Consider the following 57,671-nt stretch of genomic DNA (forward strand, 5'->3'; position numbering starts at 1 on the left):
AACCGTACGTGTGGGGGGCGCGCTTGGGGGGGGGCGCCCTTGGGGTAACGGGGGGGGGTGGGGGGGGGCTTGCCCGCCGCACCCCAGGCCCGCAGGATGAGGGGCCCGGAGGAGCTGGAGATCGTCGCGTTCGAGCGCGGCCACTTCACCTCGTACTCCGCGTGCGGCATTCCGTACTGGGTGGGCGGCGATGTGTCCGGGCCCGGTGAGCTGATCGCCCGTACGCCCGAGGAGCACCGGGCACGCGCCATCGGTCTGCGGATGCGCACGGAGGCCGTGGAGATCGACGTGGCCGGGCAGCGGGTGCGCGTACGGGATCTCTCGGACGGTACGGAGAGCTGGACCGGCTTCGACAAACTGGTCATCGCGACGGGTGCCCGTCCGGTGCGCCCGGCGCTGCCCGGGATGAACGCGCCGGGCGTGCACGGCGTACAGACCCTCGACGACGGCCAGGCGCTGCTGGACACCCTCGGCGGTACGGAGGGCCGGCGCGCGGTCGTCGTCGGCGCGGGCTATATCGGTGTGGAGATGGCGGAGGCGCTGCTGAAGCGCGGCTATCAGGTCACCGTGGTGTACCGCGGCGACCAGCCGATGGCCACGCTCGACCCCGACATGGGCCGGCTGGTCCATGAGGCGATGGAGGGGATGGGCATCACGGCGGTGGGCGGCACGGCGGTCACCGGCATCCGCGCCGGCGCGGACGGCCGGGTACGGGCCGTGGTCACCGACGCCGGCGAGTACCCGGCCGATGTGGTCGTGCTCGGCATCGGCGTGGAGCCGGAGACCACCCTCGCCGGCGCCGCGGGGCTGCCCCTCGGGCCGCACGGCGGGCTGCTCACCGATCTGGCGATGCGGGTGCGCGGCCACGAGAACATCTGGGCGGGCGGGGACTGCGTGGAGGTCCTCGACCTGGTCTCGGGCTCGACCCGGCATATCGCGCTGGGCACCCACGCGAACAAGCACGGCCAGATCATCGGCACGAACGCCGGCGGCGGCTACGCCGTCTTCCCCGGGGTGGTCGGTACGGCCGTCAGCAAGGTCTGCGACCTGGAGATCGCCCGGACCGGGCTGCGGGAGAAGGACGCCCGCCGGGCGGGCCTCCAGTTCGTCACCGCGACCATCGAGTCCACCAACAGCGCCGGTTACTACCCCGGCGCCGCCGTCATGACCGTGAAGATGCTCGCGGAGCGCCGTACGGGCCGGCTGCTGGGCACCCAGATCGTCGGCCGTGAGGGCGCGGCGAAGCGGGTGGACATCGCGGCGGTGGCGCTGACGGCCGGGATGACGGTGGAGGCGATGATCACCCTGGACCTGGGCTACGCCCCGCCGTTCTCCCCGGTCTGGGACCCGGTGCTGGTCGCCGCGCGCAAGGCGACGACGGCGGTACGGAAGGCGGGACTATAGCCCGGGAACACTCAGCGGGCGGTCTGGGTGTGGACGTACTCCACCAGCCGGGTCAGGGAGTCCGGGTCCATCGTCGGCAGCACACCATGGCCCAGATTGAAGATATGGCCCTCCAGACCGGCCGCCGCGTCCAGCACCTCGCGGGTCTTGGTCTCCACCGCCGCCGTCGGGGCGAAGAGCACGGCCGGGTCGAGGTTGCCCTGGAGCGCCTTGCCGGGGCCGACCCGGCGGGCGGCCTCGTCCAGCGGCACCCGCCAGTCGACACCGACGACATCCGCGCCGGCCTCGCCCATCAGGCCGAGCAGCTCGCCCGTACCGACGCCGAAGTGGATGCGCGGGACGCCGTACGCGGCGACGGCGTCGAAGACCTTCGCCGAGGCGGGCAGCACGGAACGGCGGTAGTCGACGGGGGCCAGGGCGCCCACCCATGAGTCGAAGAGCTGCACGGCGCTCGCGCCCGCCTCGATCTGCACCTTGAGGAAGGCGGAGGTGATGTCCGCGAGCCGGTCGAGCAGCTCGGCCCAGAGCTCCGGGTCGCCGTACATCATCGCTTTGGTGTGCTCGTGGTTACGGGACGGGCCGCCCTCCACGAGATAGCTGGCGAGCGTGAACGGCGCGCCGGCGAAGCCGATGAGCGGGGTGTCGCCCAGCTCGCCCGTGAGCATGCCGACCGCTTCGGTGACATACGAGACATCGTCCGGGGTCAGCTCGCGCAGCCGGGCGAGATCGGCGCGGGTCCGGATGGGCTCGGCGACGACGGGGCCGATCCCGGGCTTGATGTCGAGGTCGAGGCCGATGGCCTTGAGGGGGACGACGATGTCGCTGAAGTAGATCGCGGCGTCGACCTTGTGGCGCCGTACCGGCTGGAGGGTGATCTCGGTGACCAGCTCGGGCCGCATACAGGACTCCAGCATCGGAATCCCCTCGCGCACCTTCAGATACTCCGGCAGCGAGCGCCCCGCCTGCCGCATGAACCACACCGGTGTGTGGGGCACCGGTTCGCGCCTGCAGGCCTTCATAAAGGGCGATTCGTACGTCTTCGTCTGCTGGCCCGAGGGGCGGTCAATGGCGCTCACGACCAGAATCTTCGCATGTACGGGGAAGCCGCTGCCCCGGCCCGGGTGTCCTTCCCTGCGCGAGACGCGCGTTCCGCCTACTCTTCCCCGCATGGCTGCGGCTCAGGGACAGTTTTCCGATCATTCCAACGGCACCGAGGGAACGGGGGGCGCGGAGGGGAATTCCGGTCCGGCCACGTTCCGTTCGGCGGTCGAAGCACTGCGAACGGCGCGGCTGCGTCCCGAGATCGAAGTCGACCCGACACCGCCGCCCAAGCGGCTGGCACCGTACGCGTACGCCCTGGAGGCGGCGGTCGTCGACGGCGACGACGATCTGGCGGACGGCCGCCTCATCCTGCTCCACGACCCGGCCGGCCATGACGCCTGGCAGGGCGCCTTCCGGCTGGTGACGCTCGTACGGGCGGAGCTGGAGCCGGAGATGGCGGCGGACCCGCTGCTGCCCGAGGTGTGCTGGTCCTGGCTGACCGGCGCGCTGGAGGCGCGCGGACTGTCGTACGGGGAGGCCAGCGGCACCGTCACACGCGCCGGGTCGTACTACTTCGGCGGTCTCGCCGAGCGCCGGCCCGCCACCCAGATCGAGATCCGCGCGTCCTGGACCCCGCGCGAGGGCCGGGGCGGCGTGCCCGACGCGGCGGCGCATCTGGCGGCCTGGTGCGATCTGCTCTGCCAGATCGCGGGACTGCCGCCCGCCACGACGGGACCGGTCGCGGGCGGCGCGGACCCGGGCGCCGGCGCGGGTGTGGTGTCGCTGCCCCAGCGACGCGGGCCGCAGGTGCCCTGACAGCCCTCCCCCTCCGGTCCCGCCGGTCTTTCCCGGTCCCGTTGATCCCCCCCTGGTCTCACTGATCCCGCCGATTCCGACGGCCCCGACGACACTGACGGCCCCTCACCGCGCCGCCGCGGGTGGGGCCCGTCACGGAATGATCGATCACCCGTCCGAATTGCCCGAATTGTTACTCACCAAATCGTGATCATTCTCTAAAGGCGGGCGGGATTGCTGCCGAAGAGGTCAATGACCCTTCAAGCACGGATCGCCCCGGCTTCATCCCCAGAGCCGGCCCCGTCCCGCACCTTCCCAGGAGGCCTGGTGTCCGTTCTCCTCGAGCAGCCCGCAAGCCTGGTCGCCTACCGCCCGAACAAGCCGACGGCCATGGTCGTCGTGGCCGACCCACGCGTCCGCTCCACCGTCACCCGCCACTTGTGGGCCCTTGGAGTACGTGACGTCATCGAGGCGTCGTCCATCGCGGAGGCCCGCCCCCGCGTCGGCAACCCGCGCGACATCTGCGTTGCCGACGTCCATCTGCCCGACGGTTCCGGGCTGACCCTGCTGTCCGAGACCCGAGCCGCGGGCTGGCCCAACGGCCTCGCCCTCTCCGCCGCCGATGACATCGGCGCGGTGCGCAACGCCCTCGCGGGCGGTGTCAAGGGCTATGTCGTCACCGGTACCCGTACCAACATCGGCCACCCGGGCCGTCCCGGCGCCGCCCCCATCGGCGCCGGACAGCGGATGCACCGCCGTCCTCCGGGGGCGCCGAGCCACCCGGGCGGTTACCGGGAGCTCTCCGGCCGCGAGGTCGAGGTGCTCCGGCTGGTCGCCGAGGGCCAGTCCAACAAGGCCATCGGAGTCTCGATGGGCCTGTCCGCACTCACCGTCAAGAGCCATCTCGCCCGGATCGCGCGCAAGCTCGGCACGGGCGACCGGGCGGGGATGGTCGCCGTGGCCCTCCGCACCGGAATCATCCACTGACCACTTCTCGCCCCCACCGCCCGTCGACGGAACGTTCCGTCGACGGGCGCCTTCCGTTCACGGATACCCTTGACAGGTGACCGACGCCCAAGAGACCGCAGCAGAGCCAGCACTGCGAACCACCGGGGGCCAGCGGCGGCAGCCGCTCATGTCGCTGCCCCCGGACGACGTCGAATCGGCGCCGATCCCCTTGTTGGAGCCCCGCGAGGGCATTCCGCCGGTGGTCGCCACCGATGAGGCACTCGCCGAGGTGATCGCGGCCTTCGCCGCGGGCACCGGCCCCGTGGCCGTCGACGCCGAGCGGGCGTCCGGTTACCGGTACGGCCAGCGCGCCTATCTCGTCCAGCTGCGCCGCGAGGGCGCGGGCACGGCGCTGATCGATCCCGTCGGCTGCCCCGATCTCTCCGGTCTCGGCGAGGCTCTCGCCGGCACCGAGTGGATCCTGCACGCGGCGACGCAAGATCTCCCCTGCCTGCGCGAAATAGGCATGATGCCCACCCGGCTGTTCGACACGGAACTGGCAGGCCGGCTGGCGGGCTTTCCCCGGGTCGGCCTCGGCGCGATGGTCGAGAACGTCCTCGGCTACGCCCTGGAGAAGGGCCACTCCGCCGTCGACTGGTCGACCCGTCCGCTTCCCGAGCCGTGGCTGCGGTACGCCGCGCTCGATGTGGAGCTGCTCGTCGATCTGCGGGACGCGCTGGAGAAGGAGCTGGACCGCCAGGGCAAGCTGGACTGGGCGCACCAGGAGTTCGACGCGATCGCCTCGGCCCCGCCGGCGCCCCCGCGCAAGGACCCGTGGCGCCGTACGTCGGGGATGCACAAGGTGCGCCGCCGCCGTCAGATGGCGGTCGTACGAGAGCTGTGGACCAGCCGCGACCGGGTCGCGCAGCGGCGTGACGTCTCCCCCGGCAAGGTGCTGAGCGACGCCGCGATCATCGAGGCGGCGCTGGCGCTGCCGGTGAACGTGCACGCGCTGACCGCGCTGCCCGGCTTCGGCCACCGGATGGGACGCCGACAGCTGGAGCAGTGGCAGGCGGCGGTCGACCGGGCCAGGGCGCTGTCCGACGCGGAGCTGCCCCAGCCGGGGCAGCAGATGGCGGGACCACCGCCGCCGCGCTCCTGGGCGGACAAGGACCCGGAGGCGGCGGCCCGGCTGTCGGCCGCCCGCGCGGCGGTCTCGGAGCTGGCCGAGCGGCTGAACATGCCGCAGGAGAACCTGATCACGCCGGACACGGTGCGCCGGGTCTGCTGGGAGCCGCCGCGGGAGCCGACGGTGGAGAAGGTCGCGGAGGCGCTGGGCGCGTACGGGGCGCGGGCGTGGCAGGTGGAACAGGTGGCGCCGCTGCTGACGCGAGCGCTGTCGGTGTCGTCCTGACGGCGCGCTTCGCCGTCCGGCGGGGGCGCGGCCGGCCTGCCGGTGGCCGGCCGCGGGCCCGTCTCGGTGGATAGCCGCGCCTGGACGCCCGGGGTGCCGTCTTTCGGGAGGCGAACCGAGCCCAAAAAAGACCGGCCCGGGCTGGGCAGCATGGTTACCCACAAGTAGCATAGAGACGGTAGCGCGCCTCAAGCGCGCCCCGCAGTGCCACCCCGCACCCTGGAGGAGAGCCATCGTGCCTCGTACCGTCAGGGATGTCGTCTTCGTCGACGGCGTCCGCACCCCGTTCGGCAAGGCGGGCCCGAAGGGCATGTACCACGAGACCCGTGCCGACGATCTCGTCGTGAAGGCGATCCGGGAGCTGCTGCGCCGCAACCCGGACCTCGACCCGGCCCGGATCGACGAGGTCGCCATCGCCGCCACCACCCAGATCGGTGACCAGGGCCTCACGCTCGGCCGTACCGCGGGGATCCTCGCCGGGCTGCCGCAGTCCGTGCCGGGCTACTCGATCGACCGTATGTGCGCGGGCGCGCTCACCGCGGTGACCAGCACCGCGGGCTCCATCGCGTTCGGCGCGTACGACATCGTCGTGGCCGGCGGTGTCGAGCACATGGGCCGCCACCCGATGGGCGAGGGCGTCGACCCGAACCCGCGCTTCGTCTCCGAGAAGCTCGTGGACGACTCCGCGCTCTTCATGGGGATGACGGCCGAGAATCTGCACGACCGCTTCCCGCGGCTGACCAAGGCGCGCGCCGACGAGTACGCGGTGCGCTCGCAGGAGAAGGCCGCCAAGGCGTACGCCAACGGCACGATCCAGCAGGATCTGGTGCCGATCTCCATCCGCCGTACCTCCCCCGAGGCGGGAGAGACCGGCTGGGGGCTCGCCACCGCCGACGAGCCGATGCGGCCGGGGACGACGCTGGAGATGCTGGCCGGGCTGAAGACCCCGTTCCGGCCGCACGGCCGGGTCACCGCGGGCAACGCGGCGGGGCTCAACGACGGCGCCACCGCCTCGCTCATCGCCGCCGAGGACTTCGCGCGCGAGCAGGGCCTGCCGGTCAGGATGCGGCTGGTCTCGTACGCGTTCGCGGGCGTCGAGCCCGAGGTCATGGGGTACGGTCCGATCCCGTCGACGGAGAAGGCGCTCGCCAAGGCGGGGCTGTCGATCTCCGACATCGGGCTGTTCGAGATCAACGAGGCCTTCGCCGTACAGGTGCTGGCCTTCCTGGAGCACTACGGCATCGCGGACGACGACGAGCGCGTCAACCAGTACGGCGGCGCCATCGCGTTCGGCCACCCGCTGGCGTCCTCCGGCGTCCGGCTGATGACGCAGCTGGCGCGGCAGTTCGAGTCGCACCCGCACGTCCGCTACGGCCTCACCACCATGTGTGTCGGCTTCGGCATGGGCGCGTCGGTCATCTGGGAGAACCCGCACTTCGACGGAGGCACCAAGTGAGCACCAGCACCGCCGAACTCCTGAAGGGCGCGGCCGAACTGTTCCCCGGCGAGGTCGTCACACAGGCGCACGTACGCCATCTCGACCTCCCCGCGGGCGCCGGGCGCTTCGCCCTCATCACGCTCGACAACGGCCTGGACCACACCAAGCCGACCACCTTCGGACCGCAGTCGCTGGCGAACCTCAGCGCCGCGATCGACCAGGTCGAGAAGGAGGCGTCCGACGGCACGGTCGTGGGCGTCGGGATCACCGGCAAGCCGTTCATCTTCGCGGTCGGCGCCGACCTCAAGGGCGTGGAGCTCCTCAAGCGCCACGAGGACGCGCTCGCGATCGGCAAGGGCGGCCACGAGGTCTTCAAGCGGCTCGCCGCGCTGGCCGTGCCGACCTTCGCGTACTACAACGGCGCGGCGATGGGCGGCGGTGTCGAGATCGGGCTGCACTGTCAGTACCGCACCGTCTCGGCCGCGCTGCCCGCGTTCTCGCTGCCCGAGGTCTTCCTCGGTCTCGTCCCCGGCTGGGGCGGCTGCACGCTGCTGCCGAACCTGATCGGCGCGGACCGCGCGGTCTCGGTCGTCATCGAGAACTCGCTCAACCAGAACAAGCAGCTCAAGGGCGCCCAGGTACATGAACTGGGCATCGCCGACGCGATCTTCGAGGGCGCCGACTTCCTGGAGCGGTCGCTGGTCTGGACCGCGTCCGTGCTGAAGGGCGAACTGTCGGTCGTACGGGCCGAGGTGGACCGCGGTGAGGCGTGGGACCGGGCGGTGGAGCGCGGCCGGCAGATCGCCGACTCCAAGGTGCACGGCGCGGCTCCGGCCGCCTACCGCGCGCTGGACATCATCGCCGCCGCCAAGGACGGCGATCTCCAGGCGGGCTTCGACGCCGAGGACCGGGCCCTCGCGGACCTGATCATGGGCGGCGAACTGCGCTCCGGCATCTACGCGTTCAATCTGGTGCAGCGGCGCGCCAAGCGGCCCGCCGGGGCCCCGGACAAGGCGCTGGCGCGCCCGGTCACCAAGGTCGGCGTCGTCGGCGCGGGACTGATGGCCTCTCAGCTGGCGCTGCTCTTCCTGCGCCGCCTCGAAGTGCCGGTCGTCCTCACGGACATCGACCAGGAGCGGGTCGACAAGGGTGTCGGTTATGTCCACGGCGAGATCGACAAGCTGCTGCTGAAGTCCCGTATCAGCCAGGACAAGGCCAACCGGCTCAAGGGCCTGGTCTCGGGTGTGCTGGACAAGGCCGAGGGCTTCTCGGACGCGGACTTCGTCATCGAGGCCGTCTTCGAGGAGATGGGCGTCAAGCAGAAGGTGTTCGCGGAGGTCGAGGCGGTCGCCCCGGCGCACGCGATCCTCGCCACCAACACCTCGTCGCTGTCGGTCTCCGAGATGGCGTCGAAGCTGAAGAACCCCGAGCGGGTCGTCGGCTTCCACTTCTTCAACCCGGTCGCGATCCTGCCGCTGCTGGAGATCGTGCGCGGTGAGCGGACCGACGACGCGTCGCTGGCCACGGCGTTCGGGGTGGCGAAGAAGCTGAAGAAGAGCGCGGTGCTGGTGAAGGACGCCCCGGCGTTCGTCGTCAACCGTATCCTCACCCGCTTCATGGGCGAGATCCAGAACGTCATCGACGAGGGCACGCCGGTCGAGGTGGCGGAGCGCGCGGTCGAACCGCTGGGGCTGCCGATGTCCCCGCTGGTGCTGCTCGAACTCGTCGGACCCGCCATCGGTCTGCATGTCTCGGAGACCCTGCACGGCGCGTTCCCGGACCGCTTCACGGTCTCCCGGAACCTCGCGGCGGTGGTCGAGGCGGGCAAGCGCGGCTTCTACGTGTACGAATCGGGCAGGCCGGAGCTGGACCCGGAGGTGGCCGCGCTCCTCACGCAGGGGGATGTCGTCCTCACCGAGGAGCAGACGCGCGACCGGGTGCTGGACGCGGTGGCCCAGGAGATCGGTCTGATGCTGGACGAGGGCGTCGTGGCCGAGGCGCAGGACATCGACCTCTGTCTGCTCACCGGCGCGGGCTGGCCCTTCCATCTGGGCGGCATCACCCCGTACCTGGACAGGGAAGGCGTCTCGGAGCGGGTGAACGGCAAGCGGTTCCTGGCACCGGGCGTCGCGAGCGTCCCCGCGTAGCGTTCACGGGCGTATGGCGAACGGGCCGGTACGGAAGGGGACTTCCGTACCGGCCCGGTCCGTCACGGCATCCGTGCGTGCCGATGGGACGTGGTGCGGGTACGCCGCTCAGATCCGGGTCCACGCCTCCAGCGCCAGGCCCGGTTCCGCCTTCTGACGGGCCGTCCGCAGAGCGCCGTCCTCGCCGATCACCGCCAGGACCACCCGCCCCCGGCCGTCCAGCGCCAGCGCGGGCGCGCCGGAGCAGCGCTCCCCGGTCGGGGTCCAGTGGAGGCCCGCCGCCTCGTCCTCCGTGGGGTACGCGGCGATGTGCGGGCGGCCGTCGGGGCCGCGCTGGGCCAGGATCACGCAGTCGTGGCCGTCCACGGGCGTACGCAGCAGGGCGAGCGGGCCGGTGCCGGGACCGCCCAGCCGGGCGGGTTCCGTCCCGGGGCGCCAGGCGCGTACGGTGCCGTCGCCGGCGTCGCGCCAGAAGTGGGTGAGCCGGCCGCCGCCGGTGTTCCAGGCGGTGATCGTGCCGGGCTCGACCCTGGCCTCCGGTTCGTCCTCGGCGCGCTCCAGCTTCGCGTCGGGTTCGGGGCGCAGCCAGCGGACGACGGTGCCGGCGGCCGGGACGAGGACATCGATCAGTCCGTGGTCGGTGACGGCGGCGGCCGTCTCGCCGGTCAGCGCCGTGTCCTCGGCGTTGGCGCCGCCCCAGGGCTGCCAGCGGCCGGTGGGCGACTGGTGTTTGGCGGACAGTCCGCCGTTCGCGTTGCGGAGGAACAGATGCACCGAGCCGGTGGCGTCCAGGACCGCGGACGGCAGACCGATGTCCACGCCCTTCGCGCGGTCCTTGCCGTGCGGGTTCCCCAGCGACTGCCAGTCGCGCAGCGGACGGCCCGTCTGGAACTGGACGGCGTGGACGAGATCGGTGTCGGCGGGCCCGTCGGCGCGCGGACGTTTCCGTACCCCCACGAGATGGACGAAGCCCTCGGCGCTCCGCGCGACCGACAGATACGGCAGCAGGCCGGGGGCGGCCAGCGGCTCGGGCCCCGACCAGCCGGGGCCGCCGGGGCGGGTCTCCGTCCAGCGGAGCACACCGTCGGCGGTCGGCGCGTACGCCGTGAGCCTGCCGTCCTTGCCGCGCAGCAGCCAGCCGGTGGTCGCCGGGAGGGCGTCGTCCATGAGCGGCGCGGGGGGCGTACGGCGTGGCTTCGCACCCCGGTCAGGGGCCTGGCGCGCGCTGTCCCCCGACCGCTTCGACGTCCGTCCGGACCGCGGTGTCATGGCCCACTGCCACCTTCCCGAGCGCGGAAAACCCAGAGTTCGATAGTACTCAGGGGCAGCGGCGGGGGCTCCGGGAGCCGTGCGGACCGGCGCTGTGCGAGGCTGCGGCTGTGCTGATGCGGTTGATCGTCGACGCGGCGAATGTGGTCGGTTCCGTTCCCGACGGGTGGTGGCGCGACCGGCGGGGCGCCACCGAGCGGCTGCGCGACTCGCTGGTGCCGTACGCGGCGCGGGGCGCGGCCGGGCATCCGGGGCCCGTCGAGGTCGTGCTCGTCGTGGAGGGCGCGGCGCGGGGCGTGGTGTCCGTACCGGGGGTACGGGTGGAGGCGGCGGCCGGCGGCGGGGACGACCTGATCGTGGCGCTGGCCGCGCGGGCGGCGGCCGACGGCGTGGGCTGTGTCGTCGTCACGGCCGACCGTGAGCTGCGCCGGCGGGTGGCGGCGCACGGGGCGGAGTGCGCCGGGCCCAGAACCGTACGCCCGTCCGCGGAGCGCGGACCGTCGGAGCCCCGGCCGCCGGAGGATCAGCGGCAGGAGGGTCAGCCACCGGTCGCGGCCCAGGACCAGGCCGGGGGCCGGACCACGGACCTGAGCACGGGCGGGCCGCCGGCCGCGCCGCCCGAGGGTCCCACGGACGGACCGTCGGGCGGCTCGCCCGGCGAGGGTACGTAGAGCACCGCTCCGTCGACCGTCCCCGGCAGCGGTTCGTAGTGCCGGGCGAGCAGCCCGCGCAGCGTGGGCAGCCGGTCGGGGGCGAAGGGCTTGCCGCGTGAGTCGTCGACGACGAGGGCGGGCGGGCGCGCGCCGAGCTCGTCGACGAGGACCGGCCAGGTGCCCGCCATCGCGTACTTCTCGCCGACGCGGGGCCCGTCCCGGCCGCCGCTGTAGTTGGTCAGCAGACCGGCCGTCAGATAGCGGCTGGCCGGGACGCGGTCGGCGAGCCAGTAGACCTCCGGGTGTATCCCCCAGACCAGGACCCGGTCCGTGGGCTCCGTACGGGCCCGTACGGCGTCCGCGAGGCGCTGGGCGTGGGCGAGTTCCGGCCGGGGCGTGAGGAGGCCCCAGGTGAGGAACAGCGCGCACGCGCAGGCCGAGGTGAGCAGCGCGGAGGCGAGCCGGTCGCGGGGCAGCGGGCGCAGCGCGGCGGTCGCCAGGAGCACCAGCGGCGGCAGGAGTTGCAGGAAGTAGTGGCCGAAGAAGTGGAAGCCGAGCAGGACGGCGCCGGACGAGGACGCGAGCCATACCCAGAGGTCGGCGCCCGGTCCGCCGGTGCCGCCGCGGGTGCGCAGGGCGCGCAGGACGGGCGGCAGCAGTCCCGCGCAGGCCAGGCAGAGCAGGGCGGTGTTCGCCAAGGCCCGTAGGAGCACATGGAGTTCGGAGCCGGTGAGGGTGGCGTACGCACCCGATCCGGTCACCGCCCAGAAGAGGAAGCCGGACGGTGAGGTGAGCAGGGCCACGGCGAGTACGGGCAGCACGAGCCCGGCGGAGAGCCGCCCGAGCGCGGCGCGGATGAGCGGGGCCGGCGCGGTGCGCGCGGTGGTCCAGAGCAGCCACAGGACCGGGGCGAGGACGGCGCCGCCGGTCTGTTTGGTCAGCAGCGCCCCGGCGACGGCGAGCCCGGCGGCGCCCCAGCGGCCCCGGCCCGCGCACCACACCGCCGCGACGGTGAACGGCAGTATGAAGACCTCGAAGGTGGCCGACTGGGTGTCCTCGGGGTTGAGTCCGATGGAGACCAGCGGGTAGAGGACCCCGGCGGTACGGCCCGCCCGGTCGCCCCAGCGCTCCCGGGCGACGGCGGCGAGCAGCGCGGCGGTGGTCAGTTGGGCGAGGACGGCGAGCGCCTTCACGGCGTACAGGGAATCGTCGCCGGAGAGCGCGAAGACCGTTTCGTAGAGCCAGGGCAGCAGCGGCGGTTTCCGGTCGACGACGGTGTCGTACAGCGCTCCCCCGGCGGCCAGTATCCGTGCCTGTACGGCGAGATAGCCCTCGTCGGGGCTCCACAGCGGCGGGCGGAAGGAGGGCAGCCGGGTGACGAGCGTCAGCAGCGCGAGCACCGGGAGCAGCCGCCGCCAGTAGCCGGCGGTGGGGCGGGCCGGCCGGACGGGGACCGGTGCGGGGTACGGGGCGGTACGTCGCGGGGGCGTGACGTACCGGAGGGCGGGCGGCTCGACGACCATGCGCGGCACAGTAACCGGCCCCGCGGTCCGTGCCGGAGCAGGACATACGGGGCCGGGCCCGCGTGGCGGACTTCCGTACGGGATGACGGGCCGTCAGCGGTCCCCGCCGAGCAGGCCGAGACGGCTGTGCGCGCGTCCGTACACGTGGTACACGACGAAGCCGATGGCCATCCAGACGCCGAAGCGCAGCCAGGTCTCGGCGGGCAGGTTGATCATCAGCCAGAGGGACGCGAGCACGGACGCGATCGGCAGATACGGCACCAGCGGGGTGCGGAACGAGCGCGGCAGGTCGGGGCGGCGCCTGCGCAGGATGATGACGCCGAGCGCGACCACGACGAAGGCGAACAGCGTGCCGATGTTGACGAGTTCGGCCAGTTCCTCGATGGAGGTGAAGCCGGCGACGATCGCGACGATCACCCCGAGCAGGACGGTGGAGTGGTACGGAGTGCGGAACCGGTGGTGGACCCGGGAGAAGGTGCGCGGCAGCAGTCCGTCGCGGCTCATCGCGAAGAACACCCGGGTCTGGCCGAGCAGCAGGATCATGCACACCGAGGTGAGGCCGACGGCCGCGCCGAAGCTGATCAGCCCGGCCCAGAAGGGATGGCCCACCGATTTGAAGGCGTCGGCGAGCGGGGCGTCCACCGTCAGCCGGCTGTAATGCTGCATTCCGGTGACGACGAGTGAGACGGCGACATAGAGCACGGTGCAGATGAAGAGGGAGCCGAGGATGCCGCGGGGTACGTCGCGCTGCGGGTGGACGGTCTCCTCGGCGGCGGTCGCGACGATGTCGAAGCCGATGTAGGCGAAGAAGACGACGGCCGCGGCGGTGAAGATGCCCATGACGCCGAAGTTGGTGGGGGTGTAGCCGGCCATCAGCTGGATGAGCGGGGCTCTGAGCCCGCCGCCGGCGCCGGCCGTCTGCGACGGCGGGATGAACGGATGGTAGTTGGCGCCGTTGATGAACAACGCCCCGACGATGATCACCAGCAGGACGACGGTGACCTTGACGCCGACGATGACACTGGTGACGCGCGAGGAGAGCTTGACGCCCAGGACCAGGACGCAGGTCAGGACGAGGACGAGCAGGAACGCGAGCAGATCGAAGCCGAACCTCCCGTTCTGCGTGCCGGAGAGGAAGTCCGGCAGACTCGCCCCGGCGTTGCCGAGCAGCGAGCGCACATAGCCGGACCAGCCGACCGCGACGACCGCGCAGCCCAGCGCCAGTTCGAGCACGAGGTCCCAGCCGATGATCCAGGCGGGCAGCTCACCGAGCGAGGCGTACGCGAAGGTGTACGCGGATCCGGCGACCGGCACCGTCGAGGCGAACTCGGCATAGCAGAGGGCGGCCAGCGCGCAGACGATCCCGGAGACGACGAACGCGATGGCGGTGGCGGGCCCGGCGGTCTGCCTGGCCACCACACCGGTCAGGACGAAGATGCCGGTGCCGATGATCACACCGACGCCGAAGACGGTCAGATCGAGCGCGGAGAGGGACTTTCTGAGCGCGAACTCGGGTTCCTCGGTGTCGCGGATCGACTGCTCGACGGTCTTGGTGCGGAACACGCCGTCTCCGGCTGGTCCCGAGTCCTGCTGCGTACTCACCGGCGTACCTCCGTGTGCGCGTTCATCCGGCCATGATCGAGAGCGCATTTGCCCCGGTCACCCGATATGAGCTGATTTCACACGGATGGGCCGATTGGACCACCCTTACAGGGCGGCCCCACCGGCCCATCGGTACGGCGAAACAAACGTCGGCACGTCGGTACGACGCGGTGACGGCGGATCAGTCGCGGGCGGCCTCGGTGGGCGAGTCCACCAGCCGGCCGTCCAGCTTCGCGACCAGGCCGGTGACCTGGCGCGCGATGTCCGGCGCGGTCAGTCCGATCTCGGCCATGACCTCCTTGCGGGAGGCGTGGTCGAGGAAGCGCGGCGGAATACCGAAGTCCCGCAGCGGTACGTCGACTCCGGCGTCGCGCAGCGCCTGGGCGACCGCCGAACCGACGCCGCCGACCCGGCTGTTGTCCTCGACGGTGACGACCACGCGGTGCTGCTCGGCGAGCGGGGCGAGCGCCTCGTCGACGGGCTTGACCCAGCGCGGGTCGACGACCGTGGTCGTGATGCCCTGTTTGTCGAGAAGGTCGGCGATGTCCAGACACATCGGGGCGAGCGCGCCGACGGAGACCAGCAGCACGTCCGCCGTACCCTCCTCGGTCCTGCGCAGGACGTCCATGCCACCGACCCGGCCGACGGCGGCGACCGCCGGGCCGACCGCGCCCTTGGAGAAGCGCACGACGGTCGGGGCGTCCTCGACCTTCACCGCTTCGCGGAGCTGGGCGCGCACCTGGTCGGCGTCGCGCGGGGCGGCGATCCGCAGCCCCGGCACGCACTGGAGGATGGACATGTCCCACATACCGTTGTGCGAGGCGCCGTCGGTGCCGGTGATACCGGCCCGGTCGAGAACAAACGTCACTCCACAGCGGTGCAGGGCCACATCCATCAGGACCTGGTCGAACGCGCGGTTCAGGAACGTCGCGTAGACGGCGAACACCGGGTGCACCCCGCCGGTGGCGAGGCCCGCCGCGGAGACCGCGCCGTGCTGCTCCGCGATCCCGACGTCGTACACCCGGTCGGGGAACGCCTTCGCGAACTTCTCCAGACCGACCGGCTGGAGCATGGCCGCCGTGATCGCGACGATGTCCTCGCGCTCATGGCCGAGCTTGACCATCTCCTCGCCGAACACCGAGGTCCAGTCCATGCCGGCGGCGGCGATGGGCAGTCCGGTGTCGGGGTGGATGGGACCGATGCCGTGGAAGTGGTCGGCCTCGTCCTGCTCGGCGGGCTTGTAGCCGCGGCCCTTCTCGGTGATGCAGTGCACGATGACCGGGCCGCCGAAGCGCTTGGCACGCTGTAGGGCGGACTCCAGGGCCCCGATGTCATGGCCGTCGATCGGACCCACGTACTTCAGTCCGAGGTCCTCGAACATGCCCTGCGGGGCGATGAAGTCCTTCAGGCCCTTCTTGGCGCCGTGCAGGGTGTCGTAGAGGGGCCTGCCGACGACCGGGGTGCGGTCCAGGATCTCCTTGCCGCGCGCCAGGAAGCGTTCGTAGCCGTCGGTGGTCCGCAGGGTCGCGAGATGGTTGGCGAGGCCGCCGATCGTCGGTGCGTACGAACGCTCGTTGTCGTTGACGACGATGACGAGCGGACGGTCCTTGGCGGCGGCGATGTTGTTCAGCGCCTCCCAGGCCATACCACCCGTCAGCGCGCCGTCACCGATCACCGCGACCACGTGGTCGTCCTTGTCGAGGACCTCGTTGGCCTTGGCGAGACCGTCGGCCCAGCCGAGCACGGTGGAGGCGTGCGAGTTCTCGATGATGTCGTGGTCGGACTCGGCACGGGACGGATAGCCGGAGAGACCGCCCTTGCCCTTGAGCCGTGAGAAGTCCTGACGGCCGGTGAGCAGCTTGTGGACGTAGGACTGGTGCCCCGTGTCGAAGAGGACCTTGTCCTTGGGGGAGTCGTACACCCGGTGCAGGGCGATGGTCAGCTCGACGACACCGAGGTTGGGCCCGAGGTGGCCACCGGTCTTGGAGACTTCCTCCACGAGAAAGGACCGGATCTCTCCGGCCAGCTGCTCCAGCTGCTCCGGGCCGAGCCGGTCCAGATCGCGCGGTCCCCTGATGCGGGTCAGCAACGCCACCCGTGCCTCCTTGCGTATGAGCTGTCGAGCATGCCGATCTGGCGAGTCTAATGTTCCACTCGCGCGAGTGGTCGGCGGGCGGTGCGTCCTACGTCACCCGATCGACGGTATGTACGTCATATCGGCTGCTTCCGGAGCACAGCCGTGCCCGGCACCCCGTGAGGTGCCGGGCACAGCGCGCGGGACCGCGGTCAGGCGCGACCCGCGGTCTTCTGGGTCTTGCGGGTGACGGAGTCGATGACGACGGTGGCCAGCAGCACACCACCGGTGATCATGTACTGGATCGGGGTGGCGATGCCCTCCAGCGCCAGTCCGTACTGGATCGAGGTGATGACCATGACACCGAGCAGCGCGTTCCAGGTGCGGCCCCGGCCGCCGAAGAGGCTGGTGCCGCCGATGACGGCCGCCGCGATCGCGTTCATCAGCAGGTCGCCGGTGCCGGCGCCCTGGTTGGCCGCGGCGATCTTGGAGGCCATGAAGAGACCGCCGATGGCCGCGAACGTACCGGCGACCGAGTAGACCGAGACGCGGATCAGCGTGACGTTGATACCCGCGCGACGCGACGCCTCGACGCTGCCGCCGAGCGCGAACACCTTGCGGCCGTAGGTCGTGCGGCGCAGCACGAAGTCCGTCGCCACGAGGACCAGCAGGAAGACGACCAGCGCGAGGGGCAGGCCCTTGTACTGGTTGAACATGATCGCCGCGGCGAAGGCGACGACGCCGAGGACGGCCGTGCGCAGCACGATCTCGTTGACCGGCCGGGACGGGACGCCGGCCGCCTCACGGCGGCGGTTCTCCAGGAAGGAGGTCAGGAAGAACACCACGACCGCGACGAGGGCGAGGCCGTAGGCGGCCGCGACATCGGTGAAGTAGTAGGTGGTGAGCTTGCCCACGACACCGTCGGGGTCCAGGTTGATGGTGCCGTTGTCGCCCAGGATCTGGAGCATGAAGCCGAGCCAGAAGAGCAGACCGGCCAGGGTGACGGCGAACGCGGGCGCGCCGACGCGGGCGAAGAAGAAGCCGTGGATCGCGCCGATGGCGGCGCCGCTGACGATGGCGACCACCAGGGCCAGCCACTCGTTCAACCCGTGGGTGACGCTCAGTACGGCGACGATCGCGCCGGAGACCCCGCTGACGGAGCCGACCGAGAGGTCGATCTCACCGAGCAGCAGGACGAAGACGATACCGACGGCGATCATGCCGGTGCCGACCATGGCCACGGAGATATTGCTGAGGTTCTCCGCGGACAGGAAGTTCGAGTTCAGGCTCTGGAAGACCACGCAGATGATGAGCAGCCCGATGATGACCGGCAGGGAGCCCAGGTCACCGGCGCGTATCTTGCGCTTGAACTCGGAGAGATAGCCCGCGAATCCCTGCTCACGCACCAGCAGCCGGGGGTCCACCGCGGTGACCGCGCCGTCCGCCGCGGCGGGGGCGTCGACCGGGGCCGGGATCTTCTCGTCCGGCGTCTTCTCAAGAGACGTGGAGGTCTTGTCCGTACTCACTTCTGAACCTCCACGGTGCGCGAGGCGCGACGGGTCACGGCGTTGTCCGTGGCGCCGGTGATGGCGGCGATGATCTCTTCCTGGGAGGTGGACGCGACATCGAAGACACCGTTGTTGCTGCCCAGCCTGAGGACCGCCACCTTGTCGGCGACGGCCTTGACATCGGCCATGTTGTGGCTGATGAGAAGTACGGCGAGACCGCGCTCCCGGAGCCGCTCGACGAGGTCGAGCACCTGGGCGGTCTGCTCGACGCCGAGGGCCGCCGTCGGCTCGTCGAGGATGACGAGCTTGGGGTCGCCGAGCATCGACCGGGCGATGGCCACGGTCTGCCGCTGGCCTCCGGAGAGCGAGGCGATCGGGATACGGACGCTGGGAATCCGGATCGACAGCGTGGTGAGCAGTTCGCGCGAGCGGCGCTCCATCTCAACCTCGTTGAGGACGCCCCAGCTGCGGAGCTCCCTGCCGAGGTAGAGATTGCCGACGACGTCGATGTTGTCGCAGAGCGCCAGGTCCTGGTAGACGGTCGCGATGCCCAGGTTCTGGGCGTCGTGCGGCCGGCCGATCGAGACGGGGCTGCCTTCCCACTCGATGACGCCGTCATCGATGGGGTGTACGCCGGCGATGGTCTTCACCAGCGTTGATTTCCCGGCGCCGTTGTCGCCCACGAGGGCGACCACCTCACCGGAGTGGACCTCAAGCTCTACGTCGGTGAGCGCCTGGACGGCACCGAATCGCTTGGAGACCCCTCGCAACGCCAGCACGGGCGTAGCGGTCACGTGAACCATCTCCTTCGCCGCCTGACCGGCGGGGATGCCGCGCCGGGGGAAGGCGCGGAGGTCGAGCATAAGAGACAAGCAAGGGGCCGGCCGCGCGGGACCCGGTCATGGTCGTCGCACGGCACGGCACACGGGGCACGCGCCCGGGGGTGTTCCGTCCGGCACCCCGCCCCGGCCGCGGGGCGTTGACGGGCGGGGTGCCGGACAGGCTTTCACCGGGGGAGATCACCGGGCGGTCCCGGAAGGGACTACTTCAGGCCGATCGCGTCGCAGCCGGCCTTGTACTTGGCCGTGCAGATCTCACCGGCGGTGTAGATGCCTTCCTTGATGACCGTGTCGTTGATGTTGTCCTTCGTCAGCGAGACAACGGGGACGAGCACGCTCGGGACGCCCTTGGTGGTCGGGCTGTCCACGGTGTCCTTCGCGATGGAGTCGAGCTTCTCGCCCTTGGCGAGCGCGACGGCCATCTCGGCGGCCACGGCCGCCTCCTGCGGGTAGGACTTGTAGACGCTCATGAACTGCTCGCCCGTGACGATGCGCTGCACACCGGCGAGTTCGGCGTCCTGGCCGGTGACCGGCGGGAGCTTGCTGAAGCCGGCGCCCTTGAGCGCGGTGATGATGCCGCCCGCCATGCTGTCATTGGCGGAGTAGACGCCGATGATCTTGTCCTTGCCGAGGGCGGAGATGGCGCCCTCCATGTTGGCGTTGGCGTTCTCCGGCTTCCACTCCTTGGTGTCGTACTCCTTGCCGATGTTCACCTTGCCGTCGAGCTCGGAGTGCGCGCCCTTCTTGAACAGGGCGGCGTTCGGGTCGGTGACGGCGCCGTTCATCATCACGATCTGGCCCGACTTGGCCTGGGAGCCCAGCGCTTCGACGAGCGCCTTGCCCTGGACCCGGCCGACCTCTTCGTTGTCGAAGGAGGTGTACGCGTCGATCGGCCCCTCGGCGAGACGGTCGTACGCCACGACCGGTATGCCCGCGTCCTTGGCCTTCTTCACCGAGCTGGCGATGGCCTTGGAGTCGACCGCGTCCACGACCAGCACATCGACCTTGTTGGTGATCATCGTGTCGGCCTGCTGGTTCTGCAGCGTCGCGTCCTGCTTGGCGTTGGCGTAGACGACCTTGCCCGTGCCGTCGGTCAGCTCGCTGACCTTCTTCTCGATGAGCGGCTTGTCGAACTTCTCGTACCGCGCGGTCTGGTTCTCCGGCAGCAGCAGGCCGACCGTGATCGGGCCCTTCTTGTCCGACGTGGACGCTTCGGCCTTGTCGCCGGACTCCTTCGCGCTGCCACAGGCGGCGAGGGAGACGGCCAGAGCGGTAGCGGCGGTGGCCACGGCAGCACGACGCATCTTCGCGTTCACTTCAAAAACCTCCCTGACGAGGCCGCGTCGTTGCGGCCGAGGTGGCAGGAAGTCAACTCCGGCACGAGGTCAGCGTCAAGGAGTAAATCCTTAACGAGATGACAACGGTGCCATTCGTTATCTAAGTGAAGGCAGGGGTCGCTGCCGGGAGGGCGCTCTCCAGAAGCGTCGAATCGCCCATCTCGCTCAGCACGAGGGCGAGCGCGCCGAGCACCTCGGCCCGCGCGCCGAGCGCCCCGGGAAGCACCGACAACTGCCGCGCCGCGCTGGGGATCGCGTACCGGGAGACGGACTCGCGGATGGGCCCGAGCACCAGTTCCCCAGCCTCCGCCAGATCCCCGCCGAGCACCACCCGGCTGGGGTTCAGGAGGTTGCAGAGATTCGCCACACCACTGCCGATGTGACGTCCGACATCGGCGACCACCCGGCGGCAGCCCGGGTCGCCCTCCCTGGCGAGCTGGACGACACGCTCCAGGGTGAGGTCCGCGCCGTGGCTGGGCTGGAGCAGCGGCAGTACGTAGCGGGCCGCCGTGAAGGTCTCCAGGCAACCGCGGTTGCCGCAGCGGCAGACGGGGCCCGACTCGTCGAGCGTGATGTGCCCGATCTCACCGGCCGTACCCCCGGGGCCGCGGTAGATCTGGCCGGCTATCACCAGCCCGGCGCCGACCCCGCTGGCAACCTTGATGTACGCGAGGTCCTTGACCCCGCGACCGCTCCCCCAGACCAGCTCGCCGAGGGCGCCGAGATTGGCGTCGTTGTCGACGTACACCGGTACGCCGAGCCGCCCGGCCAGCTCGTCGCTGGGGTTGATGCCGGTCCAGCCGGGGAGGATCGAGGTGGAGCCGAGCGTGCCCGACTCGACGTCTATCGGCCCGGGGACGCCGAGGCCGACTCCGATCACCTTCTGACGGCTGACGCCGGTGGTGACGATCAGCCGCTCGACCAGTTCCTCGGCCCGGCCGAAGCCCTGGGCGGACGAGGCGTCCACGTCGAGGGGCTCCGACTCCTCGGCGAGCACCTGGTGGGCGAGGTTGCCGATCGCCACGCGCAGATGCATATGGCCGAAATCCACCCCGATGACGATGCCCGCGTCCCCGCTGAGCGAGACGCTGCGGGCCCGGCGGCCCCCCGCCGAGGTGGGCGTGACCTGGACGGTCCCGCCGTCCTTCAGTTCACGGACGATATTGGAGACCGTGGCCGCCGACAGTCCCGTGCTTCTGGCGATCTCCGCCTGGGTGAGCGAACCGGCCATGCGCACCGCGCGCACGACCCGTTCGAGGTTGGCCCGGTGCAGAGACGACTGCGACCCCGGAGTCTCCACGACTCATCCACTCCTGCCCTTGGCAGGCGGCACGACCACCGCCCCCGGCCGGGGCCGCGCCAATGAGACCCCGACGTATCTCCAACTTGTGAACCCTAAGCTCAGCCCTCGGGGCGCCTCCCCGTCAAGACCTTGAGCGATGGGAACACGCCGAACCGCCCGCCGACCGGGGTCGACGGGCGGTTCGTCCGGATCTTGGTCCCGGTCTTGGTCCCGGACCGTACGGGCTACTTGAGCGCTCCGGCCGTCAGTCCGGCCACCACCTGACGCTGGAAGATGATGTACGCGGCGAGCACGGGCAGCATCGCCATCACCAGTCCGGCGAAGAGACCGGACCAGTCCCCCTTGTACCCCTGGCTGACGGCGAGCTGCACCAGCCCCTGGGAGAGGACCTTGTTGTCCGGGTCGGTGTTGAGCACCGTGGGCAGCAGGTACTGGTTCCACTGCCCGAGGAAGTTGAAGATGCCGACGCTGATCAGACCCGGCTTGGCCATCGGCAGCATCACCTGGAAGAAGGTCCGGGTGTGCGAGGCCCCGTCGATGATCGCCGCTTCCGCCACCGACGTCGGCAGCGTTCTGAAGAACGAGGTCAGGAAGAAGACCGTGAACGGCAGCGAGTAGGCGATGTAGACCAGGATCAGACCGTGGATCGTGTTCAGCAGGCCCATGTTGTTCATGACATAGAACAACGGGACCAGCGCGAGGATGATCGGGAAGCTCATCCCGCCGATGAACAAGTAATAGATGAAGCGGTTCCCGGGGAACTCGAAGCGGGCCAGCACGTACGCGGCCATCGAGCCGAGCAGCAGCGTGCCGATCAGTGAACCCGCCACCACCAGAACGGTGTTGAGGAAGTAGTCGCTCATATGCGCCTGGGTCCAGGCGCGCGACCAGTTCTCGAAGCGCAGCGTGTCCGGCAGCGACCACGGCGAGGTGAAGATCGACTTGTCGTCCTTGAAGGACGTCATGACCGCCCACAGCAGGGGCATCGCGACCAGGAAGGCCCAGATCACGAGCACGCCGTGGGAGAAGACATTGAGGACGCCGCCGGTCTTCGACTCCTTGTCGGGCGGGGCGGCCGTCTTGGTCACGGCGGGCCGGGTCCGTACGGCGTCGGCCGGCGGAGGCGTGTCGGCGGGGGGAGGGGTCTCAGTGGTCTTCATCAGAACTCCAGCCGCTCGCGTCGGCCCAGTCGCATCACGATGGCGGCGAAGGCCAGCGTGACGACGAGGAGGGCGACACCGATCGTGGTCGCATAGGCCGCCTGACCGTCACGGAACGCCTTCTGGTAGACGAGCAACGTCAGCACATTGGTGGAATCGGCGGGACCGCCCGGCCCCACGGTCATGATCTGGACCACCGCGAAGGACTCCGCGCCCAGGGCGAGGATGCCCATGTAGACCCAGCCGGACTGCACGGTGTCCCACAGCAGCGGCAGGGTGATCCGGAAGAAGGTGGTGAAGCGGTTCGCGCCGTCCAGCAGCGCCGCCTCGTAGAAGTCCTTCGGGATGGAGGCCATGCCCGCGGAGAAGAGGACCACGAAGAAGCCGGTCGTACTCCACACCAGGACGGCCATCACACACCACAGCGCGAGCTTCGGATCGCCCAGCCACTCCGGCTTCACACTGTCCAGACCGACCGCGCTGAGCGCGGAGTTGATGGCGCCGCTGTTCGGGTTGTACGCGAACTGGAAGAGCAGGGCGACGATCGCGATCGAGAGCACCTGCGGAAAGAAGTAGACGATCTTGTAGAACGAGGATCCGCGGACCCCCGAGATGGCCGACCCCTTCCGGCTGCGCCCGCCGACATTCAGCATGAAGGCGAAGAACAGCGCGAGACCGAGGACCACCACGGGCAGCAGGAGCGCGAAGGTCAGACTGTGCTGGAGGGAACTCCAGAAGGTGTCGTCATCGAGCATCCGGGTGTAGTTGTCGAAGCCCACCATCGTGAAGTCGGGGCTGAGACCGGTCCAGTCCGTGAACGAGTAATAAATGGACTGGATGAATGGCCATACGACGAAGAGCGCGTATATCGCCAGGGGGAATACCAGAAACCCCGCGATGAACCGGTATTTGCCGTGCTGCATGTCTCCCGACCCCGAATCTCCGGCGGGTGCCGCCGTGCCGTGCTGCCTTGGGGGCCCGTGCGACGGGCCGGAACCGGAAGCCCCGGCGGGGCCTCCGGTCACTTCCGCTCCTACTGGTGCTTGTAGTGCTTGATGGAGGTGTCCTTGGCGGCGGCGTCGGCGTACTCCTGGCACTTCTTGATGGCCTCGGCGGGGGTGAGGCGTCCGGCCATCATCTCGCCGAGCGCGCCCACGCCGATCTTCTCCTTCTGGAGGGCCACGTACCAGTCCTGGAGTCGCGGGTTGAGCACATTGGTGCCGGCCTTGGCCAGCGCGTCCACCCCGGCCTGCAGCGCGGTGGAGAGGGTGAGCCCGTCGGTGCCGCCGTTGAAGGAACTCAGCGACTTCACCTTGGACGTGAAGTTCTTCGACGACGCCTCGCTCAGCATGATGCGCAGCTGCTCCATGCCGCCGTCGGGGTTCTTGGCGTTCGCCGGTACGACGAAGGGCTCGCCGCCGGACGCCCAGATCGTGCCGAACGGGAGCTTGTCCGAGCTGTCCAGGCTGGACGGCGCGGCCACCTTCATCTGGAAGTCCTTGGGCGTCGTCTTCGCCGCCTCGTTCTCCACCCAGGAGCCGTTCGGGATGAACAGCGCCTTGCCCTCGGTCCAGGCGGTCTGCGACTGGATGTGGTCGAGACCCGGGGTGCCCTGGAGGATGTAGCCCTTCTTGAACAGCTCGAAGTACGCCTCGAAGGCGGACTTCACGGCCGGGTGCTTCCAGGCGTTGGGCTCCAGGTTGTCTATGGCGTCGAGGACCTCGCGGCCGCCGATCTTGCCGATGAACGGGTAGAGCGAGAACGGCACGTAGTACGGGTACTTGCCGGCGTACGTCCAGCCCGCGATGCCCTGCTTCTTGGCCTTCGCGCAGAGGGCCAGCATCGCGTCCCAGTCCTCGGGGTACTCCGCGTCGAGCTTGTCCAGCGCGGTCTGCGAGTACCACACGCCGTAGACGGTGTAGGCGTAGTAGAGGATCCACACCGGGTCGCCGTCGAACTGACCCATCTCCACGACACCGGGGCGCAGCGTGTCGCGGACCTTCTTGGCCGGGTCGTCGATGGAGGGGGCGTCCAGCAGCGGGGTGAGGTCGGCGAGCTGCTTCTTGCCGACGAGAACGCCCATGTCCATCTGCTCGGCGCCCGAGTTGTCGATCAGGTCGGGCGGGGTGCCGCCGTTGAAGCGCGGCTGGAGCTCGGACTGGATCTTCTGGGTCGGGGTGAACTTCACCTTCGCGCCGGGGAACGCCTTCTCGTACTCCTTGACGGCGTCCGTCGCGTACTCCGTACCGAATCCGCCGTCGAACAGGACGAAGTCGAGAGGCGCGCTCGCGTTCACCCCGAGCGGGTTCTTCTCGGTCGCCTTGCCCTTCTCGACCTTCTTGTCGCTCCCGCTGTCGCTGCTGGCACACGAGGCCAGGAAGCTCATCGTCGGGACGGTGATCAGACCGATCGCGGCGGACCGCTTGATCACATCACGACGGCCAAGGCCCTCGCTGTTCTGAGCGGAGGTGGATCCCATGCTCAAGTCCTCGCCTTCTCCAGGACTCAGGCGGTGTACCGGTCGCCCGTCCTTCTCTTCTGAGGCGAAGGGCCCCGCCACCGCGGTCAAATGTAGCTGGGTCGTGCGGAATTGCCGTGCTTGATCGCGCTCGATCGTGCGCGATCGCGCTCGACCACATCGCTTGGGCGGACGCCGACAGGTATAGTCCACTTCACGCCGACTGGGCAAGATCGAAAGCAGGTTTGGGCGGCAGTCTTTCCCGAGTTGAGACCTCGTGGATATCTGAGCCGGGTGTGTACTCATTCGACCACCTCGGTCTCTTCAGAATGAGCCATTCCGAACACGCCATCCCGGCAACACCCTTGACACCACCCGCCACTTGGCCCCTACTGGACCCTGCGCTTCTCGTTTGACAACGTTGTCCAACTTGGTACGCAGGACGAAAGGCTCGGTATGCGGCAGAGAACCGGACCCCGGCACAGACAATGGCATACGGCCGCCCTGGTGGCGGCCGCCTCACTGCTCGTCGTAACAGCGCAGTCGGCGGCTATAGCACAGCCCGCTCAACCGAAGTCGGCGGAAAGGGAATTCGCCTCCTCCTTCGAGGCGGACGAACCCCAGCCGGACTGGCGCAATACCGTTGAAACGGGACCTGATGGAGAGAAACGGGCATCCGGTGTCGATGGCGGCTTCACCAACGGAATCCCCGGCAATGTCACCGACCGCGTCGTGGAGTTGCGCGCGAGCGGCGAGAACACGGGCGGCGGTGAGACCAAGGAGAACCTCATCGACGTCCAGTCCGCCACGAAATGGCTGGCGTTCGAGCCCACCGCCTGGATCGAGTTCGATCTCGACGAGCCGGTCAAGGTCGTCACGTACGCGCTGACCTCGGCGAACGACCATGCCGAGCGCGACCCCAAGGACTGGACGCTCCAGGGCTCGACCGACGGCAAGGAGTGGAAGGAACTGGACTCCCGGAAGGGCGAGACCTTCCCGGAGCGGTTCCAGACGAAGTCGTACGATGTCGCGGCCCCGGCCGGCTATCAGCACTTCCGGCTGGACATCACGGCGAACAACGGCGCCTCCGACGCGACGCAACTGGCCGATGTGCAGTTCTCCGACGGGGATACGAGCGCCCCCGCGCCCCAGGACATGCGCACCCAGGTGGACCGCGGCCCCTCCGGCTCCCCCACCGCCAAGGCCGGCGCCGGGTTCACCGGTACGAAGGCGCTGAAGTACGCCGGTACGCACCAGCCGGACGGCCGCGCGTACTCGTACAACAAGATCTTCGACGTCCACACGGCCGTGCGGCGCGACACCGCGCTCTCGTACCGGATCTATCCCTCCCTCCCGGAGACGGATCTGAACTATCCGGCCACGAACGTCTCGGTCGATCTCGCCTTCACCGACGGCACCTATCTGAGTGATCTGAAGGCGACCGACGCGCACGGCGGGCTGCTGACCCCGCAGGGCCAGGGCGATGCCAAGCGGCTCTATGTCAACCAGTGGAACCAGGTGGACGCCCGGATCGGCTCCGTCGCGGCCGGCAAGACCGTCGACCGGATCCTGGTGGCGTACGACTCCCGCAAGGGCCCGGCGAAGTTCCAGGGCTGGATCGATGACATCAGCCTGGCGCCCAAGGCGGCCGAGAAGCGGCTCGCGCGTCTGTCGGACTACGCCTCCACCACACGCGGCACCAACTCCAGCGGCTCCTTCTCGCGCGGCAACACCTTCCCCGCGACGGCCGTGCCGAACGGCTTCAACTTCTGGACGCCGGTGACCAACGCCGGTTCCACCAGCTGGCTCTACGAGTACAGCCGCGCCAACAACGCCGCCAATCTGCCGACCGTGCAGGCGTTCAGCGCGAGCCATGAGCCGAGCCCCTGGATGGGCGACCGGCAGACCTTCCAGCTGATGCCCTCGGTGGCCGCCGGGACGCCCGAGGCGTCCCGTACGGCGCGGGCGCTGCCCTTCCGGCACGAGAACGAGACCGCGAAGCCGCACTACTACGGGGTGACCTTCGAGAACGGTCTCAAGACCGAGATGACCCCGACCGACCACGCTGCGATGATGCGGTTCACGTATCCCGGTGATGACGCCGGCATGGTGTTCGACAACATCTCCAACGCGGGCGGCCTCACCCTCGATCCGGCGACCCGTTCCTTCTCCGGTTTCTCCGATGTCAAGAGCGGACTGTCGACCGGCGCGACGCGGCTCTTCGTCTATGGCGTCTTCGACGCGCCCGTCACGGCGAGCGGCAAGCTCTCCGGCGGCGGGGGCGCGGACGTCACCGGCTATCTGCGCTTCGACGCGGGCGAGGACCGTACCGTCACGCTGCGGCTGGCGACCTCCCTGATCAGCCTCGACCAGGCGAAGAAGAACCTCTCCGACGAGATCCCCGCCACCACCCGCTTCGAGCGGGTCAAGGACCGGGCGCAGAGCGCCTGGGACGACATCCTGGGGCGGGTCGAGGTGGAGGGCGCGGACCACGACCAGCTGACCACGCTCTACTCCAGCCTCTACCGGCTGTATCTGTATCCCAACTCCGGTTTCGAGAACACCGGTACGAAGTCCCGCCCGAAGTACCAGTACGCCAGCCCGTTCTCGCCGCAGACCGGGCCCGACACCCCGACGCACACCGGCGCGAAGATCGTCGACGGCGAGGTGTATGTCAACAACGGTTTCTGGGACACCTATCGCACGACCTGGCCGGCGTACTCCTTCCTCACCCCGAAGAGGGCGGGCGAGCTGGTGGACGGCTTCGTCCAGCAGTACAAGGACGGCGGCTGGATCTCCCGCTGGTCCTCCCCCGGCTACGCGGATCTGATGACCGGCACCAGCTCGGACGTGGCCTTCGCCGACGCCTACGTCAAGGGCGTCGACTTCGACGCGGAGGCGGCGTACGAGGCGGCGCTGAAGAACGCGACCGTCGTGCCGCCCCGTTCGGGGGTGGGCCGCAAGGGCATGGAGACGTCCCCGTTCCTCGGCTACGCCTCCACGGAGACCCATGAGGGCCTGTCCTGGTCGCTGGAGGGCTACCTCAACGACTACGGCCTGTCGGAGATGGGTGAGGCGCTCTACAAGAAGACGAAGAAGGAGCGCTACAAGGAGGAGTCCGACTACTTCCGCAACCGCGCCCAGAGCTATGTCTCGCTCTTCGACTCGAAGGCCGGTTTCTTCCAGGGCCGTAACCTCAAGGGCGACTGGCGGGTGCCCTCGGACGCGTTCGACCCGAGGGTGTGGGGCTACGACTACACCGAGACGAACGCGTGGGGCTACGCGTTCACGGCGGTCCAGGACAGCCGCGGGCTCGCCAATCTCTACGGCGGCCGCTCCGGTCTCGCGGACAAGCTGGACACGTACTTCTCGACCCCCGAGACGGCCGGGCCCGAGTTCGTCGGCTCGTACGGCGGCGTCATCCATGAGATGACGGAGGCGCGGGACGTACGGATGGGGATGTACGGCCACTCCAACCAGGTCGCCCACCACGCCGCGTACATGTACAACGCGGCCTCGCAGCCCTGGAAGACCCAGGAGAAGGTGCGCGAGGTCCTGGGGCGGCTCTACGTCGGCAGCGAGATCGGCCAGGGCTACCACGGTGACGAGGACAACGGCGAGCAGTCGGGGTGGTACCTCTTCTCCGCCCTCGGCTTCTATCCGCTGGTGATGGGCAGCGGGGAGTACGCGATCGGCTCGCCGCTCTTCACCAAGGCGACCGTTCATCTGGACAACGGCCGCACGCTGGTCGTCAAGGCGCCGAAGAACAGCGACAAGAACATCTATGTCCAGGGTCTGAAGGTCAACGGCAAGTCCTGGAACTCCACCGCGCTCCCGCACGATGTGCTGGCACGGGGCGGGCAGCTGGAGTTCGCGATGGGCCCGAAGCCGTCGTCCTGGGGCACGGGCGCGAACGCGGCGCCGGTCTCGATCCAGCAGGACGACAAGGCGCCGTCCCCGCGCACGGACGTCCTGACCGCCTCGGGCCCGCTCTTCGACGACTCCTCCGGCACCTCGGCGCCGGTCGAGTCCGTGGAGCTGCCCGTGGCGTCGGCGGCGAAGGCGGTCCAGTACACCCTGACGTCGTCCACGGCGGCGAAGGCCCCGGCCGGCTGGACACTCCAGGGCTCGGCGGACGGGACGACCTGGCGCACCCTGGACACGCGCACGGGTCAGTCCTTCGGCTGGGACCGGCAGACCCGGGTCTTCACGGTCGCCGAACCCGGTACGTACGCGAAGTACCGTCTGGTGAGCGACGCTCCGTCGACCCTGGCGGAGGTGGAGCTGCTGCGGTAGCCGCCGCGGCGCCGACCGACGGCTGAACGGCGAGGGCCGTGTCCCGTACGCTCCGTACGGGACACGGCCCTCGATTCCGTCGCGGCGCCGCCTACTTGCGGATCAGGCTGCGCAGCACGTACTGCATGATGCCGCCGTTGCGGTAGTAGTCCGCCTCACCCGGGGTGTCGATCCGGACGACCGCGTCGAACTCACGGCGTACATTTCCGGCTTCGCCGGGGGCGGTGTCCGTCGTCACCTTGACCGTGCGCGGGGTGGTGCCGTTGTTCAGCTCCGTCACGCCGGTGAAGGAGAAGGTCTCCTCGCCGGTCAGACCCAGGGCCTGCGCCGAGGCGCCCTCCGGGTACTGGAGCGGCAGCACGCCCATGCCGATCAGGTTCGAGCGGTGGATGCGCTCGTACGACTCGGCGATGACGGCCTTCACACCGAGCAGCGCGGTGCCCTTGGCGGCCCAGTCGCGGGACGAGCCCGAGCCGTACTCCTTGCCCGCCAGGACGACCAGCGGGATGCCCTGCTCGATGTAGTTGCGCGAGGCGTCGTAGATGAAGGAGACCGGGGCACCGTCCACCGTGAAGTCGCGGGTGAAGCCGCCCTCCGTGCCCGGCGCGATCTGGTTGCGCAGCCGGATGTTGGCGAACGTGCCGCGGATCATGACCTCGTGGTTGCCGCGGCGGGAACCGTACGAGTTGAAGTCGCGGCGCTCGACGCCGTGCTCGGTGAGGTACGTGCCGGCCGGGGTGTCGGCCTTGATCGCACCGGCCGGGGAGATGTGGTCGGTGGTGACCGAGTCGCCGAGCTTCGCCAGCACACGGGCGCCGGTGATGTCCTCGACCGGGCTGGTCTCCATCGTCATGCCCTCGAAGTACGGGGGCTTGCGGACGTAGGTGGACCGCGGGTCCCATTCGAAGGTGTTGCCGGTCGGGATCGGCAGCGCCTGCCACTGCGCGTCGCCCGCGAACACGTCGGAGTAGGACTTGTTGAACATGTCCTCGCCGATGGCGTTGGCCACGACGTCGTTGACCTCGGCCTCGGTGGGCCAGATGTCCTGGAGGTGGACGGGCTTGCCATCCTGGTCGATGCCCAGGGCGTCCTTGGTGATGTCCACCTTCATGGAGCCCGCGATGGCGTACGCGACGACCAGCGGCGGGGACGCCAGGTAGTTCATCTTGACGTCCGGGTTGATCCGGCCCTCGAAGTTACGGTTGCCGGAGAGCACCGACGTCACGGCGAGGTCGTGCTCGTTGACGGCCTTCGAGACCTCCTCGGGCAGCGGGCCCGAGTTGCCGATGCAGGTGGTGCAGCCGTAACCGACCAGGTTGAAGCCGACCTTGTCGAGGTAGGGGGTGAGACCCGCCTTGTCGAAGTAGTCGGTGACGACCTTCGAGCCCGGCGCGAGCGTGGTCTTGACCCACGGCTTGCGGGTCAGGCCCTTCTCGACCGCCTTCTTGGCCACCAGCGCGGCGGCGACCATCACGTACGGGTTCGAGGTGTTGGTGCAGGAGGTGATCGCGGCGACGGTGACGGCGCCGTGGTCGATCTCGTACGTCGTACCGTCGGGGGCCGTGACCAGGGTCGGCCGGGTCGGCACGCCGTTGGCGGAGGCCGGGGCGTCGGACGCCGGGAAGGACTCCTTGCCCGCCTCCTCGTCCTCGGAGACGTAGTTGCGTACGTCCTCGGCGAACTTCTGCTTGGCCTCGGCCAGGATGATGCGGTCCTGGGGACGCTTCGGGCCCGCGATGGACGGGACGACCGTGGCGAGGTCCAGCTCCAGCTTCTCGGAGAAGTCGGGCTCCGCGGCCGGGTCGAGCCAGAGGCCCTGCTCCTTGGCGTACGCCTCGACGAGGGCGACCTGCTGGTCGCTGCGGCCGGTCAGGCGCAGGTACTTCAGCGTCTCGTCGTCGATCGGGAAGATCGCGGCGGTGGAGCCGAACTCCGGCGACATGTTGCCGATGGTGGCGCGGTTCGCGAGGGAGGTGGCGGCGACGCCCTCGCCGTAGAACTCGACGAACTTGCCGACGACGCCGTGCTTGCGCAGCATCTCGGTGATCGTGAGGACCAGGTCGGTGGCGGTGGTGCCGGCCGGCAGCTCGCCGGTCAGCTTGAAGCCGACGACGCGCGGGATGAGCATCGAGACGGGCTGGCCGAGCATCGCGGCCTCGGCCTCGATACCGCCGACGCCCCAGCCCAGCACACCGAGGCCGTTGACCATGGTGGTGTGCGAGTCGGTGCCGACGAGGGTGTCGGGGTACGCCTGGCCGTTGCGGACCATGACCGTACGGGCCAGGTGCTCGATGTTGACCTGGTGGACGATGCCGGTGCCCGGCGGGACGACCTTGAACTCGTCGAAGGCGGTCTGGCCCCAGCGCAGGAACTGGTAGCGCTCCTTGTTGCGGCCGTACTCCAGCTCCACGTTCTGCGAGAAGGACTCCGGCGTGCCGAACTTGTCGGCGATGACGGAGTGATCGATGACCAGCTCGGCCGGGGCCAGCGGGTTGATCTTCGCCGGATCGCCGCCCAGCTCCTTCACGGCCTCACGCATGGTGGCGAGGTCCACGACACAGGGCACACCGGTGAAGTCCTGCATGATCACACGGGCCGGGGTGAACTGGATCTCCTGGCTCGGCTGCGCCTGCGAGTCCCAGGAGCCGATGGAACGGATGTGGTCGGCGGTGATGTTCGCGCCGTCCTCGGTGCGGAGCAGGTTCTCCAGCAGCACCTTCAGGCTGTAAGGGAGGCGCCCGGAGCCCTCGACCTTGTCCAGCCGGAAGATCTCGTACGACTCGTCGCCCACGCGCAGCGTGCTGCGGGCGTCGAAGCTGTTCGCCGACACGACAGTCTCCTTCATCAATGTGCGCGTACTACCGTCATGCTGCCGCCACGACTCCTCGCCGTTCCGCTAAGGTAAGGCTTAGTTAGGTCACCCTTACCGGCTGGCGGCCGCGGTACGCCTTCGGCAGATATCTCGATGTCGAGATAACTCTAATACATGACCGCCGCTCGGTCATGCGTGGGTCGGCACGTTGTACGACATCAGGGCGACCTGCCGTGGCCGGCCGGCCGCCGCCACGGGCACGCGCAGTTCGGTGATCGCGCAGTTGCGCATCGCCGGGAACACGCGCCGGTACTCGCTCCCGGGGATGCCCAGCAGCCGGCACAGGACCAGCCGGAACAGCGTGTTGTGCGCGACCGTCAGCACGCGCTTCCCCGCATAGGTGTCCGCGAGCCGGAGCAGGGCCTCGGCGCCGCGCGCGGCGGCGGCCGTCGGGTCCTCGCCGTCCGGCAGCGGGTGGGCGACCGGGTCACGGCGGAACGCCGCCACCTCCTGGGGACGGGCCGCTTCGAGTTCGCCGATGGTCCGGCCCTCGGCGATCCCGAAGTCGACTTCGAGCAGGTCCGGTTCGACCACCGCCGCCAGCCCCGTCACCCGGGCCGCGGGCTCCGCCGTGCGCCGGGCTCGGGAGAGGGGAGAGGTCACGATCGCGTCGAGTCCGGCATCCGCGGCCCACAACCCGAGCGCCTCGGCCTGCACCAGGCCGCGCGGGGTCAGATCGATGTCGCTGATGCCGGTGTAGCGGTTCTCGTCGTGCCAGACGGTCTCGCCGTGGCGGGCGAGAAAGAGGGTGGTGCTGGTCGTCATCCGTGCTCCCGTGCGTAGGTGGCCGTGTCCGAGGGCAGCCAGCCGCGCCGTTCGAGGGCGTCGACGAGGGTGACGAAGGGCCCGTCGAAGCGCCGGCCGGCCTCGGGCCGCGGTTCCAGGATCGTACGGATACGCACCATGCGGCGGGCCGCGTCGTCGCCGGTCACCGCGTGGGCGGCGAGCACCGCCATCCCGAGGGCGGAGTCGGCCTGTTCGGGGAGGGCGGCGGGGCGGCCCAGGACGTCCGCGCGCAGCTGGTTCCAGTAGTCGCTGCGGGTGGCGCCGCCGGTGAAGGTGACCGGTCCGTCGATCGGCGCGCCCAGGAAACGTACATACGCCAGACAGAGCCGCTCGGCGAGCGCGACGCCCTGGAGCAGCGCCGCGTAATGGTCGGCGTCGTCGGAGGGACGGCCGAGCGTGAGGGCCTCGGCTTCCGGGGCCAGGAACGGGAAGCGTTCTCCCCGGGAGACGAGGGGGTACGCGACGACACCCGCCGGCTCCCGGTCCGCGGCGAGCCGGTCGAGGCGCGCGAGATCGGCTCCGGGGAACGCGTGGGTCAGGGCGCCGGCGCCGACGCTGGAGGCTCCGCCGGGGAGCCAGTGCCCGTCCGGGGAGCGGTGGTTGTAGAGGACACCGGCGGGGTCACGGAGCGGGGTGGCGGTGACGCCCTTGAGGACGAGCGTGGTGCCCAGGACGGTGTTCCACCGGCCCACCTCCCAGGCCCCCGAGCCGAGTTGGGCCGCGCAGCCGTCGGTCATGCCCGCGATGACCGGGGTACCTTCGGCGAGGCCGGTGTCGGCCGCCGCCTCGGCGCACACCGTACCGAGCGGGGTGCCGGGGGCGACCACGTCGGGGAAGTGGAGTCCGGACAGACCGAGGCGGTCGTGGACGGCGCTGGGCCAGGAGCGGGTGTGGAGGTCGTAGCCGGTCTTGAGGGCGTGGCTGGAGTCGGTCGGTACGGGCCGCCCGACCAGGCGTGCGGTGATGAAGTCCGGCTGGTGGCAGACGCGGGCGCCCTGGAGGGGGTGGCCGCCCTGAAGGGTGTGGGTGACGCTCTTCGCGCCGGCGCCCGCGCCCGCGCCGGTGAGCCAGAGCAGTTTGGCCAGCGCCCAGCTCGGCTGGATACGGAGCCCGAGCGCGTCCCACACGTCGGCGCCGGTCTCCTGCGCGTACCGCGCCTCGGCCCCGGCCCGGCCGTCGTCGTACATCAGCGCGGGGGTCAGGGGGACCCCGCGCGCGTCGGTCAGCAGGACGGTGCCCGACGTACCGCACACGGCCACTCCCCGTACGCGCGGACGCCCCCGCGCGGGTGCGGTGGAAGCGGACGCGGTGGAGGACGCGGAGGTGGAGGTGGAGGCAGACGCGGACAGGGCGCTCAGCGTCTGGCGGATGGCGGCGGCGGCGCCCCGCCACCAGTCGGCGGGCAGTTGTTCATGGCGGTCCCCCTCGCGGTGACCGGTCAGCGGGGCGGAGCCACGGCCCAGTACCCGCCCGTCGTCGGTGACAGCCAGGGCGCGTACGCTCTGCGTCCCCAGGTCGACTCCCATCCACACGTCCTGGTGGCGTGTGTCCGTCAGGGGCTCGCGCACAGGCTCCCGCCTTCTCGTCGTCGTCCGGTGTTCTCGCGAATGTTGATCTCACGGTGTATTTCACACCGTGGATGCGGATTCCATCGAGGGCGTCGGCCCAGCTCGGCGACCCGGGACTCCCCGTCCCACCTGGAAGGCAACGGGTTGACGTGGCGTCGGACGGGTTGACCAGGCCATCGACCGTGGGGAACACTGCCGAACGGTACCTCAACAATCTATGTTATAACCTCAGGGCTTCATGTTATTCATGAGGTGAACAGGACCGGGGAATGTCACAGGACAAGAGCCAGCGGGGCCCCATAGAGCGCCGCCGGGAGATCACCGATCATGTGCTGACCGAGGGATCGGTATCGGCGTCGGACCTGGCGGAGCGGTTCGGCGTGAGCGTGATGACGATCTACCGCGATATCGACGAGCTCGAAAGCGAGGGCGTCCTGCGGAAGTTCCGCGGGGGTGTCACCGCGCAGCCCTCCGGGGTGTTCGAGAGCAATGTCGCCTACCGCAAGAAGTCCATGCGGCCGGAGAAGGAGGCGCTCGCCGCCAAGGCCGCGACGCTGATCGACCCCGGTATGTCGGTGATGATCGACGACTCCACCACCGTGCTGGAACTGGCCAAGCTCCTGCCCCGTATCGAACCGCTGACCGTCGTCACGAACTTCCGGGAAGCGCTGAATCTGCTCGCCGGTGAACGCGGGATCCATCTCATGGCCCTGGGCGGCGACTACGACCCCCTGCACGACTCCTTCCTCGGGGTGCCCTGCGTGGAGGCCGTCGAGGCGCTGCGGGTCGACATGTGTTTCGTGTCCACCTCGTCCGTCTACGGCGACTTCGCCTTTCACCAGGAACAGCGCATCGTCGCCGTCAAGCGCGCGATGCTCAAGGCAGCGGGCCGCAATGTGCTGATGATCGACCACTCCAAACTCGGCCGCACCGCGCTGCACCGGCTGACCCCGCTGTCGACCTTCGACCTGATACTGGTCGACGACCGCACCCCGCCCGAGGTGTTGCGTTCCCTCGACGAGCGCGGTGTCCCGTACGAGGTCGCCGAGACCTGAGCCCAGCCCCGAGTCCTAACCCGGCCTGACCTGATCTGCCCGTACCGTCAAGGAGACCTCGACGATGAGAATCCTCGCCGCCGGCGACCACTTCGTCGCCCCCGATCTGTTCGCCCGGGAGCTGACGGCCGAGATCGGCAGTGGCCACACCATCGACCAACTGCACCTCCCCTGGCCGCTGACGCCCTTCGGGCCGGTCTCCGAGGTCGACGAGGCGTCCGGCGACGAGGACACCCTCCTCACCGCGCTGCGCGGGGCGCGGGTGTGTGTCACGCAGATGGCTCCGGTGACCCGCAAGGTGCTCGACGGCTCGCCCGATCTGCGGCTGGTGGTCGTCGGCAGGGGCGGCCCGGTCAACGTCAACCTGGACGCGGCGAAGGAGCGCGGCGTCCAGGTGTGCAACACCCCGGGGCGCAACGCGGCGGCCACCGCCGAGTACACCGTCGGGCTGCTGCTGGCGACGATGCGCCGGATCCCGGAGACCTCGGCGGCGCTCACGGCGGGCCGCTGGGCGGGCGAGTTCTATACGTACGACAACTGCGGTCCCGGTCTGGACGGCGCGACCGTCGGGCTGATCGGCTGCGGCGCGGTCGGCAGCCGGGTGGCCCGCGCGCTCACCGCTCTCGGCGCGCATGTCCGTCTCTACGATCCGTACGCCGACCCGGACACGCTGCGCGCGTGGGGAACGCCCGTCGACGATCTGGACGAACTGCTGCGCCGCTCCGATGTCGTCTCGTTGCACGCGCGGCTCACACCCGAGACCCGCGGGCTGCTCGGCGCCCGCGAGCTCGCCCTGCTGCCCGAGGGCGCGGTCGTGGTCAACTGCGCGCGTGGCGCGCTCCTGGACGAGGACGCGCTCTGTGACGCCCTGGAGTCGGGCCGGCTCGCGGCGGCGGGGCTCGATGTGTTCGCCGTGGAGCCGCCGCCCGCGGACTCCCGGCTGCGTACCGCTCCCCGGCTGGTCATGACGCCCCATCTGGCCGGGGCGAACATCTCGGTCGCGCACAACGCGGCGCGTATCGCCGCCGCGGAGGTGGGCCGGTTCCTGCGCGGGGAACCGCTCGCCCATCGCGTTGTCTGAACGCTCGTCATCTTGACATCACGTGGACGCTCGTCATGCTCGCCGCATCGACAGGAGGAGTCAGGGTGTTCGTCGGACTGGACATGGGAACCTCGGTCGTCAAGGCCGCGGCCTTCGCGGAGGACGGCACGGCGCTGCGGGTGGAATCGAAGCCGATCTCGCTCGGCGGCGACGGTGACGGTGTCGAGCAGGACATCGAAGAGGTGGTCCTCGCCGCCACCGACGTCCTGGGCTCGGTGACCGGCGGACGCGCGCCCGCCCTGGTCGCCATCACCGGTCAGGGCGACGGCCTGTGGCTGGTCGACGCCGAGGGGCGTGCCGTACGTCCCGCGCTGTCGTGGATGGACGGCAGGGCCGGCGATCTCGTCGGCGGATGGATGGCCGACGGCACCGCGGAACAGATGTACCGGCGTACCGGGAACGTGCTCTTCCCCGGCTCCCCCGGGCCCCTGCTGGCCTGGCTGGACCGTAATGAGCCGGCCTCTCTGGACGCGGCCACAACCGCCGCCTGCTGCAAGGACGTTGTCCAGCTGCGTCTCACCGGCGAGCGCGCCACCGATCTCTCCGACGCGTCCGTCCCCTTCCTCGACCCGCGCACCCGGACCTACTCCCCCGAGGCGCTCGCGGCGCTCGGGGTGGAGCACCGCGCGGGGCTGCTGCCGCCCATCGCGGCGACCCTGCCGTACGGGGAGGCTCATGGCCGCACCCCGGGCCTGTCGCGCGGCACCCCCGTCACCTCCGGTCCCTACGATCTTCCCGCGAGCGCGATCGGCGCGGGCGTGACCGAGCCCGGGGACGGGCTCCTGATCGTCGGTACGACCCTGGCGTGCCAAGTCGTGGTCGAGCGGGTCGCGTTCGACGACGACCCCGTCGGGTTCCATCTCGCGCTGGCCCGGCCCGACCGCCATATGCGGGCGCTGCCCGCGATGACCGGTACGGTCGCGCTCGACTGGGTGCTCGATCTCACCGGCACCACCCACGACCAGGTCTCCGGCATCCTGGAGGCGACCCCGCGCGGCGCCCGGGGGGTCGCCGCGCTGCCCTATCTGTCACCGTCCGGCGAACGCGCGCCGTTCGTCGACCCCACCGCGCGCGCGGAGTTCACCGGTCTCGATCTGCGGGCCTCGCGCGAGGATCTGGTACGGGGCATGTGCGAGGCGATCGCGTTCGCGGCCCGGCACTGTCTGGAGGCCGCGGGGCTCACCGGCGAGCTGGCCGTGTGCGGCGGCGGCGCGCGCAACCTCGCCTGGCTGCGGCTGTTCGCGGATGTCCTCGGCCGCCCGCTGCGGGTCGCGCGCGGGCCGGAACCGGGCGCGCGCGGCGCCGTCCTGGCCGCGGTCGACGCCCGGGGAGCTGAGCTGGGACAGCGCCTGGACGTCGCGGCGTGGACCGCGCCCGACGCCGTGGTGGACCCGGATCCGGCGGGCGTCGCGTTCTACGAACAGGCCTACGACGACTATCTGTTCCGGGTCGGGAACGCGCGGAACCGGTGGCGTGGGCCGGCCGCCTCCCACTGAGCGGCGCGGCCCAGTGAGCGGCGGGGCCCACTGAGCGGCGCGGCCCAGGGAGCGGCGGGGCCCACGCGGCCGTTCAGGGGGTGGGTCCGGGTGGGCCGGTGATCAGCCGTACGGGACCCATCAGGCCGGTGACGCGCTGGCCCGGGAACACGAAGTGGGTCGGGCTCGTGGCGTCCAGATACGGCGCGAGCGTGCCGAACACGGTGATCTCGACCGTGCGGTCCCCGGGCCCGGCCAGTCCCGTCAGATCGAAGATGTAGGGGGAGCACACCCGTACCCCGGCGGCGACGCCGTCGATCCGTACCTCCGCCGTGCCGCGCACCCGCCCCAGGTCGAGGGAGACCTCTCCGGTACCGGCGTCGGCGGGCAGGGTCATCACGCGGCTGTAGCGCACGCCGCCGCTGTACTCGGCGAGGCCGCGCGCCTCCCAGTCCCCGGCGCGGATCCGCCCGGGACCGACCTCGCACCGTACGGGGCCCGCCAGCGCGGCGCCGCCCTGGCGGCCGGGGCGGATCTCCACGCGGAGGGTGGCGGTCCGTGTCCCGGAGGGTCCGTCGGCCGACAGATCGACGGTCACGGTATGTGCGCCGGCCATACCGCCGCTGTCGGAGTCGCTGTCGGCGGTGGCCGTCGCGGCGCGCTCGCGGCCGTCGACGCACACGGTTGTGGCGCCATAGGTGTCGACCGTCAACCGGAGCGTGCCCGGCGGGAGTTCACACCGGAACCATTCGACTCCCGGCCGTGCCCCCGGGACGGCGAAGCCGACCGGTACGACCGTGCCGTCGTCGGCGTCCGGGTCCAGCCAGGCGGCGCCGGGGAGCGGATGCGGCCGACGGCGCAGATACAGCGCGGCCGGATCCCCCACCTGTTCCCGGCGCACCACGAGCGGCACCGGCTCACCGGCGCGCTCGGCCCGCCATGTGCCGTCGCTGTGCACGGTCGTCACGCACCGGCCATGGGCGTCGTACAGGGCAGCGTCCACCAGGACGGCGGGGTCCTCACCGCCGTCTGTCTCCACCACCAGCTCGTTGGCGCCGGTCCGCAGGGCCGACGCGATGTCGTGGCGTCGTACGCGCGGCACGCTGTGTTCGGCGTACGGGTCGAATCCGCCCTGTATGCCGACCACCTGACCGTTGACCCGCAGGACACACCGGCCCCGGGCCGCGATCTGGACGATCGCCCGTGCCGGCAGCTCCGCCACGGTCAGGGTCGTCGCCACGGAGGCCCGGCCCCCGGGCGCGAGGATCCACTCAGGGCGGCGGTAGCGCTCCGGGTCGCGTACGAGCGCCATATGCGCGCGCAGATCGACATCCTGATCGGGAATCAGATCCAGTTCGAGGAGATGGCTGCCCGGCGCGAGCCGTACCGGCCCCATGGCGAGATGGCCGCGGTCGTCCAGCACCACGGGCACGCCTCCGAGCCGGACGGTCTTCGCCGCCGCGGCGCCGACCGCCAGATGTCCGTCGAAGGCGTCGTCCAGGAGCAGTTCGGTCCGGACGCGCGCCACCGTTCCGGCGGCGGTCGGGCCGATCCGGACGAACTCCTCGGGCACATGCCCCTTGGGGCCGAGGACATCACGGTGGACCGGGTCCTTGTGGATGCCCCGGGTGTCGGACCATTCGAGCGACGAGCCGCCGCCGCCGCCGTCGCCGTCGAGCAGGAGCGCGTGCGGCCCGAAGGTGGCATGCGCGCGAGGCCGGGCAGGATCGCCCGCGCGGCCCCGCCGGAACGTACGGCACTCGACGACGGCGCTGCCGGCCGGCCCGGTCGCGGGCCGCGCGAAGTCGCCCCAGGTGTTGTCCAGGGTAGGGACCAGCGTCATGTCCCACTCGGCGTCCGCCGGGACCTCGACCGCCGTACGGCCCGCGCCCCCCACGTCCGGCCCGTCCACGCACCCCGTGCGCGCCGCCGTCCGCGCCGCGGTCGTGCGATCCGCCGTCCCCGCCGGAAAGACCAGCACCGCCGCAGGCCCTCGGTCGAACGACACCTCGGCCTCGACGGCCCGCTCATCGCCCTCAACAGCCCGGACCGGTACGGTGCGCGGCTCCCCGCCGAACGGGTCGAGCAGTACGGCCGGCCCCTCCACATCCCGGACCCGCACCTGTGCGTGGCGCACATAGCGGTCGGGGTCGAAGTCGTAACGGGCGTCGATCCAGCCCTGTGCGGCGCCCCGTTCGTCGGGGGCGGCGACCGCCGCGCGGGTCGCGCGCGGTGCGTCGAACGAGGCCGCCGTCAGGAACACCACCGTCGCGTCGTCCACCCTGCGGGCGAGCGCGGGAACCGACGCCCGTACGACCGGCGCCGTCCCGGTCCGCGCCCGGTCCCGCCCCAGCACCTCGCCCAGATCGTCCGCCGTGGGGACGAGGACCGCCCGGCCGTCGGCGAAGCAGGCGCTCAGCTCATCCCTTATCTTGTCCGGGCCCGAGGCCCCGTCCCGGCCGATGACCTGCTCGGGAAGCACGCCGATCGCGATCAACTCCCCTCCCTCAGAAGCGAATTCGAGGAGCCGCAGCGCGGTGTCCTCTTCGAGCGCCGTACACGCGGGCAGCACGACCGTCGCATAGCTCTCGCCCGCGACGCACAGTCGCGTCCCGTCGTCCGATTCCCTGACCAGGGCGCGGGCGACGGAGTCGTCGTCGATCACATCGGCGTCCAGACCGAGCCGGTCGATCACCCCCGTCCGGGTCCTGAACCAGGTCATGTCCCCGACGAGTTCGAGATAGACCGCCTGGGCCCGCCGCGCTTCGGCGGAGACACCGTCGAGTGCGGCGCCGGTCTGCGCGGTGGTCGTGGGCAGCAGGATCGCGGTGTCGCACAGATGGCTGCCGAGGCCGAGGATCGCGCACAGCCGGGTGACGGCGTCGGCGAAGACGCGATGGTGCGTCCAGTACGGCTGGCGCCAGTCGGTGCCCGGCGGCGCCCACTCCCACCAGCCGCCCTTGGTCGTGTAGTAGACGGCGTGCGGGTTGTAGAGGTTCGCGCCGGCGCGCAGCCAGGGCAGCAGCCAGTCGTAGGTCTCCTCCAGCGTGCCGCCCCAGCCGGTGGAGTGGAACGCCTCGATCCAGGTCCGGGGCCTGCCGTACAGATGGGCGAGGGAGGAGTGGATCCGGGCGTCCCCGTGGTGGTCGGAGCCGGGCGCGGAGAACCAGCGGTGGGTACGGGCGTAGTCCGCGTACAGCTCGACACCGGCGACCGGGTGCCCGGCACGGGCCGGGTCCTGCTGGTCGCAGCCGACGACCAGCCCGTGCCGCTCGTGCCAGGCGGCGAGGGGGCGGAAGAAGGCCGCTTCGGCGAGTTCGGCGCGGGTCAGATGGTAGTCGTGGCGGATCCGGTGGACGTCGGGCCGGTGCGCGCCGTCCTCGTACAGGGCGTCCAGATGCGGCATCAGATCGTAGCCGCGCAGCTGCCGGAAGGCGTCGGCGAACTCGGCGGACCAGGTGGGCAGGGAGGGCAGTTCGTCCTGGAACGAGCCGACGACGACGGTGCCGAGGCGGTCGCCGAGCCGTCGCTCGAACTCGCCGTGCACCCCGGCCAGCAGCGCCGCGCAGGCCTCGGCGCCGAGATAGTCGAAGCCCAGGGCGGTGTGGTGATGGAGCGTCAGCCGCCACCGTCCGGGTCCTGGCGCCCGTACGACCGTGGTCCGTCCGTCCACGACGAGCGGGAGCAGGATGGCGGGACCGGTGGGATCTCCGTCCCCGTCGACCGGTTCCGCGCGGCCCGCCAGCGGCTGCCCGTCGTCGGGACAGCGCAGCTCGCCGGGGCCGTCGACCACGGCACGTACGCGGTCGAGCCGGCGGCCCGCGTACCCGTGCCGTTCGTCGACGAGACGCGCTTGGAGGTCGGCGCCGGAGAAGCCGAGCTGGTCGTAGAACCACAGCCCGATGCCCAGGTCGCGCGCGTCGTCGCAGACCCCTTCCAGCAGCGCCCACCAGGCGTCGGAGAGGAACGGGGGATCGTCGGCGTCGGAGCCGAACAGCGGCCCGGACGGCGCGAGGTTGAGCAGCACCAGGTTGAACACCCCGCCCCGCGCGAAGCGTTGGAGCTGGTCGCGCAGGCGCGCGCGGTCGAGCCGTTCCCCGCTCCACCACCAGATGGCGGTGGGCGAGAACGCGCGCGGCGGTTCGGTCAGGACCTCCGCGATGCTCGCGGGAAGGGAGGGTCCTACGTACGTCATGTGGTGTTCCTAGCGTTGAGCAGCCTTTAACCCTTGAGTCCGCCCGCGAAGCCCTTGATCACATAGCGCTGGAGCAGCAGGAAGACCACGAGGATCGGCAGGGCGGCCAGCGCCAGACCGGCGAAGACGAGGCCGTAGTCGGAGACGTACTGGCCCACGAACGAGAACACGCCCACGGGGACGGTCTCCTTGCCGGATCCGCCGAGATACAGCAGCGGGGTGAAGAAGTCGTTCCAGATGAAGACCGCGTTCAGGATGATCACGGTGCCGGTGATCGGCCGCAGCAGGGGGAAGACGACACGGGTGAACGCCTGGCGGTGGTTACAGCCGTCGATCAGCGCGGCCTGCGCGTAATCCTGGGGCAGGGCGCGGATGAACCCCGTGTAGAGGAAGACCGTGAACGGCAGCTGGATGCCCGTGTAGAAGAGGACCATGCCGTGGTACGTGCCGAGCCAGCCGAGGTCGTCGACGAGTTTGTACAGCGGGATCATGCCGAGCTGGAACGGCAGCACGATGCCCAGCAGGAAGAGGATGTAGAGCCCGTAGCCGAGTCCCCGGGCGCGGCGCGCCAGGTAGTAGGCGCCGGTGGAGCCGAGGACGATCAGCAGCAGCAGGCTGATGACGGTGATGATCGTGCTGTTGAGCAGGGCGGGTCCGAGGGAGGCGGAGGACCACGCGTTGCCGAAGTTGGCGAAGGTGGGCGGCGCGGGCGGTGACAGGGGCGAGTCGGCGATCTGCGCGGGGTCCTTCATCGCCAGCGTGACCAGCGCGTACACCGGGAACAGGAACACCACCGCGACGGCGGCCATGACCAGTTCCAGGCCGTAACCGCCGTAGCGGGGGCGGCGCTTGGGCGCGGCGCTGCGGGGAGCCGTGGCGGTGGTGCTCACGCGGTGACCTCCCGGGCGCGCAGATAACGGAGCTGGACGAGGGAGACGGCGGCGACGAACAGCGCGAGGACGAGCGCGACGGCGGTGCTGTAGCCGAACTTCCCGAAGACGAAGGCTTCTTTGTACAGGACGGTGGACAGCGTCTCGCTGGAGGTGCCGGGGCCGCCGTTGGTGGCCGCGTAGACCTGGTCGAAGAGCTTGAGTCCGCCGATGGTCGACAGCATGAGGTTGATGGTCAGCGCCGGGGCCAGCAGTGGCCAGGTGACATAGCGGAAGCGCTGCCAGGTGCCCGCGCCGTCGATGCGGGCGGCCTCGTGGAGTTCGGCGGGTACGCCCTGGAGGCCGGCGAGGAAGATGACCATCGAGTATCCGGCGTACTGCCAGACGACCATGGCGGCGACGGACCAGAGGGCGAGCGAGGGGTTGCCGAGCCAGTCCTGCCGCAGCCCGCCGAGGCCGAGGGCGCCGAGGATTCCGTTGAGCCCCGCGCCGTTGTCCGGGTTGTAGACGTACTTCCACAGGAAGGCGACCATGACGGGGCTGACGACGGCGGGCGCGAAGAAGATCACCCGCAGCAGCGAGCGTGACCTGATGTTGGCGTTCACGCCGAGCGCGAGCAGCAGGCCGATGCCGTTCTGGACGACGACCACGGCGAGGGTGAGCAGCAGGGTGTTGCTGACGGATTCGAGAGCGCGGTCGTCGTGCAGCAGGGTACGGAAGTTGTCCAGGCCGACGAAGGCGAAGTCGCCGACGCCGGACCAGTCGGTGAAGGCGTACACCACCCCGGCGAGGCTCGGGTAGAGGACGACGACGGCGTACACGAGGAGCGCGGGGACGACGAAGGCCCAGGGCGGGAGGGTGGCGTCGCGGGGGCGCCGGGCCCGTCCCGCCGGAGCGGGTTCGCCGGTCCCGGCCGGCGCCGTGCCGTCCGCCGCGCCGTCCACCGCGCCGGGTTTCTCGGGGCTTGAACTGACCTTCTCCGGGAGGGAGTTCACGAATTCTTCCCGTACGCCTGGTCCATCTTGCCCAGCGCCCCGGCGACATCCGTCTTCCCCGCGAGCAGTTCCTGTACGGCGGCGAAGTGGGCGGGCTGGACCTCGGCGTTGGGCCAGCTCTGGTCCATGAAGGGGACGGCGCGGTTGGCGTCGATGATGGGCAGGAAGCCGGCCAGGGCGGGGTCGATCTTCGTGGTGGCGTCGCGGGTGAAGGGGATCGCCGAGACGGCCGTCGCCCAGCGGTTGATGTTCTCCTGCTGTCCGAGGAATTCGATGAACGCCTTGGCCTCGGCCTGGTTCTTGGCGCGCGCGCCGACGCCGAGGCCGACAACGATGCCCGCCGGAATCCACAGCTCGGCGGCGTTGTCACCGCCGGGGAAGGGGAACATGCCCAGGTCGTCGGGGGTGGGGGTGGCCTGCCGGAAGTTGGCGAGCACGGCCGAGACCTGGACGGCCATCGCCGCTTTCCCGCTCGCGACCAGCGAGGTCTGCTGTTCGTAGGTGGTGCCGTTGGGGTTGTCGTTGAAGAAGCCCTTGCGCTGGAGCTCCTGGTACTTGCCCAGCGCGTCGGCCCAGCCGGAGCCGGCGAACTTCGCGCGGCCGGCGGCCATGTCGGCGTCGAAGCCGGGGGTCTTGGCGTAGACGGCGTTGGGGACCAGCGCGTAGCTGATCAGCTGGGTGACCCAGGGGGTCTGCGCGCCGAGCGCGATCGGCACGATCCCCTTGGCCTTGAGCTTGGCGCAGACGTCGAGCAGTTCGCTCCACGTCGTGGGCGGCTGGACACCCGCCGTGGCGAACGCCTTCTTGTTGTAGATGGCGCCTATGACACTGCTGCCCGCGGAGTAGAGATAGGTCTTGCCGTCATGGCGGTAGGCGGGGTCGAAGTTCTTGGGGATGCGCTGGGTCCACTTCTGCTCACCGAGGTCGGTGAGCAGTCCGGCCTTGGCCAGCTCGACCATGGACATCGCGCTGCCGCTGCCGGGGAACAGCACATGCACATCGGGGGCGTTGCCGCCGGCGAGCTGGGTGCGTACGACCGTCTGCACCTGGTCGGTGGGGGCGAAGGAGGTGGAGAAGGCGGTGTCGGGGTGGCGCTTGCGGTAGAGCGCGAGCAGTTCCTCGATGGGCTTCTGCTGGTCGGCGACGCCGACGATACGCACCTTGCCCGAGCCGCCGGAGCCGGAGCACGCGGTGAGCAGCGGGGGGAGCGTGGCCAGGGCGGCGACCCCGCCGCCGGCGCGGAGGAACCCCCGGCGGCTGACCGTGCCCGGGACAGGCTCTGACAGGCTGCGGGAACCGGTGGTCATGGTGTGTCCTCCTCGTGGGATCCGGCGAGCGACGCCGCCGGGCTTGGAGCACGTCGCGGCGCGGCGCTCGTGACGGGCGCCGTCGGGTACCCGCCCGTGGGACGCGAGGGGTACGTGGGACGCGAGGGGTATGACGCGGTGAAGCGGTAGACGCCCGAGCCGACGCGGTAGACGCAGTGGCCGGGGGCGGTGTCGGTGGCGGGCGTGGTCGCGAGGAGCGTGAGGTGCGCGCCGTCCTCCGGCACCGCGCCCGACTCACGGACCGAACCGTGGTCGTCGGTGGGTACGTGCACCTCGGCGCTCGCGCCCGGCGGCACCTGGACGCGCAGGCCGAGGGTGTGGTCATGGCGTTCCCAGCGCACCGTGACGGTGCCCCGGGCCGATTCGTAACCGGCGCTCGCGTGGCCGAGTCCGCCGGGCCGGGGCCGGATCAGCAGCTTCCGGTATCCGGTGGAGTCCGGGCTCTGGTCGAGTCCGGCGACGCCCCGGTAGAGCCATTCGCCGATCGAGCCGAGCGCGTAGTGGTTGAAGGAGTTCATCGAGGGGGCGCGGAACCCCGCTTCGGGTGTCCAGCCGTCCCAGCGTTCCCAGATGGTGGTGGCGCCGTGGCGCAGCGGGAACAGCCAGGACGGTACGTCGGTACGGCGCAGCAGGGCGTGCGCCAGGTCGGCGCGGCCGTACGCGTCCAGGACGGGCGCGGCGAGCGCGACGCCGAGGAAGCCGGTCTGGAGCGCGGGCCCTGCCGACTCGATGAGTTCGGCGAGCCGCTGGGCGGCGGGACCGGTCGCGTCCTCGGGCAGCAGGCCGAAGGCGAGGGCGACGAGATAGCCGGTCTGGGTGTCGCCCGCGATCCGTACGGTGGGCTCGCCTTCCGCGTTCTTGTCGGTCGTCACGAACCGTTCGGTGAAGGCGCTACGGATACCGGCGGCCAGCCGGTGGTGGTCGCGCGCCACCTCCGGGAGCCCCAGCACCTCGGCGGCGCTCGCGGTGAGGCGGGTGCTGTGCGCGAAGTAGGCGGTGGCGATGACCTCGCGCGGGGTCGGGACACCGGGGGCGAGCCAGTCGGAGAAGTGCGGACCGACGTGCCGGCGCCAGATCAGGTCGGGGTTGTGACGGTGGATCAGATCGATCCAGGCGCGCATGGCGGGCAGCGCGCGGGAGAGGAAGCGCGGGTCGTCGTAGGTGCGGTACAGATGCCAGGGGATGATCACGCCCGCGTCGCCCCAGCCGGGGGCGCCCTCGTCGGCGACGCCGGTGAGGCGCGGCGCGACATTGGTGAAGCCGCCCTCGGGGGTGCGGGCGTCCTCGATGTCGCGGAGCCATTTGGTGAAGAACGCGGCGACATCGGCGTTGAGCGCGGCGGTCGGCAGGAAGACCTGCGCGTCGGCGAGCCAGCCAAGCCGTTCGTCGCGCTGTGGGCAGTCCGTGGGCACACTGACGAAGTTCGAGCGCTGTCCCCAGACCACACAGTCGTGGAGCCGGCGGATCTCGGGATCGGAGCAGTCGAACGCGCCGGACCATGGTGTGTCGCTGTGCAGCGCCACGGCGACGACATCGGAGTCGTACAGCCGCGGGACTCCGCTGATCTCCACGAAGCGGAACCCGTGGTAGGTGAAGCGCGGTTCGAAGACGAGGTGTTCACGGCCGTCACCGATCAGCACGTCGGTGGCGGCGGCGGTGCGCAGGTTCGCGGTGTAGAGACGGCCCGTCTCGTCCAGCGCCTCGGCGTGGCGTACGACCACCCGCGCGCCGGGGGCGAGTCCGGCGACGCGGAGCCGTACCCGCCCGGCGAGGTTCTGGCCGAAGTCGACGATATGGGTGTCGTGTCCGCCGTCGGCCCGCTCTCCTTCGCCCTGTTGACGGGGGACGCGGGTGATCGAGCGGGGGCGTAACGAGGTCGTGGCCCGTACCGGTTCGTCGACGGACGCCACGAGCAGGCGATGGCCGGTGTCCGTGATCAGCGCCGGTGACCACTCCGTGTCGTCGAAGCCGGGCAGGTCCCAGCCGTCGTCCGCGTGCCGCAGATCGTGGCACTCCCCCATGAGCAGATCGGCGTGGCGGATCTCCCCGGTGTGGGTACGCCAGGTGTCATCGGTGACGATCGTGGTGGTACGGCCGTCGGCGTGGTCGATATGAAGCTCCGCCAGAAACTGTGGGGCCGCGCCGTAGTGGGCGCCGGCCCTGCGGGGCTCGAAGCCGACGAACCCGCTCCACCAGCCGTCGGCGACGGTCGCGGCGAGCACGTTCTCGCCGTCGCGGACCAGTTCCGTCACGTCGTACGTCTGGTACTGGACGCGGCGGGTGTAGTCGGTCCAGCCTGGCGCGAGTTCGGCGTCGCCGACGCGGGTGCCGTTGAGACGTACCTCGTACAGGCCGCGTGCGGTGACATACAGCCGGGCGCGGAGGGCGGCGGGGCCGGTGAAGGCGCGCCGGAGCAGGGGGCAGGGCGCGAGACCGTGGTCGTCCAGGGCGCGTTCGCCCTCGGTCGGCGCGTCCATGACCGGGATCGGGCGGGGATCGTGGCCGATCCACGAGGCGCGCCATTCGTCCGCGGCGGAGAACGCGGTCTCGAACCAGGACGTCGCCTCGACGGCGGCGGCCGGACCGGCTTCGTCCGCCGCACCGGCTTTGTCCGCCGCACTGGCTTCGTCCGCCGCACTGGCTTCGTCCGCCGCACTGGCTTCGTCCGCCGAACCCCCTTCGTCCACCGGACCGGTGGGCTCCGTACGCTCGGCCGGCCAGACGGCGACCCGCCAGTGATAGCGCGTCCGCGACGTCAGCGCGGGTCCCGCGTAGACGGCTCCGATGGCGTCGGGGTCCTCGATCCGACCGGTGTCCCAGAGGGGTTGGCCGCCCTCGTCCAGATCCTCGGCCCGCTCGGCGACCCGCACACGGTACGCGAGGGGCGCGTCGCCCCGGCGCGCGGACGCGAGCCGCCAGGAGAGCAGGGGCGCGGCCTCGTCGATGCCCAGCGGGGTGGCGCGGTGGTCGCATCGCAGGGCGTAGGGCCGCAGGGACACGAGCACGTCCTTCCTTCGCGCCGGGAGCGGCGCGTCACCATCGACTGTTCGTCAGTTCGTCTGCTCGTCGTCACTTGCACGGCGTGAAGACGACCATCTTCGAATGTGAAATCTAACGTGAATTCTGTGGCGTGGAGACTATGAGCCCCTCGCGAGAGGTGTCAAGAGTGTTACCGAGGTGCGCATTGGCCATCTCATGCCGCAATCGATCTTCGCTCGGGAGACCCCTACAGTCGCCTACGACAAGCGTTGTAGCCCCCGCAGCGGGTGCTCTTGTACCCCGTGATTCTCATGTGATATTCACCGTGTGATTACAACACGAACGGGCGTTAAATCAAGCGGCGATACCGCTTCGAGTACCTCGGCTCGGGCGGGATCCCGCACGACGGAACGGACCAGCATCCATGCCACTGAACAGTGGGATCGACAGATCCAGAGGGTTGGGGCGACGCGCGATGCTCGGCGCCTCGGGAACGCTCGCGTTGGCGTTCGCCGCCGGCAGCCTGTCGGCCGGCCGGGCCGGTGCCGCCGAGCGGTTCACTGAGGACCCCTTCACCCTGGGCGTCGCGTCCGGTGACCCCTGGCCGGACGGATTCGTCCTGTGGACCCGCCTCGCGCCTCACCCCCTCGCCCCCGACGGAACCGGCGGCATGCCGCCTCACGCGGTCACGGTCCTCTGGGAGGTCGCCGAGGACGAACGCTTCCGGCGTGTCGTACGCCGGGGACGGACGAGGGCGGTGGCGGAGCTCGCCCACTCGGTCCATGTAGAACTGACGGGCCTTCACTCCGGCCGGCAGTACTACTACCGCTTCAGCGCCGGCGGCGTGATCAGCCCCGTCGGCCGCACCCGTACCGCACCCTCGCCGCACAGCAGGCCCAAGGAGCTGAACTTCGCCTTCGTCTCCTGCCAGGCGTGGTTCGAGGGCTTCTACACCGCCTACCGCCATCTCGCGCAGGAGGACATCGATCTCATCCTGCATCTCGGCGACTACATCTACGAGAACCCCATCGACGCGATGGGCGGCGTACGCCAGGTCCCCGTCGCCGCCGAACTGCGCCCCGAGCCGATGGACCTGACCCAGTACCGCAACCGGCACGCGCTGCACCGCTTCGACCAGGATCTGATCGCCGCTCACCAGGCCCACCCGTTCGCCGTCGTCTGGGACGACCACGAGGTGGAGGACAACTGGGCGGGCGACCACTCCAAGCTCGACAACGAGCCGGACCAGGACCCGGCGGTGTTCCGCCAGCGCGCCGCCGCCGCGTTCCAGGCGTACTACGAGCATCTGCCGCTGCGGCTGCCCAACAAGCCGAGGGGCTTCGAGGCCCGGCTGTACCGCAAGCTGAGCTACGGGCGGATGGCCTCGTTCCATATCCTTGACACCCGGCTGTTCCGTGACGACCAGCCCTGCGGTGACGGTACGAAGAGCGGCTGCGACGAGCGCCTCGACCCCGACCGCTCCATCCTCGGCGCCGAGCAGGAGAGCTGGCTCTACAACAGCCTCGGCCGCTCCGGGTCGACCTGGAATTTCATCCCCCAGCAGATCCCCATGAACCAGGTCGACACCGACCCCGGCCCCGGCCAGTCGTTCGTGATGGACTTCTGGGACGGATACGCGGCCTCGCGGCAGCGGCTGTTCGACCAGATCGCCGCCCGCGACGTGAGCAACCCCGTGGTACTCACCGGCGATATGCACCGCCATCTCGCCGCCAACCTCAAGCGGAACTTCGACGACCCGGACTCCCCCACGGTGGGCGTCGAGTTCGTCGGCACCTCCATCTCCACCAAGATGGACGGCATGGACCTCGACCCCTCCGGGGCGAGCCTGCTCGCGGCCAACTCGCATATCGAGTTCACCAACTACCAGCGCGGCTATGTCCGCTGCACGGCCACGCGGGAGTCCTGCCGCGCCGACTTCAAGGTGCTTCCGTACGTCACCCGGCCCGGTGCGCCGGTGTCGACCCGGATTTCCTATCTCACCGAGGCGGGACGGCCGGGGCTCCAGCGCGCCTGATGGAATGTCAGCCGCCTGACCCGTACGGCGGCGCTGCGGTTGCCGGGGCGGCCACCGGCTCCCACCATCGGAGCGTGGGTGGCCGCCCTCGGACCGTCCTACGGAGCTCCGCCCCCGGAGATCCGCCCGGGTGGCTGTCACCCGGGGAGCGCACCCCAACAGGCGCTTATCTCACACCTGAGATAATCTTCCCCTATGGCAGACGACTACCTCGTACGCATCGGCAAGCTCATCCGTGACGCCCGTCAGCATCGTGGCTGGACACAGAGCCAGCTTGCCGAAGCTCTGGCCACCAGCCAGAGCGCCGTGAACCGCATCGAGCGCGGTAACCAGAACATCAGCCTTGAGATGATCGCGCGCATCGGTGAGGCGCTCGACAGTGAGATCGTGTCCCTCGGCTACGCCGGTCCCATGCATCTGCGGGTGGTCGGCGGGCGCCGGCTCTCCGGCTCCATCGACGTCAAGACGAGCAAGAACGCGTGCGTCGCGCTGCTCTGCGGCTCGCTGCTCAACAAGGGGCGCACGGTGCTGCGCCGGGTCGCACGCATCGAGGAGGTGTTCCGGCTCCTGGAGGTGCTCAACTCCATCGGCGTCCGCACCCGCTGGATCAACGACGGCGTGGACCTGGAGATCGTGCCGCCGGCCGAGCTGGACATGGAGGCGATCGACGCGGAGGCGGCCCGCCGTACCCGCTCCATCATCATGTTCCTCGGCCCGCTGCTGCACCGGATGGACACCTTCCGGCTGCCGTACGCGGGCGGCTGCGACCTCGGTACGCGCACGATCGAGCCGCATATGATTGCGCTGCGCCGGTTCGGGCTGGACATCGCCGCGACCGAGGGCCTGTACCACGCCCAGGTGGACCACACGATCTCGCCGGACCGCCCGATCGTCCTGACCGAGCGCGGCGACACCGTCACAGAGAACGCCCTGCTGGCCGCCGCCCGCCACGACGGCACGACCGTCATCCGCAACGCCTCGTCGAACTACATGGTCCAGGACCTGTGCTTCTTCCTCGAAGCGCTGGGCGTCCGGGTCGACGGCATCGGCTCGACCACACTGACCGTGCACGGTGTGCCGTCCATCGACGCGGACGTCGACTACTCCCCCTCCGAGGACCCGGTCGAGGCGATGAGCCTGATCGCCGCCGCCGTGGTCACCGAGTCCCAGCTGACGATCCGCCGGGTCCCGATCGAGTTCCTGGAGATCGAGCTCGCGGTGCTGGAGGAGATGGGGCTCGACCACGACCGCACCACCGAGTACTCCGCCGACAACGGCCGTACCCGGCTGGTGGATCTGACCGTACGGCCGTCCAAGCTGGAAGCGCCGATCGACAAGATCCACCCGATGCCGTTCCCCGGGCTGAACATCGACAACGTGCCGTTCTTCGCGGCCATCGCGGCGGTGGCCCAGGGCCAGACCCTGATCCATGACTGGGTCTATGACAACCGCGCCATCTACCTCACGGACCTCAACCGCCTCGGTGGCCGGCTCCAACTCCTCGACCCCCACCGCGTCCTGGTCGAGGGCCCGACGCGCTGGCGCGCGGCCGAGATGATGTGCCCGCCGGCCCTGCGGCCCGCCGTGGTCGTACTGCTGGCGATGATGGCGGCGGAGGGTACGTCCGTACTCCGCAATGTCTATGTCATCAACCGCGGTTACGAGGATCTGGCGGAACGCCTGAATTCCGTGGGCGCGCAGATCGAGATCTTCCGCGACATTTAATCTGAATGCGCGGAGCCGTACGGACCCCGCCGGGCCGGAAATCATCTCCGGCCCGGCGGGGTTTCTCGCATGGTACGGAATTACGCTCGCGGTCAGCCCTGGGGGCTGGACCCCACGGCCTTGCCGAGGGCGTAGGCGCCCGTGACGAGAGCCGCGCCTCCGGCGAAGGCGAGGGACGGCGTGGCCAGCACCGGCGACGTGTCGTGTGCCAGCCAGCCGGGGGTCTCCTCGGAGAGCCCGCCGAGGCCCTCCATCTGCGCGTTGAACTTGTCTTCGATCATTTTGTCCCTCCCCATGAGGAATGTGCGGTGGACATACGGAGGGCGGCCGGGGAAAAGGGATGGATGCGCAGCCCTTTACCACCGGGATTCACCCGGGGAGAGATACAAGCATCTATTCGAACTGGGCGAGTATGACGTGGATCACACCGCAAATGGAATGGGTAATTCCAGCGCCGTTCCGGTGCCATGACATTTATCAGTAATCCCCGTGACATACGTCAGCCGATGCCATGAGAAACCGCACCGCCGGGATACCGGCTCCCCGGTGATGCCGCGTACACGTATCCCGAGGTCACTGTGACCGAGGTCACATCACCTGTCGAGGGGTCCGGTCACCACAACGCCGCGCCCGGGGAAGGACGTTCATCCCCCGGGCGCGGCTGACTGTGGGTCACACGGCTGGGCGCACTACTTCAGCAGGTACGCCTTCACGACGGTCGTCTCGAACGTGTTGCCGCTCTTGTCGGTGAGCTTCGCCTTGAAAGAGACCGACGTGGCGGTCTTCGGGTGGCTCAGCGACAGGCTCTTCCCGCCGTCCTTGCCGGTGGTGACCGGGGCCTTGGCCCAGGTGGTCCCGCCATCGTAGGAGACCTGCACGGAAAGGGACTTGAAGCCCTTGCCCGCGGCCGGACCCTGGAGGGTCAGCGGGACGGTGAGCTTCTTGCCGGCCGCCGCGGCGCTGCCCAGATCCAGCTTCGGGGCGAAGCGGACCGTGGAGAGCGGCAGGGTGACGAGGGTGTCACCGGCGGGCTTCTTCGAGGCGAAGGTCCAGGCCGCGGTGATACGGGTGCTGACGCCCGCGACCGTGGTGGAGCGGGACGCGTCCGTGCTGATGCGGTACGCGGCCGACTTCGCGGGCAGATCCTCGACGAACTGGCAGAGGTCCTCCTTCGCGTCCAGGATCTTCTTGCCGTCGACGGTGATCAGCGTCCGCTGCTTGGAGACCTCGGAGCGGCCGAAGTGACCGGCCCCGTCGGTGAACTCGGGGATACAGACGGCCAGTTCGTTCCCCAGACGCTGCGCGGTGTAGTCCGCGCTCACCTTCGGGCCGAAGACGCCGACGTTGTACGTCTTCTCGTAGGTCTTCTTCGCCTGGTAGGCGCGGGGCGCGTCGGACTGGAGGTACAGGCCGCCCTCCTCGCCCGTGCCGTCCTGGCCGATGTGGAACTCCCAGTCGATGCCCTGGGGAGCGGTGACATACGTCTTCGCCGTGGCGGGGAGCGCGAACGGCTGCGTGACCGTGCCGACCCCCATCATCGGGGTGCTCCAGAACGGGTTGACCGTACCCTTGCGGCCCTTGGCCGAGGCGCCGATCTTGATGTTCACCAGGGCCAGTTCGCTCTTGGTCGCGGTGTGGCTGAAGCCGGTGTACAGCGAACCGGTGCGGTTGTAGAGCAGGTTGTAGCTCGTGGCGCCCTTCTGCCAGGTGCCGCCCAGCTGGCTGCTGAACTGCTTGCCGGGCAGCGCCGCGCCGACCTGCGCGGTACGGAAGCCCTTGAACGAGTCCAGGTACCAGGTACTGCCGAAGGAGCCGTCCCCCGCTTCCAAGCCGTAGTTGAGATAACTGTCGCCCTGCTTCGCGGAGTCCGGCGCCGTGATGGAGACCGGCTTCGCCTTGCGGGCGTCGAAGGTGACCGTGGCGTTCTTGGTGACCGAGAGCTTCGGCTGCACCATCAGCGCGATGTCCGGGGGCGTGTCGCCGCCCTTGGGGGTCTGCACCGGCACGTCGAGCAGATACGAGCCCTTGGGCACCCGGATCTTGGCGACGCCGTCGCCGTCGGTGTCGTACGGGTTCTCCCAGAAGTCGCCGGCGAGACCGTAGACGGTGGGCTCGGCCTGGGCGGGCTTGCCCTTGGTGTCGATGAACTTCATCGTGAGGTCGTACGACTCGACTTCGCGGGTCACGGCGAACGTCGTACGGACCTGCTGGCCGCCCTCGGTCGCCTTGGCGGTGACCGCACCGGAGTACGTGCCGTCCAGCGTGCCGATCCGGGTGTCCGCGGTGAGGTCGACGTTCGCGGTGCCGCCCGCGGGTACGGTGACCCGGTTCGCGCCGAGTGCGAAGAAGCCGGCCGGGGCGGGCTTGCCCTCGGGGCCGACCGTCTCCACCGACAGGTCGAGGGTGACCGGCTTCGTTCCGCTGTTGCGGTAGGTGAGCTTCTTGGTCACCGGCTTGTCGTCGGTGTGCGGCCACTGCTGTGTGCCGAAGCCCAGCGAGGTCTGCTCGCTCACCACCGTCTGGGTGATCGCCCTGGCCACATCGGCGCGGCCGGTGCCCTGCTGATGGGCCGTCAGTCCGGCCTTGGGCTTGGCGGACGCGGTCAGCGTCTGCTTGATCCGCCGGCCGGTCCAGTCCGGGTGCTGCTGGGCGAGGATCGCGGCGGCGCCCGCGACATGCGGGGTCGCCATGGACGTGCCCGACATCGACACATAGCCGTCGGCCGCCGGGTCACCGATCTGTCCCTGGGCCGCCTTGGCCGCGACGATGTCCACCCCGGGCGCGGTGATGTCCGGCTTCAGTGAACCGTCGGCCGTCGGGCCCACACTGGAGAAGTCGGCGATCTCGTCGTCGCGGTCGACCGCGCCGACGGTGAGCGCGGAGGCCGCGCTGCCGGGCGAGCCGACCGTCTTGGCGCCGGGGCCGTCGTTGCCCGCCGCGATGACGAAGAGGACGCCCTTCTCGGCGGAGAGCTTGTCGACGGCCGCCTCCAGCGGGTCCGTCTCCGTCGTGTCCCCTCCGCCGAGGCTGAGGTTGGCCACCTTCGCGCCCTGGTCGACGGCCCACTGCATGCCCGCGATGATGCCGGAGTCGTCACCGAACCCGGAGTCGTCCAGCACCTTGCCGTCGAGGATCTTCGCACCGGGCGCGACGCCCTTGTACTTGCCGCCGGACTTGGCACCGGAGCCGGCGGCGGTGGACGCGACATGCGTGCCGTGGCCGAAGTGGTCGACGGTGTTGCCCGAGCCGGAGAAGTCCTTCTGGGCCAGCTCCACGCCCTTGAGGTCGGGATGGGTCTCGTCCACACCGGTGTCCAGGACGGCGATCTTCACGCCCTTGCCGTCGTACCCGGCCTGCCAGGCGGCCGGCGCGCCGATCTGCGGGACGCTCTTGTCCAGGCTCGCCCGGCGCTTGCCGTCCAGCCATACGCGCTCGACGCCCGGCGCGACCGTACGCTCCCCGCTCCGCCGCTCGCCGGGCGCGGTGAGGGCCCGCCACACCTCGGACGTACCGGTCTTGGGCGCGGTCACGGCCTCGCCCTTGACGGCGGGCAGCACCCGGCGTACCGAGACGTCCGCGGCCGAGATGGCCGACTTCGCCCGCGCCTTGTCCTCGGCGGCCCTGGCGTACGACACGATCAGCGGGAGCGTCCCGCGGTGCGCGTCGTCGAAGCGGTCCTCGATCAGCCGGCTGACATTGAACAGCCGCCGGTCCAGCTTGCCCTGGGCCACCAGCCGGGACGCGTCGGAGGGCAGCACATACGTGGCGCCCGCGATCCGGTTGACGGTTATTCGGACCCCCTCGCGGCCCTTGGCCGGCTCCACCCGCGTCACCCGGCCCTCGGCGTCCACCTGGACGCGGTCGCCGGTGATCAGGGTGACCATGGAGGACTCACCCTTCGCCTGTCGCGCCTTCGCGGCGAAGGATTCCGCGCTGTCGCCGGCCGGAGCGGCGGACGCCGCCCCCGAGGCGGCGCCGGTCGTGAGGCCCGCGGTGAGCAGTGCCGCCACCATGGCCGCGCCCGCTCTGCTGCTGTTTCTGAGCAACTCTCCCCCAGTGGTGAGGTGTTGTGTCGGAGAACCCGAAGCGACGCGTATCGGGAGCGTGTTGGTCAGCCGGAGCCGCGTCGGCACGGAAGACGGCAGGCGGCCTCGTGGGGTTCATTCGCACAACGGTCGATTTGACGCCACTTTCGGCGGCGCTGATCAGCCAACGCCGGTGCGGGCGGGCTTACTCGCCTGGGCCCTCAACTGGGCCCTCGGACCCTGCGTTTGGGCCCGGGCCCATCCATAGGCTGCGAAAGCTCGGGGGAACGGGAGACGGCGTGGGCGAGGAGAACTGATGAAGGGCACGGAAAGGCTGCGCAGATGGCATGCGCATGACTACATACCCGGTTCCCCGCCACTGCGCGACCTGGGACGGAGCGACCGGGGGCAGAGCGGCGCCGAGTACGCCGCGATGGTCGGGGTGGTCTCGCTGGTCGTGGCGGCCATCGTCGGTCTGAGCGTGCCCACCGACGAGGCGACCGGGCTCAAGAGCGCGGTGTGCCGAATACTTCACCCGCTCAGCGGGGCCGAGGCATGCTCCACCGGCGACTACGCGGGCGACGACGGTGACGGCGGCGACGGCGGGGGCGGCGGTCCCGACGATCCCTTCGTCCCCAACGGCGACCCGTTCGAGCCCGCGAAGTGTCTGCTGTCCCAGGACCAGACGAAGACCACCGTCGTCATCCAGATCCTCTTCATCAAGATCAGCAATTCCGAGTCGGTCAAGCTCCAGCAGTGGTCCGACGGCACCGTCACCCTGGAGCGGGTGACCGAGACCGGCGGCGGCGTCACGGCAAGCATCTCCGCCGGCATCCCGGGCCTCAAGGACTGGGGCGGCAGCGCCTCGCTGAGCGGCAGCTATGTGAAGGGCAGCGGCAGCGGCGGGCAGTGGCTCTTCAACGGGAACAAGAGCGACGATCCCCAGGCGGACCTGGCTGCCAACCTGGAGGACGCGCAGCAGTTCACCGAATACCTCAAGGCGCAGAGCAAGTGCAACAGCAGGCCGGCCGGCCCCCGCTCCTCCGAACTGGGCATGATCTGCGGCTACCACGCGGACAAGAAGAGGCCCGATCTCGACCCGGAGAAGGCGCCGGATGTCGACATCACCAAGACCTCGACCGAGTTGGCCGGCGGGGTGAGCTTCGGCAAGACCTTCAAGAGCAACGGCAAGAGCGGCAAGGACACCAAGGGCGGTAAGGACGGCAAGGGCGCCGACGGCCCCAAGGACCTCGGCAGCATCTCCTTCGAGGGACTCTCGGGTTCGATGACCGAGGACGTGGTCGTCATGCGCGCCAAGACCGGTCCCGACGCGGGCAAGATCACGTTCGTCTACACCTTCACCGTCAGCGGCACCGCCGGCGCGGTAGGACAGGCCAAGGGCAGCAGAATGCAGCAGGTCGCCGTCACCTAC

At 70.2% G+C, this 57,671-nt stretch carries 35 protein-coding genes and 1 pseudogene (1 of these 36 running past the window's edge); 14 read left to right on the top strand and 22 right to left on the bottom strand.

All coding sequences use genetic code 11. From position 1 onward, the window contains the following. Positions 1-57 precede the first annotated feature (57 nt). Positions 58-1,404 (top strand): FAD-dependent oxidoreductase, encoded by a 1,347-nt coding sequence (locus tag ACFRKB_RS17860; protein WP_383106809.1) that lies wholly within the window; start codon positions 58-60, stop codon positions 1,402-1,404. 11 nt (positions 1,405-1,415) lie between these two features. Here ACFRKB_RS17860 and hemE read toward each other — a convergent pair whose 3' ends face one another. Next, the gene (gene hemE, locus ACFRKB_RS17865) at positions 1,416-2,480 is read right to left on the bottom strand and encodes a uroporphyrinogen decarboxylase (protein WP_383106811.1); all 1,065 of its coding nucleotides are present in this window, start codon (positions 2,478-2,480) and stop codon (positions 1,416-1,418) included. Positions 2,481-2,571: 91 nt separating this feature from the next. Here hemE and ACFRKB_RS17870 point away from each other — a divergent pair, with 91 nt between their 5' ends. From ACFRKB_RS17870 to ACFRKB_RS17890, 5 genes are all read left to right on the top strand, one after another. Further along, positions 2,572-3,261 (top strand): DUF3000 domain-containing protein, encoded by a 690-nt coding sequence (locus ACFRKB_RS17870; RefSeq protein WP_365972785.1) that lies wholly within the window; start codon positions 2,572-2,574, stop codon positions 3,259-3,261. 306 nt (positions 3,262-3,567) lie between these two features. Next, complete coding sequence (locus tag ACFRKB_RS17875; RefSeq protein WP_030350743.1) at positions 3,568-4,227, top strand: helix-turn-helix transcriptional regulator; 660 nt, start codon at positions 3,568-3,570, stop codon at positions 4,225-4,227. Between the two features lie 76 nt (positions 4,228-4,303). Next, positions 4,304-5,602, top strand: coding sequence for an HRDC domain-containing protein (locus ACFRKB_RS17880; RefSeq protein WP_383106812.1), 1,299 nt, complete (start codon positions 4,304-4,306; stop codon positions 5,600-5,602). Between the two features lie 235 nt (positions 5,603-5,837). Next, positions 5,838-7,058 (top strand): thiolase family protein, encoded by a 1,221-nt coding sequence (locus ACFRKB_RS17885; protein ID WP_129768836.1) that lies wholly within the window; start codon positions 5,838-5,840, stop codon positions 7,056-7,058. After that, positions 7,055-9,187, top strand: a complete 2,133-nt coding sequence (locus ACFRKB_RS17890) for a 3-hydroxyacyl-CoA dehydrogenase NAD-binding domain-containing protein (RefSeq protein ID WP_383106813.1) — start codon at positions 7,055-7,057, stop codon at positions 9,185-9,187. Before ACFRKB_RS17885 ends, ACFRKB_RS17890 begins: the two co-directional genes overlap by 4 nt. A gap of 108 nt (positions 9,188-9,295) precedes the next feature. On the opposite strand, the gene ACFRKB_RS17895 is transcribed toward ACFRKB_RS17890, so the two are convergent. Continuing rightward, positions 9,296-10,354, bottom strand: coding sequence for a PLL family lectin (locus ACFRKB_RS17895; RefSeq protein WP_383106814.1), 1,059 nt, complete (start codon positions 10,352-10,354; stop codon positions 9,296-9,298). 218 nt (positions 10,355-10,572) lie between these two features. On the opposite strand from ACFRKB_RS17895, the pseudogene ACFRKB_RS17900 reads away from it, so the two are divergent. Further along, positions 10,573-10,944: pseudogene (locus tag ACFRKB_RS17900) on the top strand (PIN domain-containing protein); the annotation flags it as partial. A 50-nt stretch (positions 10,945-10,994) separates the two neighbouring features. Here the strand turns inward: ACFRKB_RS17900 and ACFRKB_RS17905 are convergent. The 10 genes from ACFRKB_RS17905 to ngcE all read right to left on the bottom strand — a co-directional run bounded on the left by ACFRKB_RS17905 (position 10,995) and on the right by ngcE (position 24,934). Beyond that, complete coding sequence (locus ACFRKB_RS17905) at positions 10,995-12,632, bottom strand: glycosyltransferase family 39 protein (protein ID WP_383106815.1); 1,638 nt, start codon at positions 12,630-12,632, stop codon at positions 10,995-10,997. A gap of 93 nt (positions 12,633-12,725) precedes the next feature. Next, the gene (locus ACFRKB_RS17910) at positions 12,726-14,282 is read right to left on the bottom strand and encodes an amino acid permease (protein ID WP_383106816.1); all 1,557 of its coding nucleotides are present in this window, start codon (positions 14,280-14,282) and stop codon (positions 12,726-12,728) included. Positions 14,283-14,415: 133 nt separating this feature from the next. Continuing rightward, entirely contained in the window at positions 14,416-16,329 is a 1,914-nt protein-coding gene (gene dxs / locus ACFRKB_RS17915; RefSeq protein WP_383106817.1) for a 1-deoxy-D-xylulose-5-phosphate synthase, read from the bottom strand. 191 nt (positions 16,330-16,520) lie between these two features. Then, positions 16,521-17,834: a sugar ABC transporter permease gene (locus tag ACFRKB_RS17920; RefSeq protein WP_383106818.1), complete on the bottom strand. Its 1,314-nt coding sequence runs from the start codon at positions 17,832-17,834 to the stop codon at positions 16,521-16,523. Next, on the bottom strand, positions 17,831-18,619 hold the full coding sequence (locus ACFRKB_RS17925; RefSeq protein ID WP_030350753.1) for an ATP-binding cassette domain-containing protein: 789 nt from the start codon (positions 18,617-18,619) through the stop codon (positions 17,831-17,833). Before ACFRKB_RS17925 ends, ACFRKB_RS17920 begins: the two co-directional genes overlap by 4 nt. 239 nt (positions 18,620-18,858) lie before the next feature. Beyond that, on the bottom strand, positions 18,859-19,959 hold the full coding sequence (locus tag ACFRKB_RS17930; protein ID WP_383106961.1) for a substrate-binding domain-containing protein: 1,101 nt from the start codon (positions 19,957-19,959) through the stop codon (positions 18,859-18,861). Positions 19,960-20,092: 133 nt separating this feature from the next. Continuing rightward, positions 20,093-21,292, bottom strand: coding sequence for an ROK family transcriptional regulator (locus ACFRKB_RS17935; protein WP_383106819.1), 1,200 nt, complete (start codon positions 21,290-21,292; stop codon positions 20,093-20,095). 227 nt (positions 21,293-21,519) lie between these two features. Continuing rightward, positions 21,520-22,455: a carbohydrate ABC transporter permease gene (locus tag ACFRKB_RS17940; protein WP_383106820.1), complete on the bottom strand. Its 936-nt coding sequence runs from the start codon at positions 22,453-22,455 to the stop codon at positions 21,520-21,522. After that, complete coding sequence (locus ACFRKB_RS17945; protein ID WP_383106822.1) at positions 22,455-23,378, bottom strand: carbohydrate ABC transporter permease; 924 nt, start codon at positions 23,376-23,378, stop codon at positions 22,455-22,457. Before ACFRKB_RS17945 ends, ACFRKB_RS17940 begins: the two co-directional genes overlap by 1 nt. 110 nt (positions 23,379-23,488) lie before the next feature. Then, positions 23,489-24,934, bottom strand: coding sequence for an N-acetylglucosamine/diacetylchitobiose ABC transporter substrate-binding protein (gene ngcE, locus ACFRKB_RS17950; RefSeq protein WP_383106823.1), 1,446 nt, complete (start codon positions 24,932-24,934; stop codon positions 23,489-23,491). 435 nt (positions 24,935-25,369) lie between these two features. Between ngcE and ACFRKB_RS17955 the strand changes: the two genes are divergently transcribed. Further along, on the top strand, positions 25,370-29,209 hold the full coding sequence (locus tag ACFRKB_RS17955) for a GH92 family glycosyl hydrolase (protein WP_383106824.1): 3,840 nt from the start codon (positions 25,370-25,372) through the stop codon (positions 29,207-29,209). Positions 29,210-29,300: 91 nt separating this feature from the next. Here ACFRKB_RS17955 and acnA read toward each other — a convergent pair whose 3' ends face one another. The 3 genes from acnA to ACFRKB_RS17970 form a co-directional block, all read right to left on the bottom strand. Then, on the bottom strand, positions 29,301-32,039 hold the full coding sequence (gene acnA, locus ACFRKB_RS17960) for an aconitate hydratase AcnA (protein ID WP_383106825.1): 2,739 nt from the start codon (positions 32,037-32,039) through the stop codon (positions 29,301-29,303). 171 nt (positions 32,040-32,210) lie between these two features. Continuing rightward, complete coding sequence (locus ACFRKB_RS17965) at positions 32,211-32,846, bottom strand: histidine phosphatase family protein (RefSeq protein WP_383106826.1); 636 nt, start codon at positions 32,844-32,846, stop codon at positions 32,211-32,213. Next, complete coding sequence (locus ACFRKB_RS17970; protein WP_383106827.1) at positions 32,843-34,393, bottom strand: FGGY-family carbohydrate kinase; 1,551 nt, start codon at positions 34,391-34,393, stop codon at positions 32,843-32,845. The genes ACFRKB_RS17965 and ACFRKB_RS17970 overlap by 4 nt, the downstream gene beginning before the upstream one ends. A 311-nt stretch (positions 34,394-34,704) precedes the next feature. Between ACFRKB_RS17970 and ACFRKB_RS17975 the strand changes: the two genes are divergently transcribed. From ACFRKB_RS17975 to ACFRKB_RS17985, 3 genes are all read left to right on the top strand, one after another. Further along, positions 34,705-35,490, top strand: a complete 786-nt coding sequence (locus ACFRKB_RS17975; protein ID WP_383106828.1) for a DeoR/GlpR family DNA-binding transcription regulator — start codon at positions 34,705-34,707, stop codon at positions 35,488-35,490. A gap of 64 nt (positions 35,491-35,554) precedes the next feature. After that, on the top strand, positions 35,555-36,571 hold the full coding sequence (locus tag ACFRKB_RS17980) for a 2-hydroxyacid dehydrogenase (protein ID WP_383106829.1): 1,017 nt from the start codon (positions 35,555-35,557) through the stop codon (positions 36,569-36,571). A 65-nt stretch (positions 36,572-36,636) separates the two neighbouring features. Continuing rightward, positions 36,637-38,088: an FGGY family carbohydrate kinase gene (locus tag ACFRKB_RS17985; RefSeq protein WP_383106831.1), complete on the top strand. Its 1,452-nt coding sequence runs from the start codon at positions 36,637-36,639 to the stop codon at positions 38,086-38,088. Positions 38,089-38,161: 73 nt separating this feature from the next. On the opposite strand, the gene ACFRKB_RS17990 is transcribed toward ACFRKB_RS17985, so the two are convergent. The 5 genes from ACFRKB_RS17990 to ACFRKB_RS18010 are packed head-to-tail and all read right to left on the bottom strand — an operon-like array spanning position 38,162 to position 48,474. Then, positions 38,162-42,262 (bottom strand): glycosyl hydrolase, encoded by a 4,101-nt coding sequence (locus tag ACFRKB_RS17990; RefSeq protein ID WP_383106832.1) that lies wholly within the window; start codon positions 42,260-42,262, stop codon positions 38,162-38,164. 26 nt (positions 42,263-42,288) lie between these two features. Beyond that, a complete protein-coding gene (locus ACFRKB_RS17995; RefSeq protein WP_383106833.1) occupies positions 42,289-43,152 on the bottom strand; it encodes a carbohydrate ABC transporter permease in 864 nt (287 codons plus the stop codon). After that, entirely contained in the window at positions 43,149-44,147 is a 999-nt protein-coding gene (locus tag ACFRKB_RS18000) for a carbohydrate ABC transporter permease (protein WP_383106834.1), read from the bottom strand. Before ACFRKB_RS18000 ends, ACFRKB_RS17995 begins: the two co-directional genes overlap by 4 nt. Continuing rightward, complete coding sequence (locus ACFRKB_RS18005; protein ID WP_383106835.1) at positions 44,144-45,454, bottom strand: extracellular solute-binding protein; 1,311 nt, start codon at positions 45,452-45,454, stop codon at positions 44,144-44,146. The genes ACFRKB_RS18000 and ACFRKB_RS18005 overlap by 4 nt, the downstream gene beginning before the upstream one ends. After that, complete coding sequence (locus tag ACFRKB_RS18010; RefSeq protein ID WP_383106837.1) at positions 45,451-48,474, bottom strand: alpha-L-rhamnosidase; 3,024 nt, start codon at positions 48,472-48,474, stop codon at positions 45,451-45,453. The genes ACFRKB_RS18005 and ACFRKB_RS18010 overlap by 4 nt, the downstream gene beginning before the upstream one ends. Before the next feature lie 404 nt (positions 48,475-48,878). On the opposite strand from ACFRKB_RS18010, the gene ACFRKB_RS18015 reads away from it, so the two are divergent. Beyond that, on the top strand, positions 48,879-50,489 hold the full coding sequence (locus tag ACFRKB_RS18015) for an alkaline phosphatase D family protein (protein ID WP_383106838.1): 1,611 nt from the start codon (positions 48,879-48,881) through the stop codon (positions 50,487-50,489). A gap of 195 nt (positions 50,490-50,684) precedes the next feature. Beyond that, positions 50,685-52,214, top strand: a complete 1,530-nt coding sequence (locus ACFRKB_RS18020; RefSeq protein ID WP_030350772.1) for a helix-turn-helix domain-containing protein — start codon at positions 50,685-50,687, stop codon at positions 52,212-52,214. Positions 52,215-52,306: 92 nt separating this feature from the next. Here ACFRKB_RS18020 and ACFRKB_RS18025 read toward each other — a convergent pair whose 3' ends face one another. Together ACFRKB_RS18025 and ACFRKB_RS18030 are read right to left on the bottom strand one after the other, a co-directional pair. After that, a complete protein-coding gene (locus ACFRKB_RS18025; RefSeq protein WP_365972756.1) occupies positions 52,307-52,495 on the bottom strand; it encodes a hypothetical protein in 189 nt (62 codons plus the stop codon). 408 nt (positions 52,496-52,903) lie between these two features. Then, positions 52,904-56,260, bottom strand: a complete 3,357-nt coding sequence (locus tag ACFRKB_RS18030; RefSeq protein ID WP_383106840.1) for a S8 family peptidase — start codon at positions 56,258-56,260, stop codon at positions 52,904-52,906. 295 nt (positions 56,261-56,555) lie between these two features. Between ACFRKB_RS18030 and ACFRKB_RS18035 the strand changes: the two genes are divergently transcribed. Beyond that, positions 56,556-57,671 carry the 5' portion of a hypothetical protein gene (locus ACFRKB_RS18035; protein ID WP_383106841.1) on the top strand. 603 nt of this gene lie beyond the right edge of the window, so the window shows 1,116 of its 1,719 coding nt (coding positions 1-1,116); it begins with the start codon at positions 56,556-56,558; its stop codon lies beyond the right edge, outside the window.

Origin of the sequence: Streptomyces scopuliridis (genome assembly GCF_042790125.1) — a bacterium.
Taxonomy (GTDB): Bacteria; Actinomycetota; Actinomycetes; order Streptomycetales; family Streptomycetaceae; genus Streptomyces; species Streptomyces scopuliridis_A.

What these genes read in the sequence shown, in the direction of transcription:
- ACFRKB_RS17955 (WP_383106824.1), top strand. Translation starts at nt 25,370, where the DNA reads ATGCGGCAGAGAACCGGACCCCGGCACAGACAATGGCATACGGCCGCC.
- ACFRKB_RS17970 (WP_383106827.1), bottom strand. Translation starts at nt 34,393, where the DNA reads ATGGGAGTCGACCTGGGGACGCAGAGCGTACGCGCCCTGGCTGTCACC.
- ACFRKB_RS17925 (WP_030350753.1), bottom strand. Translation starts at nt 18,619, where the DNA reads ATGGTTCACGTGACCGCTACGCCCGTGCTGGCGTTGCGAGGGGTCTCC.
- ngcE (WP_383106823.1), bottom strand. Translation starts at nt 24,934, where the DNA reads ATGGGATCCACCTCCGCTCAGAACAGCGAGGGCCTTGGCCGTCGTGAT.
- ACFRKB_RS17940 (WP_383106820.1), bottom strand. Translation starts at nt 22,455, where the DNA reads ATGAAGACCACTGAGACCCCTCCCCCCGCCGACACGCCTCCGCCGGCC.
- ACFRKB_RS17910 (WP_383106816.1), bottom strand. Translation starts at nt 14,282, where the DNA reads ATGCGCTCTCGATCATGGCCGGATGAACGCGCACACGGAGGTACGCCG.
- ACFRKB_RS17870 (WP_365972785.1), top strand. Translation starts at nt 2,572, where the DNA reads ATGGCTGCGGCTCAGGGACAGTTTTCCGATCATTCCAACGGCACCGAG.
- ACFRKB_RS17945 (WP_383106822.1), bottom strand. Translation starts at nt 23,378, where the DNA reads ATGCAGCACGGCAAATACCGGTTCATCGCGGGGTTTCTGGTATTCCCC.
- ACFRKB_RS18015 (WP_383106838.1), top strand. Translation starts at nt 48,879, where the DNA reads ATGCCACTGAACAGTGGGATCGACAGATCCAGAGGGTTGGGGCGACGC.
- ACFRKB_RS17975 (WP_383106828.1), top strand. Translation starts at nt 34,705, where the DNA reads ATGTCACAGGACAAGAGCCAGCGGGGCCCCATAGAGCGCCGCCGGGAG.
- ACFRKB_RS17905 (WP_383106815.1), bottom strand. Translation starts at nt 12,632, where the DNA reads ATGGTCGTCGAGCCGCCCGCCCTCCGGTACGTCACGCCCCCGCGACGT.
- ACFRKB_RS17895 (WP_383106814.1), bottom strand. Translation starts at nt 10,354, where the DNA reads ATGGACGACGCCCTCCCGGCGACCACCGGCTGGCTGCTGCGCGGCAAG.
- ACFRKB_RS18020 (WP_030350772.1), top strand. Translation starts at nt 50,685, where the DNA reads ATGGCAGACGACTACCTCGTACGCATCGGCAAGCTCATCCGTGACGCC.
- ACFRKB_RS18025 (WP_365972756.1), bottom strand. Translation starts at nt 52,495, where the DNA reads ATGATCGAAGACAAGTTCAACGCGCAGATGGAGGGCCTCGGCGGGCTC.
- ACFRKB_RS17990 (WP_383106832.1), bottom strand. Translation starts at nt 42,262, where the DNA reads ATGACGTACGTAGGACCCTCCCTTCCCGCGAGCATCGCGGAGGTCCTG.
- ACFRKB_RS18005 (WP_383106835.1), bottom strand. Translation starts at nt 45,454, where the DNA reads ATGACCACCGGTTCCCGCAGCCTGTCAGAGCCTGTCCCGGGCACGGTC.
- ACFRKB_RS17965 (WP_383106826.1), bottom strand. Translation starts at nt 32,846, where the DNA reads ATGACGACCAGCACCACCCTCTTTCTCGCCCGCCACGGCGAGACCGTC.
- ACFRKB_RS17930 (WP_383106961.1), bottom strand. Translation starts at nt 19,959, where the DNA reads ATGCGTCGTGCTGCCGTGGCCACCGCCGCTACCGCTCTGGCCGTCTCC.
- ACFRKB_RS17980 (WP_383106829.1), top strand. Translation starts at nt 35,555, where the DNA reads ATGAGAATCCTCGCCGCCGGCGACCACTTCGTCGCCCCCGATCTGTTC.